This window comes from Paraburkholderia ribeironis (genome assembly GCF_900019265.1).
Lineage (GTDB): Bacteria > Pseudomonadota > Gammaproteobacteria > Burkholderiales > Burkholderiaceae > Paraburkholderia > Paraburkholderia ribeironis.
This window is the reverse complement of sequence record NZ_CYGX02000028.1, coordinates 1-56880: the sequence shown is the minus strand read 5'-3', so window position 1 is coordinate 56880 and position 56880 is coordinate 1. Positions and strand designations below refer to the sequence as shown.

Sequence of the window (56880 nt, the reverse complement as noted above, 5' to 3'; positions counted from 1 at the left end):
CGACGCGGCACGGGGCGCTTTCGCGCAAGCTCGCATCATCGCTGGCAATGTCGAAACGCACGCCGGCGATATTCACACGAACATAACGCTCGCCGCGTCGCAATTCGACCGCATCGACCACGCCGGCATGCGCGCCGTTCGGTGTAACCGCGAGCGCATGCGGTGACACGCGCCACATCACCCGCTGCCCGGCAGCGAGACCTCGCGCGCTCGCGCCGGTGTCGAGCGTCAACCCTTGAGCGATCGCGAGCCGCCCCGACGCGCTGATCGCGCCCTCGCCGACGTTGTGCAACCCGAGCAGCGCGGCCACCCGCAGCGTGGCGGGCCGTTCGAACACGGCATCGATAAAGCCTGCCTGCAATACGCGTCCCTGCTCGACGACCAGTACCTCGTCGGCCAGCAACGCCGCCTCATCCGGATCGTGCGTGACGATGATCGTGACTGCGGCGATCTCGCGCTGCAACGCCCGCAGCGACTGCTGCAAGCGCCGCCGCCGCGGCGTATCCAACGCGGCGAACGGTTCGTCGAATAGCAGCAGTTCGCTATGCCGCGTCAATGCGCGCGCCAGCGCAACCCGCTGCCGCTGACCGAACGACAACTGATGCGGCAGCCGTCCGAGCAGTTGCGCGAGGCCCAGATGCTCGAGCCAGTAACGCGCGCTGGCGGGGTCGGCATCGACGGGAAATGCCAACTGGCGCGCCACGCTCATGTGCGGAAAGAGGCCGTAATCTTGCGGCATGTAGCCGATCTGGCGGCGCTCGGGAGGCAGCGCGTGGAGGTCGGTCGCGCCGAGCCGCACGGTGCTCGATGCATTCGATTCGAGCCCCGCGATCAGGCGCAAGGCCAGTGATTTGCCCGAGCCCGACGGCCCGATTATCGCGAGGCGGCGCGTGGCGGGCGTCCATGCGAGGTCGAGATCGAACGCGCCCAGCCGGCGCTGCAAATGGAACGCGAGGCGGCGATCGATGGCGTCCCGTTGGCTCGCGGTGAGATCCGTGCCGGGTTCGAGCGCGTCGTCGCCATTGCTGGTTTGTTCGAGTGTGGGCTTGGGCCGCAGGCTGTAGATCGACAGCGCCGCGCAGACGATCGCGATCGCGAGGGTCGGCAGCAGCAGCGGCATCATCGCCGGCAAGCCCTGGCCGCCGAACACCACGTACGTGTAGACCGGCAGCGAATAGGGGTGATACGCGACCATCACGGTTGCGCCGAATTCGCCGAACGCGCGCAGCCACGCGAGCGCAAGTCCCGCGCGGATCGCCGGCCATGCCACCGGCAGCATGACGCGGAAAAAGCGGCTGCCGGCATGGTGGCCTAGCGTTGCGGCGACGTCGTCGAGAACCGGGTCGACGGCGGCGAACGCGGACTTCGCGGCGATGATCAGGAACGGCGCCGCCACGAAGGTTTGCGCGAGCACGATGCCGGTGAACGAATCCGTCAACACGCCGCCGGTGAAGCGGCCGATCAGGCTATACGGGCCGAGCAGAAACAGCAGCAGCACGCCGCTCGTGAGCGGCGGCAGCGCCAGCGGCAACTGCACGACAAAACCGAGCAACGCCATCCTGCGCGAGTCCGAGCGCGCCAGAAAATAACCGAGCGGCACGCCGCCGAGCAGGATCACGAGCGACGCGACCGTAGCGCTCGCCACCGACACGCCGACCGCCGACCACGTCGCGTGCCAGTCGACGTTCGCCCAGTCCGCCGAGTCGAGTTGCGGCACGCTCGCGACGAACGGAGCGCACAGATAGACGGCCAGCAGTGCCGCCAGCCACAGCAGCGGTCGCGCAGCGGCGTGCTTCAGCGCGTTACTGCGCGGCGGCATCGAGCACCGCTTGCACCGACGGCGGGATCGCCTGCGCGCTGCCGCTCACCGACGGTTTGACGACGTCCACGCCATGCTGCCTGAGCAGCGCACGACCTTGCTCGCTCAGCAGAAAGTCGACGAAGCTGACCGCGCCGCTGCGGTTCGGCGCATCGTTGAGAATGGTCAGCGTGTAGCTGGCCTTGACCTGCAATTCGGGCGCGGGACGCAGCGCCGGAATCTTCAGGTCGGACGTTTCGGTCGAATAGAAAAAGCCGGCGTCGAGCTGGCCCGATTGCAGACGGCCGACCAGGGTTTCCTCAGGCAGCACCTGCTCGGGATTGTCCGGCGCGCCGAGCGTCTTTTCGACGAGGTCGGGCTGTTGGTAGAGCCCGGCTGCTTTGGTCATCATTTCGACGGTGAAGGCGCCTTTCGGATCGAGCTTCGGGTCGGTCCGGCCGATGCGGATGCCCGGCTCCTGCAACACCTGGTCCCAACGCTTGCTCCTGAACTGCGCGGCGAACCTGCTGCGCGGGTTGTAGCCGATCATCAACGGCGATTCGGCGAAATTGACGTACCACGTGACGTGGTCGCCGTTTGCCTGACCCATCAGGCTGCTGTTCACCTTCGGGCTCGCGCTGATGAAGACGTCGCCGCGCCGCAGCTTGCCCTTGATCTCGTTGGCAATCTTGTTCGAGCCGGCCGCATAGCCGCGGAACTGCTGGCCGGTGGCTTTTTCGAACGCGGGGCCAATGCTGCGCTCCATCAGGTTGACGAGCGAACCGGCGTACAGCACGTTGACCGTGCCGTCACCCGAGGGGACTTGCTTCGGGGAGCCCCCCAAGGGGACTTCCTTCGGGGCGCTCTGCGCGAAGGCGGGCACGGCCGTCACGATGCCGGCAATGGCCACGAGAGAAGCAAGCAGCTTGCGAATCATGCGATAACCCCGTTACGTTATTAAGAGCGCTATATTACGACGGCATCGCGTCGCTTGTACGACAACGTGGTCGACGTCATGGGTCAAGCGCGAGGCAAGTCGTTGAGATTGCGGAGACGGCGATGAGATGCCGCCGCCGATTCGCTCGATATGCGTGGCGATAGATTGCATATCGGCGCAGTGTTGTGCGACGGACGCCATCGCAGCGTAATATACACACGGACATAGCGAATGAACAGATACCGAAGACGGCGCGTCGATTCTGTTCTTCGGTTCGGACATCCTGCCCGCGCCACGCACGCCGAACGGCTTGCGCGGATCGCGGCACGGGTTCCGATGGCGCAGACCTGGATCGTTGGAGGGCAAGGCAAGATGGATTCGTTTGCGCACGGTGTGCCTGCAGCGCGCGCCGTACCTGTTGCGCCTGCTGAACCCGCTGCTGCGCTCGACGCGCAGGTGGCCGCATGCGTGGACAAATGGCTTGGCTTAGCCATCGATCCCACCTCGGCCGATACGCGGATGTTCGCCAAACTGATCGCGGCGCGTGACGCACGCAACGAACTCGCGTTGCTCGGACTTCAGCCGCACGAATGGCGCACGCTGCTCGCGCGGCATTTCACGCATGCGCCAACGATCGCGCCGGTGTTACCGGTCGCCGCTGACGTCACCGTCAAGAACGTCGGCACCAGCGCCAACCCCACCGATCGCGCCGACCACACCGATCGCGCCGACCACGCCGACCACGCCGACCACGCCGACCACACCGACCACGCCGACTTCATCCGCCCGCTTCACGCGCTGTTGCTCGCCCACGCGAGCGCCGCGGTCGATGCGGACGACGCGCACTGCGTCGCCACGATCATCACCCATGCCTGCCTGCGCCCGGATCACTTATGGCGCGACCTCGGCCTTGCCGGCCGCGACGAAGTCACCTCGATGCTGACGCGCTACTTTCCGACGCTCGTCGCGCTGAACATCGCCAATCTGCGTTGGAAGAAATTTCTCGCCGCGCAACGCGCACTGTCGTTGGGCTTGCCGCCTGGTCCCGCGCCGGGCTGCCCGGGTTGTGAAGACTACCGACATTGCTTTCCTTCCCAGCGCTGACGGCCGTTTGGCCAGGGTGGCGGCGTGAGACGGTTCGTGTATGCTTGCGCGCATGGCTGACACCGCGAAGACCAAACCCGTACCGGCGACCCGCTCCGCGAAGGCGCGCCCCGAAGTGCGCTTCAGAATGCGCATTCGCCGTGGGGATGCGGTCGCGCTAGGGCCGGGCAAAGTCGATCTGCTCGAAGCGGTGCGCGAATACGGTTCGATCTCGGCAGCGGCCCGCAGTCTTGGCATGTCGTACCGGCGCGCATGGCTGCTGATCGACGAATTGAACCGTTCGCTCAAGTCGCCGGCCACGCATTCGGAGCAGGGCGGTCAAAGCGGCGGGGGCTGCACGTTGACGCCGGTCGGCGAAACCATCATCCGCCTGTATCGCGGCGTCGAACAAGAAGCGCAGCGAAGTTGCGCGAAACAGATTGCCGAGCTGACCCGGCTGATCCGTTCCTGAGCCGCTACCCTCGACGCACAACCCGCGCGTTCAACCATGCCGCAGGCAAAACGCGGACGGCGGCGCATTGCCGGGTTGAGCAAGATGCCCCGGGTGTAATCGGGCCATCAATTCGACGAAGCTCGCCACGCTCGCCGTGCGCAACGGGTGATAGTCGATCTGGTAGCGCTCACAGACCCGTTTCAGCGTATTCATCGAATCGTGGTCGATGCAGTCCACCGGAAACACCACGACGTCCGCGCCCGGCAACGCGGCGGCGAGCAAGCCCTTGCGATCCTCCAGGCCGCCATCGTGCACCACCAGATCGCCGCCGGCCGCTGTCACCAGCCGCTTGAGCGCGGTATTCGAACCGGGCCTGCCGCCCACATAGATGATCCGCTTGCCACGCACACTGTCGAGGCTAGCGCGTTGCGTGCCGATGTCGTTGGCGGTGTGCGCTGCGTCAACGGTCGCGCGTTCCAGCGCATCGCATTCGCTTTGCACCTGCTTGAGCAGCGCCAGCGCCCGATCGCGGCTCTGGAGCAGGGCGAGCATGGCGTGCTGTTCCTGCAGTGCGCGTTGTTCGGCGGCTTCGCGGCGGCTGGTGTGTAGCGCCACCTGCTGATCGGCTTCGGCCAACCTGTCGCGCAGTCGTTGCATCTCCGCTTCGAAACCAGTTGAATCGGCGGGCGTCTGGCGTACGGTCTGTACGGTCAGTTGCGCGATCTGCTGGTTCAGTGCGGCGATCGACGCATCGCGCTGCGTGTTGAGTGTCTGCAAACGGCTCTGCTGCCGCTCGATCTTCTCTTTGAGCGCAGTGTTTTCTTCTTCCAGCGCAACCAGCCGGCGAATATCCGCGCGATTGGCCGCGCCCACCAGATGCGACAGCATGTGCAATTCGCCGAACGCTTTCTGGCGCACCGTCATGGTCGCGAACGGATGCGTCATCAATGCCCAGTACGCAGGTGGGATGTCGCCGTTTTTCAGCGCCTCGTCCCAGAGCTTGAGCAGATCGATGTCGTCGGCGGCTTTGTCGAAGCGACGGATGGCCGCCGCGTAGTGCTCGTCGAGCAGCTTGTGCAGCGCCTTGGCGCCGGCGCCGCCTTCGCTCGCAAGTTCGACCGCGCTGTGATGAATCTCGAGGTCGCTCGTGTCGCGCCCGTCGAGGCCCATGAACCGGGGCACCAGCTTGCGCAGCTCGTGCGTGCTCAAGCAGGTGCCGATGATCGAGCAATGCAGATGGCCATCGAGTTCGGCAAGACGCGTGCGTCGCCTGTTCGATGGCGCTGGCTTCGCGGGCGTGCAGCAAGGATCGGCAGCGCGGATGCCGGTGCTCGTAAGCTCGTCGCCAGACAGCTTCAGGCGCGAGGGCTGGGCAAGACGGAACGGGGGCGTGTGCATGGGATCTCACTCCGGTTCAAGGTCAAGCAGTGTGAACGCGCGCAGGGGTGAGAGGCGCACGTCCGGCGAACGAACGCCGCCATCGATATATTCGATCAGATATAACGATGGAAAAAAGAAAGCGTTCATATGCGGCAATCGTGAATCAGTCGTTTGAGGCTGCGAGGGAGGGCTCGGCGCACGCGCGGCGCGGCTCGGCGGTCGTGTCAGTTGCCGCGCGCCGGCGGCAGGGGGCGCGTCGGCTCGCGCCTGGCCACGCCCGGATGCCGACTGCACGGCGACGATAGTCGACGAGATCTCGTCCCCAAAGTGTGTTGACCGCGTTCCGCGAGGTCGGACAAGGTGAATCGGCTGCTCACCGCTATTGGTTCCTGCTGGTTCCTGCTGCTTCGCGGCGTAAGCCACGAAGCCGACCGCAATATTCAGGAGGATATAACGAAAGCCAGCCCGCGTGTGAATGGCGGCCTTTGGCAGATGCGCCATGCGCCGCCTTTTGCGCGATGCGTGAAGTGGCGCCGTACGGATAACGGGCCCGCGCCGCCCGGTTCGCACCGTTTTCCGTTATCGTGTGCTGCATGCCCAGCGGCGAATCTTTGCGGGCGCCAGCGTGGATCGCTTTGCGCCACACCTTCGGCAACATACGCTACGAAAAACAATGAGCCATCCCAACACTGAACTGATCGAACGCTTCTACACCGCATTCCAGCGACGCGACGCCGAAACGATGGCCGCCTGCTATGCCGACGACGTTGTCTTCAGCGATCCCGTTTTCGGCGAGCTGCGCGGCGACGAAGCGCGCGACATGTGGCGCATGCTGGTGGCGCGTGCGCAGGACTTCTCGCTGACCTTCGACGGCGTCGTCGCGGACGACCGTACCGGCCGCGCCCAATGGGTGGCCCGCTATCTGTTCGGTCAGACCGGCCGCGCGGTGCTCAACCGGATCGACGCGCGCTTCGTGTTTCGCGACGGGCGCATCGTCGAGCATCGCGACAGCTTCGATCTGTGGCTGTGGATGCGTCAGGCGCTGGGCGTCAGAGGCACGCTGCTTGGCTGGTCGCCGCTCGTGCAGCGCGCGATCAGAGCGCAGGCGCGCAGAGGCCTTGCCGTCTATCGAGACCGCCAGCAGCATGCCTGAACGTCGCCTTATCGGAATGCTGCGAGCACCGCGCTTGCTATGATATGGCCCACTTGATCCAGTAAGGCTTCAGGCCGACGAATGGGGAGTGCTATGCCAGAAGTGGATGCCGCATGGGAAGAGTGGCTGAGCAGCAACGTGGTGCGCGGTTGCAGTCCGGACTCGATGATCGAGGCGATGGTGCGCTCTGGCTTCGCCGCCGACGCCGCAAGTGTCGCGGTGCACCGGACGTTAGGCCAGAATTCGGCGGGTGCCGCGTCGGTCGCTGCAGTCGCTGCATCCGCTGCATCCGCTGCATCCGCTGCATCCGCTGCAGTCGCTGCAGTCGCTTCAACTGCTTCAGCCGCTTCGGCTGCAACCGGGGCGGCACGGGCGGCCGTCGCGCCGTGCACCTACCAGTACGACGCGGTGCCGGTTGCGCGCGGCAATGTAATCCGCGCGTACGATCGCGACGTGCGCGTGCTGATGCGTTGCGAACGGCCACAAGTGATCGTGTTCGCTGACGTGTTGTCGCCCGACGAGTGCGGCGAGATGATCGAGCGCTCGCGCCACCGTCTCAAGCGCTCCACCACGGTCAATCCCGCCACCGGTCAGGAGGATGTGATCCGCAATCGCACCAGCGAGGGCATCTGGTATCAGCGCGGCGAAGATCCGTTCATCGAGCGGCTCGACCGGCGCATCGCGAGTCTGATGAACTCGCCGGTCGAAAACGGTGAAGGGTTGCAGATCCTGCACTACGACACGACCGGCGAATACCGCCCGCATTTCGATTACTTCCCGCCCGATCAACCGGGCAGCGCGGTGCATACCGCACAGGGCGGGCAGCGCGTCGCGACCCTGGTGGTCTATCTGAACGACGTCGCCGACGGCGGCGAAACGATTTTTCCGGACGCGGGGATGTCGGTCGCGGCGATGCAGGGCGGTGCGGTGTATTTCCGCTATATGAACGGTCAGCGGCAACTCGATCCGCTGAGCTTGCATGGCGGCGCACCAGTGCTCGCCGGCGACAAGTGGATCATGACCAAGTGGGTGCGCGAGCGCGCTTACGGCTGACGGCGTGTCAGTCGGCCGCCTGACGCGCCATCTTCACCGCGTCGTCTTCGGCTGGTAGACGTGCGGGTTATGCAACTCCATATAGCGTTCGGGATTCGTCAGTTGCGTGAAGCCGTGTGGTTCGTAGATGTGATGCGCGTCGGTCGTGACCAGCACGATTCTGCGCAGGCCTTTCAGCGACGGGCTCGCGAATATGTGCTTCAGCAATGCCGACGCATAGCCTTTGCCGCAATGCGCCGGCAACACGAATACGTCGCACAGGTAGGCGAAAGTCGCTTCGTCGGTGATCAGGCGCGCGAACGCGATCTGCTTGCCGTCGAGATAGCCGCCGAAACATAGCGAGCCCGCGACGGCCCGCTCGAACGTCTCACGCGGCATGTCCGCGGCCCATGCGGTGTGCTGCGACAGGAACGCGTAGATCATCTCGAGGTCGAGATCGTCCTTGTGGCTCGAGATGGTCAGTTGGTCCGCTTGCACTGCGTGTCTCCGACAGGGTTGCAATGTGTGGTCAAAAGTGGTCAAAGGATGCGGCCCACAATATGTGATCGCACGGGGCGCTTTGCGTGATCGCCCGGGGCGCGTCATGCGGTCACGCGATCAACCCTTGGCCGGGTCCTCACTAGCGCGCGAGCCGCCGCCGATGCTCTGTCCGGCGTCGCGCGCAAGGCCCATGTAGCCGGCCACCGACAGCAGCGTCAACACCCCGGCGAACAGGAACGCGAGGCGGAAATCGTCGAGCGTGAACACGCGGCCCGTCGTCTCGCCGTTGAAGAACGCCGCCACGCGCAGCGAGACCGCGCCGAACGCGATGCCGAGGCCAATCGTCATCTGCGCCGCCGCGCTCCATAGCGTGCTCGCCGCGCTCATCTGCGGCTGCGCGACGTCGGCGTAGGCGAGCGTCGCCAGCGTCGAGAATTGCATCGAGCGCGCCACCCCGTACACGAACACGACGAACAGCACCAGCATGAGCGGCACGTCAGGCGTCAGCAGCCCGCACGCGATGATGAACACGCCGGCCAGCGCGACGTCGACGATCGACACCGTGCGAAAACCGTAGCGCTGCAGAATGCGCGTGGTCAGCGCCTTCATGCCGAGGTTGCCGAGCGCGCTCGCGAGCAGCAGCAGCCCCGATCTGAACGCCGACAAACCGAAGCCCACCTGGAACAGCAACGGCATCAGATACGGCACCGCGCCGATGCCGATGCGCGTGAACGAGCCCGTCACGACCGTCACGGAGAAGGTCGGCACCTTCAGCGTCGACACGTCGATCAACGGATGCGGGTGATGCTTCGCATGCTGGAACGCCACCACGCCGACCAGCAATCCGCCGAGCACGACCGCACCGGCGACCCATGGATTGGTGCCGGGCTGGCTCGCCAGTTCCGCGCCATACAGGATCGCCGTCAGCGTGACGCCGCTCAACAGCAGGCCGACTACGTCGAGCGGCTTGCGTTCGGCGCCGCGCAGGTTCGGCACCAGCGCGAGCGTGACGGCCATCGCTGCGAGACCGAACGGCACGTTCAGCAGAAAGATCCAGCGCCACGACGCATAGGTCGTGATGAAGCCGCCGATCGGCGGCCCGACCACCGGTGCGGCGATCGCGGGCCACGTGATGGTCGAGATGGCCTGCATCATGCGGCTCTTCTCGGTGCTGCGGACCACGACGAGGCGGCCCACTGGCACCATCATCGCGCCGCCCATGCCTTGCAGCACACGCGCGGCGGTGAATTCGAGCACGTTCTGCGACAGGCCGCACAGCACGGAGGCCGCCGTGAACATACCGATCGCGCTGAAGAACACCGTGCGCGCGCCGCAGCGGTCGGCGACCCAGCCGCTCGCCGGAATGAAGATCGCCAGCGCCAGCATGTACGCGGTCATGCCGAGACTGAGGCTGTTCGGACCGACGCCAAACGAGTGCGCCATCTGCGGCAACGCGGTGGCGATCACCGTGGTGTCGAGATACTCCATGAAGAAGGTGGCTGCGACGAGATACGGCAGCCAGCCGATATGCGCAATGCGGGTGGCGCTGCCGGTCATTGCGCGGTCCCCGTGGCATGAGGTGCGAGCGCAACGATATGGTGAGCGGGCCAGCGCATTGCGCACGACGGTGTTGACTTCATGTTCTTGCGACTACCTTTCGATAACGTGTTTCCGGCTTCGGACGCCCGGCATCCGGGCGACGCGGATCAGCGACAGGATGGTGAGGCTATCGGCGACTGTCGGCAACACGCGGTCCCAGCCGTGATGGATCACGCGCGTCGCCAGCCCTGAATCCTAACGCAATAAATCGCGCCACACCGCCGCGGAGCGCGGTGGCCCTTGCACAAGTAGAGGCCGGGACGGAGTCTGCCGCCTGCCGCTCGTTAGCCTGCCAGCCCTCGGGCCCAACCCGCCTGCGCAAACACGATCGTCCGCGCGCCGCTCAGTCTTTCGCGGCGTACTCGCGATCCAGCCGGTCGTACAACGGCTTGTTGACGAGCCGCTGGCGCTCACTGAACGGCGCGACGAGCGTCGCGTCTTCGTCGAGGCGGCCATTGCTTTTGAGCGTGCCGAGCGCGCGCTGCATGCCGAGCACCGCGCCCTGCAGCGCCGCGTTCGCGTACAGCACGATGCCGTAGCCAAGCTTCGCGAGCGCGTCACGCGACTGCACCGGCGTCTTGCCGCCGATCACGAGGTTGATCAGTTGCGGCGCGTCGAACAGCGACGGCAGCCGTTCGATGTCGGCGAGCGACTCGGTCGCTTCGATGAACAGGATATCGGCGCCGGCTTCGATGAACCGATGACCGCGCTCGATCGCGTCCTCGATGCCGTGGACCGCTGCCGCATCGGTGCGCGCCATGATCTGCAGGTTGCCGTCTTCGCGGGCGTCGACGGCCGCGCGGATCTTGCCGACCATCTCGCTCGTGCCGACCACCTCCTTGCCGGAAAAGTGGCCGCATTTCTTCGGCATCACCTGGTCCTCGAACTGGATCACGTCGGCGCCGCTGCGCTCCAGCACCCGCACGGTCTGGCGCACGTTCAGCGCGTTGCCGAAGCCGGTGTCGGCATCGACGATCAGCGGCAGCGCGACCGCATCGCGAATCCGCGCCGTGTGTTCGGCGACCTCGGCGAGCCCGATGAAGCCGAGGTCGGGCAGTCCGAGCGACATGTTGGTCACGCCGGCGCCCGTGATGTAGATCGCTTCGAAGCCGGCGTCCTCGATCACACGCGCGCTCATCGCGTTGAACGCGCCGGGCACGAGCAGGCCCTGGCGTTGGTTGACCTTGGCGCGGAAGGCGGCGCGGCGGGTAGCGGAAGTGGTCATGATGTGTCTCCAGAAGGGAAGTCGTGAACAGGACGTGGCGTCATAGCGCAGGAAGCATGCCATTGGGCGAGGTTTGCCGCGGGATTGCCGCTTGTCCCGCGTAATCAACAGGTTGCGTGGCGTTCGATGATGCGCGCCACTCGTGGCAGAATACTGAGCGTGTTCCATGAAACGTTTCGTGGAACGTTTCGAGGCGCCAACCCTTGAATCTGCCCTCGAATCCGGGTTTTGAACCTCTAATCGCCTGCAGTCGCACAAGGAGTGCCGCGATGCCCACTTTCACGTCGTCCGTTGCGAATGCCAACCCTGGCCGTCCTGGCGTTGCTCTCGTCAGTATCAGCCGGCTGCAGTCGCTTTGCGAGACGGTCGCGCCGCGTTATGCCGAGCGCGTGCGATTCCTCTCGGTGCGCGAAGGCTACGATGCGGCCGTCGCCGCGTTGCAGGCTTACGTGGATGCGGGTTCGGTCGATGTCGTGCTGGCTGCCGGATCGAATGGCGCGTATCTGCGCGATAACCTGAGCGTGCCGGTCGTGATGGTCAAGGTGAACGGCTTCGACGTGCTGAGCGCGATCACGCGCGCCACCATCACGTGGCCCGGCGTGCCGATCGGGCTCGTGCTGCATGAAACGATCTCGCACGAACTGGCCGACCTGAGCCCGTGGCTGAACGTCGGCCTGAAGCAGCGCGCTTACCGTTCGCCCGACGAAGTGCGGCGCGCGGTCGAGACACTCGCCGCCGAAGGCTGCGGCGTCATCATCGGCCCCGGCATGGCCTGCGATTTCGCGCAGCAAGCTGGCATGGAGAGCGTTTTCCTGTACTCGCTCGGCGCGGTCGAAGAAGCGTTCGAGCGCGCTGTCGAGCTGGCGCGCGTGAGTCGTCAGAAGGAGTCGAAGCGCGTGCGCCTGAACACGATCGTCGCGCATCTGCGCGAAGGTGTCGCCGCCTTCGACGAAGCTGGCCAGCTCGAAGCCGTCAATCCGGCGATGCTCAACCTGCTCGGGCTGGACGCCCCGAAGGAAGTGCCCTTGGGGCACGTCTCGAAGGAAGTCCCCTTGGGGGGCGCCCCGAAGGAAGTGCCTTTGGGGCACGCCCCGAAGGAAGTCCCCTTGCGGGACCGCGACGAGGATGTGCCCGCGCAAGTGGCGCGTGCGGTTGGGCCGCTGCTGCGTGAAACGCTCGTCCATGATCTGCCGATCGACGAGCGCATCGAGCAGATCGGCGGTCGCGCGCTGATCGTCAACTGCGTGCCGATCGTCGAGCAGGGCGCGCGCTCCGGCACCGTGGTGACGGTGCAGGATGCGCTGGTCGCGCAGCGGATCGACCGTTCGCTGCGCACCAGTCAGCGGCCGAGGCACCTGGTCGCGCGGCATCAGCTGGACGATCTGATCGGCGCTTCGCCGGCGCTCGAGCGGGTGCGCCGGCTGGCGCGTGCCGGCGCAGCGCACGACGCCACGGTATTGCTCACCGGCGAAAGCGGCACCGGCAAGGAACTGGTCGCACAAGGGATCCACAACGCCAGCCGGCGGCGCGGCAATCCGTTCGTCGCGTTCAATTGCGCGGCGCTGCCCGAAGGACTGATCGAAAGCGAGCTGTTCGGGCACGAGGAGGGCGCGTTCACCGGCGCGCGGCGCGGCGGCAAGCCGGGCCTCTTCGAGATCGCGCACACCGGCACGATCTTCCTCGATGAGATCGGCGAGATGCCCGCCGCGCTGCAAAGCCGGCTGCTGCGCGTGCTGCAGGAGCGCGAGGTGATGAAGCTCGGCGCGGGCCGGGCGACGCCGGTCGACGTGCGGGTGATCGCGGCGACTCACCGCGACCTGCACGCGCTGGTCGATGAGGGTGCGTTTCGCGCGGATTTGTATTTTCGTCTGAACCTGCTTCAGATAGAATTGCCGCCGCTTCGCGAGCGGCGCGGCGATGTCGCGCCACTGGCACGGCACCTGTTGAGCCGCGGCGCGCTGCAGTATGGTCTGCCGGAAGCGGCGCAGGAGCGCGTGCTGACGTTTCTCGCGCCGCTCTTCGCCCATTACGCCTGGCCCGGAAACGTGCGGGAACTGGAAAATCTGCTGGCGCGTGCAGCGATCTATCTCGGCGACGAGGCTGCGGACGCATCGCAGGATCTGCAGGGGGTGTTTCCCGAATTCGGCAGAATGAAGCGAGCGGCCGATGGCGCAGTGACTGCGCGAGAGGCGGACTCCGCCGCCGCGAACGGCGTGTTGACCCGTGCCACTCCCGCCCGCGAGGACGTCATGCGCGCCCTCGAACAGTCCGGCGGAAACCGCGCCGCGGCAAGCCGGGCGCTGGGGATCGGCCGCACCACGCTCTGGCGGCTTCTGAAGGACTGAGCGGGCGCGATAGTCGTCGGTGGCGAGATAAATAGTGTTAAACTATCGCTAGAATTAAAACAATCCACTTTACCTATTAAGCGTCGTCTGAGATACTGACTCCACTTTCCAACCACCCAGAAAGAGGACTCAGCAAATGCCGATCATCAACAGTCAAGTCAAACCGTTCAAGGCACAGGCTTATCACAACGGCGATTTCGTGACCGTCAGCGAAGAAAGCCTGAAGGGCAAGTGGTCGGTTTTCGTTTTCTATCCGGCCGACTTCACGTTTGTTTGCCCGACCGAACTGGGTGACCTGGCCGATCGCTACGCCGAATTCCAGAAGCTCGGCGTCGAAATCTACAGCGTGTCGACCGATACGCACTTCACGCACAAGGCATGGCACGACACGTCGGACACGATCCAGAAGATCAAGTACCCGATGCTGGCCGACCCGACTCTGGCGATCTCGCGCAACTTCGACGTGCTGATCGAAGAAGAAGGCCTCGCGCTGCGCGGCACGTTCGTGGTCAATCCGGAAGGCGAGATCAAGCTGTGCGAAATTCACGACAACGGTATTGGCCGTGACGCAGGCGAACTGCTGCGCAAGGTGCAGGCTGCGCAATACGTCGCGGCTCACCCGGGTGAAGTGTGCCCCGCCAAGTGGACGCCGGGCGCAGAAACGCTGACCCCGTCGCTGGACCTGATCGGCAAGATCTAAGGTCTTCGGGCCTTTGGTTGCCGGCGCCTTGCGGCGCATCACCGTGCGAACCGCGTCTTGCCGTGGTTCGTGCGTTCCCGGGCTGCACCGTGCCTATCCGGATGCGTGCGGCGCCGGGATACCCACACCCCTCGTCACGGAATCGAATAGCCATGCTTGACGCCAACCTCAAGACCCAGTTAAAAACGTACCTAGAAAAGGTTAGTAGGCCTATCGAGATTGTCGCGTCGCTCGACGATAGCGCGAAATCGCAGGAGCTGCTGGCATTGCTGAACGAAATCGCGACGTTGTCGGAACGTGTCAGCGTGGTCGAACGTCGCGGCGACAGCGAACGCAAGCCGTCGTTTTCCATCAGCGAGCCGGGCAAGGATACGGGCATCCGTTTCGCCGGCATTCCGATGGGCCATGAATTCACGTCGCTCGTCCTCGCACTACTGCAGGTCGGCGGCCATCCGGTCAAACTCGACGATGCGGTGATCGAACAGATCCGCAATCTCGACGGCGACTATCGATTCGAAACGTATTTTTCGCTGTCATGCCAGAACTGCCCGGAAGTCGTGCAGGCGCTGAACGTGATGGCGCTGATCAACCCGCGCATCCGCCACGTGGCGATCGATGGCGCGCTGTTCCAGAACGAAGTCGAAGCGCGCCAGATCATGGCGGTACCGACCATGTTCATGAACGGCGAAGTGTTCGGCCAGGGCCGCAGCGGCGTGAAGGAAATCCTCGCGAAACTCGACACCAACGCTGGCGAGCGCGCCGCGAAAGAACTGGCAAACAAGCCGGTGTTCGATACGCTGATCGTCGGCGGCGGCCCGGCGGGCGCGGCGGCCGCGATCTACTCGGCGCGCAAGGGCATTGCGACGGGCGTGGTGGCTGAACGCTTCGGCGGTCAGGTGCTCGACACGCTGGCGATCGAAAACTTTGTCTCGGTGACAGAAACCGAAGGGCCGAAGTTCGCGACAGCGCTCGAACAGCACGTGAAGACCTATGAAGTCGACATCATGGATGTGCAGCGCGCCGAAGCGCTGATTCCCGGTCGCATCAACGAAGTGCGTCTGGCCAACGGCGCGGTGCTCAAGGCGAAGACCATCGTGCTGGCTACCGGCGCGCGCTGGCGCGAGATCAACGTGCCGGGCGAGCGCGAATATCGCAATCACGGTGTCGCGTACTGCCCGCACTGCGATGGCCCGCTGTTCAAGGGCAAACGCGTCGCGGTGATCGGCGGCGGCAATTCGGGCGTCGAAGCGGCCATCGACCTCGCCGGTATCGTGCGCGAAGTGACACTGTTCGAATTCGGCGCGACCTTGCGTGCCGACGAAGTGCTGCAACGCAAGCTGCGCAGCCTCGCGAACGTGACCGTCGTCACCCAGGCACAGACCACGGAAATCACCGGCGACGGCAAGAAGGTCAACGGTCTGGTCTACAAGGATCTGCGTTCGGGCGACGTGAAGACGGTCGAACTCGAAGGTGTGTTCGTGCAGATTGGCCTCGTGCCGAACACCGAATGGCTGAAGGGTACGGTGGAGTTGTCGAAGCACGGCGAGATCGTCGTCGATGCGCGCGGCGCGACGTCGGTGCCGGGTGTGTTCGCCGCCGGCGACGTGACCACGGTGCCGTTCAAGCAGATCGTGATCGCTGTGGGCGAGGGCGCGAAGGCGTCGCTGAGCGCATTCGACTATCTGATCCGCAACAGCGAAGCCGTTGAAGCGGCCAGCGAGGCTGAAGCCGAAGCCGCAGTCTGATGCGGTAGGGCGAGTGAGTCGTGGACGGCGGCCTTCGGGCCGCCGTTTTTGTTGGTGCACGAGACCGGACATGCGCGCATGCGGGCGGTGGTTCCGGGTGAAGAACTTGATGGGCTTATTCGATCAGCACGAGCAGAGCGTATGGGTAAAGCGCGTCGCCCACGGGGGAAGGTCATGTCGATAAAAGAAATGAGTACCCTCGTTGAACGAGCCCGCCTTCAGACCATGGCGCGCGGCAATCGTTGCGATGGAGCGGGAGGTAAAGAAGGAAATATGTCCATTGCGTGGCGCGCAGTACCACCACTTGTCAATACCCGTTTCGACGATGTCTTCCGGGACGGTGAGTGTGCTAAAAAGAATCGCCCCGTCCTCCTCGAGGAACCGCACCATCATATCCATCAAGGCGTGCGGGTCCGGATGATGCTCGAATACCTCAAAGGCAACAACGGTCTGGTATTTCTCCGAAAGCGCCGATGCGTTTTCGTTGGCCGTATAAGGATCGTACGAGGTGACCTGAGAGAAACCCCGCGCCCGAAGCTCATGCTCAAGCAGGCCTAGGCCGGAACCAAAATCCAGCATCTTGCCGTGCGCCATTTCCGGAAAACTGCCGGCAATCAGATTGGCATTGGATGTCGGGCGCGCACCTTTGTAATCCGGATCGTGGCGCTCGTAATCGGCGTTGTAGATGTGTTGGGCGAAGTCCTTGGGCGTCCAGTTATCGAACGCGCGGGTAAATGCAAAGCCGCACTGGTCACACCGGTAGTAATAAATCGGAACGCCTGAATACGGCTCAACTTTCTTGCCGGCAGCATGGTCCGCACCGCAGCGCGAAAAATCGACGACTCCGCATAAACGGCTGATTTCACCGCAGCATTTGCAGGGCGAGTCGGTTGGTGAAACACACATTTGCTGCAAGGACATAACAGACACTCCCTCAAGAACCGCTTCCCCGGGACAACGCCGTTTGTCGCGCTCACTGGGTCGGCACCTATTTTATCCGATGGACGCGACGCGTCGAGTCTACGTCCTCAATGCCCTTCATCCCGCTCTTCCAGTCTTGCGAACGCCGGCGCGTGAACGCTGCATGCGAGGCTTTCGCGATCCCCGGCGCACACAATAGTCTCTCTCCAGTTTCGGTCCGATCTGCCAGCACTTCGCATTGCCGCGACACCGGATGACCGCTTCATGTCATCGTGCCGAACTTCGGCAACGTTTGTTCACATGGCAGAACTGGGGCAGGTGTAAATGTGATCGCGGTAAATTGATAAGGAGACCATATTTTATCCTGTAGCTCACGCTACCTGGACTCGTGGGCCGGTGTAATATATGCTGCGAGCAGCAAGCCTGGCGCGTCGACAGTCATCTGAACCTTGCTGTTTTTCTTGCGCGCATGATCGTGGTAACCCGCATTCGGATTGTTTTCGCACATGGACTGCAACGCGCGTTCATGGAGGACAATCGCGCGGGGCTGGCCGAAAGGGCCTGGCACGCTCTGGGGAGCGGAGAACTCAAACGAAGAGATTCAGGAAAACAGGATGCAACAGTTGATCGATGAAGAGCCGTTGGTTAGAACGTACGCAACCTATCTCAACAAAGGTGATTTTGCATCCGCAATGTCGTGGTGTCGTGCACTGAGGCTGGCCGGTCGTGCCGATGAGGCGCAGGACCTGTGCCTCAGATGGGTGGGTAAGGTAAGCGGAGTATTTGAATGTGCTCAGCTGGGTGTCGACATGAATTATCTGGGCATGTTTGCCCATAGCGAGGAACAATTGAGTGCCGTCAGCGGGGGCTTCCCGCATGATACGAACCGGCATCTGGTCATGTCAGAGCTTGCAATTGCCAAATTCCTGCTTGGCAAGTATCACGAAGCCCACGAGATTTTCAGGTCGCTCAGAGATAAGGGGGAAAGTGCGAATCTGATACGGTTGTTATACCCAGGAGCCAGTGACAATACACTCCAGCATTTTCAGGGAAAGTTCCTCGCGTTGTCCGACTCGGTAGAGGGCAGACGTGTAGGGATTATGCAGGAAGGCGGCCTCGGGGATCTGATCATGTATTCGCGCTGTGTGGACATGCTTATACAGGAGGGCGCCAGTTCAGTTTGCCTCCAGGGCACCACAGACGCTCAACGGCTGCCTCAAGGCAGACCACCGCATCACGCTCGTGGATCATATAGGTACTGAAATTATCGAGTGTGACTACATCACAACGATGTTCAGCCTGTTTGCACGTTATCAAACCAGCCCATATTTTCCGAATGCCCGATCATCCATGATCACATTTCCAGCGCACCACGCACTTCCCGAGGCGCTGGCAAAACTTATGGATGAGGACGCAATGAAACGCAAAGTGGGATTGATCTGGCGAAGTGCTTCGGGCGCACGTCACGAGCCATATCGATCACTTGAACTGCACAAACTGACCCCCTTGCTGGAGAATCAGTCGTGCCGTTTCTTCTCTTTGCAGGTTGGTGGTTTGAGCGTGGTCGAGAAAGCGTTGTGTGCCGAACACGGCATTGTCGATCTCGGCCCATATCTGGATACCTTTTCTGATACCGCAGCCGTAATACAAAATCTTGACCTTCTGATATCCGTCGACACAGGCCCCGCTCATCTCGCAAGTACGCTTGACTGTCCTGTCTGGCTGTTGCTATCGCAGGCTTGTGATGGCAGATGGTATGACGGTCAGCGTTTTACGCCTTGGTACGCGTCAATGCGTCTTTATCGGCAGCGCAAGCTTGGTGACTGGACTGCGCCGTTAGACAATGCAAAATCAGCTCTGGCACTCCCGATAATCGATTGACCCGTCATAAGAGTGAGCCTTGGTTATTGGCGTCAACCAGAATCCGACGCCACCCATCAGTTCAGGGTGGCACTTTTCGCGAGCTTTAAACCGCGCATGGTCGACGCCGTTGCGAAAGGCCACTGCATTCGGCTCCCAACGCAAGGACGTGCTTCAGCTCCAGTCGTCCATATCGTGCTTGATGGTGTGCCGGTTGGCGATAAGCGTGTCGACGCTCGGCTCGTTGTTCATCGCCCGGTGAATGGCGAGTTTGGTCGCCTCGTAGTTCGTGCGGTACATGTCTTTCTTGTCGAGGTTAGTCTCTGTGGCGCAGCGCGGATCGATCCACACCAGACTGATGATGCACAGTTCGTTGGCCTGGTCTTTCGGCAAGATGCCCTCGATCAGGCAGTCGACTATTGCATCCGCCGTCGCCGACTGCACGACGCCACCGAATAGCTCGATGGTGGTCATGTCCCTGAGCGTCACCTTGGGGACGATCATCGTGACAGGGCGCACCATCTGATTGCAGGCGCGGATCGCGAACATGGCCGTGTGCCCCTTGCTCTGCGCCATCATGTTGGCGAAGGCGTGACCGGCGGGTCCGTCGATACGGCCTATCAGGATTTCGGGCATCGCGTCAGTCACCTGGCCAGGTGCGGCGAACACCGTGGCTTCACCTGCGCGGAACGTCAAATCGAGATTCATTGTCGACCTCCTCCGTAGTTGGACACTGAAGATTCGTGGCATGCAAGGACGATGCCATTCGATCCGACGCGTTCGAACAAGCATAGCAATGCGCAATATGTATCGTGTTCGTGACAAGGTGGCAAACACGAGTCGCGAGCAGGTGTTCCGGATATGCAACGAATGATTCCGGGTTTGCCATCGGCGTGGTCGGTGCCTGTCGCCCGAGGAAGCGGTCTCCGCGCTGTCATCAGGGCGCCGCGACCACTTTGATGCTGAAGCGCGGCTGCGCGAGGCGCGCTCATGTGGCAATCTATAGAAGCGACGCGCGCCTGGCGCCGACGCGAATCCCATTTCACTCTCTCTTGCGACTCGTCATGCTCCGAAAAGCAGCACCCGCGCGCCCGGACTGGGTGATGCGCGCCCAGCCGATAGAAGGCATCGAGCGCATCGAGGCCTGGTTCAAGGGCAAAGCGTATGCCATGCATCGCCACGATACGTACGCGATCGGCCGCACGCTCGCGGGCGTGCAGAGTTTCAACTATCGGCGCAGCCGTCGCGACAGCCTGCCGGGTAACACCATCGTGCTGCATCCCGACGAAGCGCATGACGGCCAGGCGGGTACGGGTGAGGGCTTTCGCTACCGCATGATTTACGTGGAGCCTGCGTTCTTTCAGGACGTGCTGGCTGGCCGCGCGCTGCCGTTCCTCGAAGGCGGCGTGACAACCGATCCACGCATTGCGGCGGCAACGGAAACCTTGCTGCAACGCGTCGGCCACACGCTCGAGCCGCTCGAACAGAGCGACGCGCTGGCCGAGCTCGCCCATGCACTCGCCGCCGTTGCGGGCATGCCGCAAGCGCGAGGGAAAGGCGATTATTTCGCGGCGCGCCGTGCGCGCGACTATCTGCACGCGAACTTCACGCGCGTGGTCACGCTCGAGGAAGTGGAAACCGCAACAGGCCGCGACCGCTGGAGCCTCTCGCACGATTTCCGCACTTTCTACGGCACGAGTCCGCATCGGTATCTCACGATGCGGCGCCTCGATGCCGTGCGTCGCATGCTACTCTCGGGCACCTCGCTCGCGAGCGCGGCGGCAGACGCGGGCTTCGCCGATCAGAGCCACATGACGCGGCATTTCCTGAAGACTTTCGGCCTCACGCCGGGACGCTGGCTCCAGATCGTGGGCAGCGCGCCCTGCGACTGCTCACCCACGATCGTTCAATACGGCCCCCTGGCGGCTGCGTATTCTTGACGACGCATCCACACCTGAACGGAGAGAGAGCGATGTCTGCATCAATACATTCCCACACTGCGCCCGCCGCACGCGGCCAATGCGAGGCTATCGACCTGGCTGGCAAGATCGCGCTAATCGACGGACACTGGCAGCCGCGCGTGGTCGCGGAGATGAACGATTACCAGTTCAAGGTCGTCAAGCTCAAAGGCGAATTCGTGTGGCACAAACATGGTGATACTGACGAGACCTTCATCGTGCTGGACGGCGAATTGCGTATCGATTTTCGTGGTGGACCATCGGGCGACGGCTCGATCGTGCTGCATGCCGGTCAAATGGCCGTCGTGCCGAAAGGCGTCGAGCACAAGCCTTACGCGCGTGCCGAAGTGAAACTGCTGCTGATCGAGCCGCGCGGCGTAGTGAACACCGGGGACGGCACCACAAGCGAACGCACTGTTGCGAACGACCAGTGGTGTTGAGATTTTCTTATCTTTGAACTGTTCGCGTCGCTCGGACAAGGCTTCGGAGCGTGATGCTCAGGCAACTTTGAACCCGCGGTTCACTTAAGTTTGAACTATCCGCAGTTGGTTCATTTAACTTTGAATTTCCCGGTGGCGTCCCTCCAGCTCGCATGGGTCGATTGGCCGACTGCGTACTTCAGGGATGCCAGTTGCACAAAATTTGGCCTCGGCATTTCACTCGAAGAGGAACACCCCGCTGAAATGAAGATGTTGCTGCTCATCCTCAAAGTACAGGTTGGGGCGGGACGTCAGTCCAACATCTCATCAGGCCATTGCTGTGCGCCGTGCAGCAAGCGCAGGATTCGGACTGAGTCTCCTGTAATACGATACGCTGCGATATACGGCGTGCGGCTAATGACCAGTTCGCGTGTGCCTTCAATGCGACCAAGGCGACCAGTCTCGGGAAACTGGAGCAGTTGCCGGACCTGCGTGCGAATCCGATCGTCTACGTCAACGGCAGCACGCGGGTCTGTCTTCTTCGATGTAATCGAAAATCCCGTCTCGGTCCTCCAGTGCGAAAGCCGACCACTCAAGCCTCACGCGTCACCCTTGTCGGCCTTACGAAGGGCCGCCGCGCGACGTTTGGCGAAGCGGGCTTCTACCTCATCGTGAGGAATTGCCGGCCGCGGATCGGCTAACGCTTCCTGCACCTTCGCGCGGAACCAGGCGTCATGTGCGACAGGGTCGGCCGCAAAGGCGAACGGCAGCGCACCTTCGTTCGCGATGCGCGTCAGCAGGATACGAACCGCATCCGAGACGGTCAGCCCCATGTTATCGAGCACCGCCGCCGCGCGTTCTTTCAGCTCGGGATCGATGCGCGTCTGTACCAATGCACTCGCAGCCATGACAATTACTCCTCTCGGTAGCTTGGCCACGCTATTGTAATTCAAATGCATTACGCGCGGTGTGACTCGGGCGACGATGGTCCGGACGGTTTACATGGGTGCGGAGGATCTGTGCTCCCGGTTCGGGCAGTCTACACAGCAGGGCGAGCCGATTAGAGGCGACCGGAGCTACGCTGCGGTGCAAGGTTCAGACTTAAGCGAAAAAAAGTTCAAGGTTGAGTGAATCTCGACCAGTGGATTTAAGGTTCTGCCGTTGAAAAGCCTGGGGGCGGATCTTCCGGTTCGTCCTCGTTTTCTCATCGTCAGGCTTGTGGAAGCGATTCGTCAACGGATGCCTGGCAGCGTTGACGGTGAACATATTTTCTTCAATAGCGGCAACTGTTACCAGGAGTCGTCCAGTTGAGTGCGTCACCCGCGGCTGCCGATCCATCGTGCTACGCGTCGTTGGTAAGAGCGGTACTGATCTCCGAAGCGTTGCCCCAGCGCGCGTTCCTCGGGAATGATCTGGACGACTGTGATGACGATCGCGAACAGCGGGGGAATGAGCCATGGACTCGCGCTGCCGAGCCAGACCGCCCAGCCGATCAGGAGCAACTCCAAACCCAGGTACATCGGGTTTCGGCTTATGCGAAACACCCCGTCTGTCACAAGACATGAGGCCTTGCCCGGGTCCATGGGATTGGTGGTCGTTTGCGCCTGACGAAAACGGACGATGGCTGCCACCGCGATGGCGAGTCCAACCACAGCCGGGAGGCTGCCAAATCGGTTCCACGGCGGGGCGATCCAGCGAGTGAGCGGTATCCAGCGGTGCAGTGCCCACATGAGGGCAGCCGCGGCTAGCATCACGATTGGTGGCGGAATGCGCGGCTTCATAAGGGCAGCCTTCGAGATTTATCCACCACGAAAATTCTACGCATATTTCGTTCGCAATGTGGCAGGCTACCTGGCCGTTCAGGCGGACGCTTTCCAGTCGCCTTTGCCGTCGTCGGCTTACTGTTTGCGTTCAACCCTGGCGCTCTGCATAATCGTTCAACGACGTTCTCGCATGGCGATCGCGACGACAACGCCTGAGATAAACGTGACCATGGCGATTGCCAGAATGGCGTCGGCAAAACCAAAGCGATCAGCAATGAGGCCCGCTGAAAGTGCGCCAATTGCGTACCCGAGGTCTCGCCAGAACCGGTACACGCTTAGTGATCGCGCCCGCCAGTTCGGCTCCGAAGCATCCGACACCGCTGCGATCAGGCTCGGATAGACCATCGCGGTACCGAGACCCAGCAGCACGCTTGCGACCAGCCACCACCAGAACTGTGGGGTAAGCGCGGTCAGGAAAAGGCCGACAGCCTGGACCCACATGCCGACGACAATCAGGCCTTTGCGGCCCCACCTGTCGCTCATCGGGCCGGTCACAACCTGAAAGACTCCCCACACGATTGGATAGACGGCTTTAAGGATACCGATCCGTTCGATACCCAGACCGAGACCCGTAAAAAACAGCGGGAAGATGCCCCAGCTCATGCCGTCGTTGAGGTTGTTGATCAGTCCGGCCTGCGACGCCGCGAACAGGTTGCGATCGCGGATGGAGGTCAGCAGGAAAACATCGCGAAACGACAGGGATGAGGCTTGCCTGGTCTTGCCAGCAGCCTCCATCCGAACATGTTCGCGCGTATCACGCACCACGAGGATCGACAGCATCAGGCCGGCTGCCGCATAGAAGATACCGAGGTAGATCGGGATCGGTCGAAAGCCGTACCGGCTCGCCAGATAACCAGTGAGAAACGCAGTCAGGCCAACCGCAAAATAGCCGGCAAACTCGTTGAGCCCGACCGCCAAACCTCGCCCTTTCGGGCCGACCAGGTCGACCTTCATGAGCACGGTCATCGACCATGCAAAGCCCTGACTGGCGCCAAGCAGGACGTTGGCCGCGATCACCCACTCCCAGTGCGGCGCGGCAATGATCATGAAGGGCACGGGAAGCGCAAGCAGCCATCCGACGACCAGCACACGCTTGCGGCCCCACGTGTCGGCCAGTTGTCCGGAAACGAGGTTGGCAAGGGCCTTGACCACACCAAAGCTGACGATGAAAGAAGTAATGAGCGTCGTGGAGCCAAGGTGGAATTCTTTCGCGCCGATCAGCGGCACGACCGTCCTCTCGATGCCGACCATGCCGCCCACGAAGGCATTGATCAGCACGAGCAGTGAAAACTGCCGCCAGTTTTCCTTCAACCCCAACCGGACCGGGGGCGGCGCAGACGACACGGCGGTGTGTCCCATCCTGCTAAGCCCCGATAACGTTGCGGCCGGCATTGATCGCACGCAGTCTGGCCGCTTCGGGCGGTGCCGGCGGTACGTCGGCGAGCATGAAGCGGATGAATGCTTCCTCACTTTCGATGCCGAACGCACGGTTGTGCCGCTTTTCGAAGCCCAATGTCGAGGTTGGGTTCGCGCTAAGACTCCGCCCGCAGGCCGACCCGGCGTAGGCACCCGGCAAGACCTCCAGATAATCAGGAAGCGCCCTGAGCTTCCGCACGCTGCAGAAAAGGTCTTTCGCGCCTTCTTCCGCGCTTACGGCCAGCTCCGTGCGGCCGAGGTCGCCAATCATGAGCGTGTGGCCAGTCACGACCAGCCAAGGCTCGTCCGCCCGCGTACGGTCTGTCACGAGCAGACAGATATGCTCGGGTGTATGACCGGGTGTGTGGAGCACCTTGAGGACGACGTTGCCAAGCGGGATCTCGTCACCGTCCTCGACGCCCTTGAACGGAACCGCGATGTCGGCCTTCGCCGAAAGCACATATTCCGCGCCTGCCGCGTCAGCGAGGGCCCGCCCAGTCGACACGTGGTCAGCATGCACATGCGTGTCGATCACGTAGCTGATTTTCATCCCGGTCGTCTCGGCCGCTTGCAGATAGCTACTGGGCTCGGCCACGGGATCGATCACCACGCCCGTCGCCTTGCCGCCGCAGCCCAGCAAGTACGAAATCCCGACGGGATCGGAATGGAGGAATTGCCGTAGGATCATGGGATTGCTCCTCGCTCATGAGGATGATAACATTCAATCGATAGCGTGAATGATTGATCAACATGGTTGGGAGTGTCAAGCGTGGGACCGAAGCAAGCGATCTTTGAGCGCCTCGCTGAGATAGCTCAGGCGTTTGGCCATCCTGGCCGGCTTGAGTTGCTGGAGCACCTTGCGCAACGCGAGCGGTCGGTTGAGGACCTGACTGCACGGTCGGGCATGAGCTTCGCCAATACCTCGCGCCATCTGCAAATTCTGCGGCGAGCGCGCCTGGTGGACACCGAGCGACGCGGCAAGAACATCGTTTATCGCCTCGCCGGCGACAACGAGATAGTCGGCCTGATGAAGTACCTTGGCCTGATCGGCGAGCGGAACGTAGCGGAAGTCAATCAGACGCTGAATGACTACTTCCACTCACGCGATTCGATGGAAGCGGTGTCACGAGAGGAACTGGTCCTCCGTCTTGCCGATAACCTTGTCACCGTGCTTGACGTGCGCCCGCAGGACGAGTTCGCCGGGGGCCATCTGCCCGGAGCGCGCAATATCCCAGTGGGCGAGCTGGAGCGGCGCTTGAACGAACTGCCGTCCGACACGGAGATCGTCGCGTACTGTCGTGGACCCTACTGCGTGCTGGCCTTCGAGGCCGTCGCCGCGTTGCGTGCAAAAGGCTTCAAGGCGAGTCGTCTCGAGGACGGATTTCCCGAATGGAAGGCTGCCGGCCTCGCCGTCGAGAGTTCGACGCCGTCTAGCGTCAGGTCATCGTCTGTTTCGACTGCCGGGTCTGCTCTGAGGCGTTAAGCGGCCTTTTCTGTGCGACTTGCCGCTGTCTCAAGCTGGCGATTGCGTCTCATAACCCAACGCGGCAGGCGTGCCGGCGGGGCGCTTCATGCAAGAGGCGCAAGACCACCCGAAGCAGATATTCGTATTCGTTAGGATGACGAATAAGGTTAATTCACAGACCAACTTGGAACACTTACGGCCGTCCCTACATATGATCGCTGCCTCTTCGGACTGCCATTCGTCATCTGTCGACGTCAAAGCGATCTGCCGAAAAAGAGCATTAGCTCAGTCAAAACAAGCATCTTGGGCCAGTGGGCGACCTCGCGCCGGCACGGATACCTGGCCGCAGCTTTCGCGGCGGCTGAATGGAGAGCCTGGCTTATTCGGGGCTCGCGCCCTCAACGCCATACTTCGCGCGACGGTCGGGGTCGTTCAAGCCGCGAATTGCGAAGTGTCCCGCTATTCGATGGAAGCCGGTTGAACAGTATTGTCTGGTTGAAGTTCGACGGGTATTTGCGTGGCTGGCTCGCCGTCTTCTTCCGGAATCGGCTCGACGCTTTGCACGGCGGGCGCCTGGACGCTTTGCACGGCGGGCGGCTGGACGCTCCTGATCACAACCTGCGGCTCGGAGGTTCGCACAGGCGCACTGTGTTGCTCCGTGTGAGAGCCACTGCTCACACCTGTGCCGACGTTCGAGGCCGTGGTGTTTGCGCTCTTGAGGATGCCGTGCGGATCGAACAGAAACACGGCTGCAGACGAGTGCGTGTCGGCGCCGCCAACCAGCGCCCCAATGAACGGAAGATAACTTTCGGGGTGGGGGCGCGACGTCACGTAGGTGTAGACGAGCAGCGTCGAGCCGTCGTCCAGCGCGGTCTCTGCTGATGCAGGGCCGAGCACGGTTACCACGTCTTGCAGTGTTGTCACGCCGTGCCTGAAGTTAGCCATCTGCTCGGGCCTCACTTCGACACCGGCGGACACGCAACCGGCAAGCAGTGCGCCGCACAGTAGCCCGATGACCTGTCCGCGATTCATGTTGCCTCCCGTCAATAATTCTAGGACGAAGAAGTGGTCAGTGGGCCGCATTATGTTCGTTCGTCAATCGGGGGACGCCGCCAATCTGGACAGCGACTCCGGTATCGTCTGAGGTTAGGTCTGAGGTTAGGGGAAGGCGCGCAAACGCCTGCACTTCTCCGTCTGCCGGGGGGCGGAAGGTCGCGCAATGAGCGAGGGGCGATAGCCAATTGCAGATCGGGTTCTGTGTGGCGCTTCACGCAAGGACGAGACGTGAGAAACCTTGGGCGAAGACGGCTTTGGCTACGGGTCTAGTAGTCCGTCGTCCTTCGCAGCTCGACCTCTCAACAGCCCTTCAATCCCCGGTACCCTGTACAACTGTTTTCGAGGTCGAACGGTCATTTCACACAGGGTCGTTACGCCACCCAGGACAGACTCGAGACTATGCTTCTGATATTCCGGGGAGAATCGTATGCGCAGCACAGAGCACCCAAAGCCCAAAGGCGCGGCGGCGCAAAGCTCGATGCAACGATTGCTTGGCTGGCTTTGTTTCACTGTGCTGATGATTCCCTGTGCGGCGCCCGGTATGGACTTCAAGATCTACTACCAACCACAACTCAAGCTGAAAATGGTTATCGGTGAGGGGAGGATTGAGGAAGGTGATGCAGAGAAGTTCCTGATGTTCGCCAAAATGGCTGACCGTGATGACGAAGGTCTTGTCATCCTTGTTTTAAATAGTCCAGGAGGGAATGTAGAGGCCGCCTTCCGAGTGGTCGATGCAATGGACAATGTACGCGTCTATACGACCGTTCCGGATGGTGCCAGGTGCGCCTCCGCTTGCGCTTCCATTCTGTTTGCGTCAGGCGAACGACGAAGTATCGTTGGTACTGGGCTGCTCGGCTTTCACAGTTGCTACCGGCGCAATGGGCGAACCTACGCCGAGGACTCGCTTTGCAACGAAATAATCGCGGCAAACGCAATGCAAAGGGGCGTAAGCCACGCAGGCATCAATCGCTTCGTTAAGCAATATGGCGCGCAGGACATGGCATGGGTCGGGCACGACGCCGCTTGCAAGTCGCTGCAAGGGCTATGCAAACCAGGACTCCTGGAGATCCAGCGCGGGATGAAGGCCGCGTTGATGCAAAGTTTCGATTGCAGCAAGCTGATATCTGTCCAGGCGCAGCTCATTTGCGGGGATGCGGAACTCACAAATGTCGATAAAGCATTGACAGAAGTCTATGGCAAAAAGATGAAAGTATCGGCCAACAAGACGCGATTGCGAGCGGATCAACGAGCATGGCTTCGTAATTCTCGCGACACGTGTGGCGATAAAGCTTGTCTATTACGGAGCTATCGTCTGCGCATCGATGAGCTGAAGCAGATGCGATCGCAATGATGTAGCCATTGCCGTTTGCCATGCTCAACTGCCGGAGCGGGAGCGGTGCCGTTGTGGTGGCCTGATTCCGCCTGTCTCAGCGGAAGTGTCTCGGTGCCGTCCGGTACGGCACACACCTGTTCCACGGCGCGTATTTTTGATTCGTTCAAGCTCATGATCATCCGGCGATGATCAACCATCCCTCATAGCCTGCCGTCCATCGACAGTCAACCCTCGCTGGCTGTCGTCAGGTTCAGGCTCATCTGCGCCTGGAAACGCGCCTGAAATCATCCCTTCAGGCCCTCGCGCCGTTGGACAGCGCTCGTTGTCAATTTCTCGGCAGTTTGAGAGTTATCCGATTCTTCTTCGATGCCAGCCACGTTATGGTTATTACGTAATCCGAACCTTTTAATCACATAATCGACGTAAGGAGCACAGGAAGGACAATGATTAACCGACGACTCTTTATCCAGGCTGGAACGCTTTCATCTTTAACCGCGATCTCATCGGTCGCGCGGCCGGCGCCAGCAGCTCCCCCAGCGAGCAACACCCAGCGAGCAACACCCAGCGACACGGCTATGCATTAACGAATGCCGCGACTGCGAGGAAGCGCAAAAACGGGACGTGTGTGTTCTGGGTCCGCATTGTGAAACTATTGCAAAAACTTCAAATACAGATAGAAGAATGCAGTCAATGCTTACCCGGATCAAACTTGCGCTTTCGGCGTGGCTCATAGCCTCTACGTGCGAAGTCGGGATTGCCGTTGCCCTGATTCGTTCGCAGTTGCTGCCCTCAATCGGCGTAGCGGCCGTGTTGGTCGCGGTCTGCATTCATCCGCTGGTTCTTCTGTGTTGTCTGAGACGGCGCAGGTGGGCTTACGGCACCTTGGTCTTGCTTGCGCCACTGAGCCTGCTGTGGTGGCCCTTGGGCAAGCCTTTTCTCACTCAACTTGGTGGGTGGTCCTTTCTGGTGGCCGGTGGATTTATCGCTCTACGCTTCGGTGCACTGGCGCTAATCCGTGACAGGACATCAGAAGCCTGGATCGAGTCGCATACACGCGGCGCTACGTTCTGGTTTGCCCGCAAGCCGGTTTTCGTACCAGGTATGCGGGAAAAGCTAATTCAACTTGTCGCGGCGATTCTCCTTGGACCCGCGTTAGTTGGGTACGTGAGCGGATGGAATCGGCCCGTGGTCTTTATGTGTAGTGCAGTGGCAATATTCCTCGTCGCCTTGTCGCTCGTTCTGGCGCGAAAGCGGGAATCGTAGAATCCGTCCCACTCCGGCCAGTGAACCGGCTCGCTCCAGCGACGCAATCATTACCGCACCGCGTCGGCCTGAGGTTCTCAAGACCATTCACCTCAGCGCGATATTTGATTGGCAGACTGGCCACTGCGGAGCGTAGAGCGGCCACCTGAAGGGCATGGCGACCCTGCGGACGACCGTCTCTTCGTGACCCCAAAAAAAGCAGCCCAACCCGGGCGGCTTCCTTCACCATCAAACCAGCGCGCCGATCACACCGCTCAACCCCACATCGCCGACGTCTCGATGTCACGCAGATCGAACACCAGCACTTCGGCATCCTGACCTTGCGTGAAGGTCAGCGCTTCCTCGCCGCGTACCCGTGCGCCGTCGCCTTCGCCGAGTTCGACGCCGTTCACGGTGATACTGCCGCGCGCCACGTGGATGTACGCGTAACGATCGCTGGCCAGTTCGAGCCGCGCCGTCTCGGCGCCGTCGAAAAGCCCGGCATACACACGTGCATCCTGTTGCACGACCAGCGAATCATCCGCGCCGTCCGGCGACAGCACGAGGCGCAACACGCCACGCTTCTGATCCGCGCCGAAGTGACGTTGCTGATAGCGCGGCGTCGTGCCCATCTTGCCCGGCGCGATCCAGATCTGCAGGAAGTGCACCGGCTCGCTCTTCGAATGGTTGTACTCGCTGTGCGCGACGCCCGTTCCGGCGCTCATCAACTGAATATCGCCGGGCACGATCACCGAGCCGGTGCCCATCGTGTCCTTGTGTTCCAGCGCGCCTTCCAGCACGTACGAAAAGATCTCCATGTCGCGGTGCGGGTGCTTGCCGAAGCCTTGTGCCGGCGCGACGCGGTCGTCGTTGATCACCAGCAGGTCGGAAAAGCCGTTCTGCTTCGGATCGTGATAGTGCGCAAAGGAAAACGTATGACGCGAGCTGAGCCAGCCGTGTTCCGCGCGGCCACGTTGATTGGCGTGTCTGATTTCGAGCATCGTATCTCTCCTTGTGTTAGTGCGATCCGGGCCACAGGTGTGTCCGTAATCCATGAACGACAGTGTAGGTCAATCTGGATGGTTATAATCACATTGAAAAGCGAAACACTGTCTCGATCAGGTGGACAATACGATGAATCTCGATGACATGCGGATTTTCGTCGCCACGGTCGACGCGCATAACTTCACTGCGGCGGCCAACCGGCTATCGCTGTCGAAGCAGTTCGTCAGCCGCCGGGTGATGGCGCTGGAAGAGGCGCTCGGCGTGCAGTTGCTGATCCGCAATACGCGCAAGCTGGCCGTGACCGATCTCGGTCAGGAGTTTTACGAGCGCGCGAAGCGCATTCTCGGCGAAGTCGAGGACGCCGGACAGGCCATGTCGCTGGGCCGTTCCGGGCCGCGCGGACTGTTGCGCGTGAGCGCGCCGATGTCGTTCGGCATGCTGCATCTGTCGCCGCTCGTCGCGCAGTTCCTGCGCGAGCATGGCGACGTGCGCTTCGACATGGAGTTGAGCGACCGCACCGTCGATGTGGTGGGCGAGGGTTTCGACATGGCGATCCGCATCGGCACGCTGCCGGATTCCACGCTGGTCGCGCAAAAGCTGGTCGACGTCAGGATGGTGGCGTGCTGCAGTCCCGGATACCTGAGACGCCGCGGCAGACCTGCCGTGCCTGCGGATCTCGAACGGCATTCCTGCCTGTTGTACGGCCACGGCGGCATCGTCAGCTGGGACTTCGTGGTCGACGGCGTGGTGAAAGGCGTGGAAGTGCGCGGGCCATTACGCGCCAACAACGGCGACCTGATTCGCGACGCGGCCGTGGCCGGACTCGGGATCGTTCGGCTTCCTGACTTTATCGTCGCCGACGCGCTCGGCAGGGGCCAGCTCGTTCCTGTGCTCGAAGCGTTCCTGCCTGCCGCGACGAGCGTCTATGCGGTGTATCCGCAGCATCGGCAAAGCTCGGTGACGATTCGCGCTTTCGTGGAATTCCTGCGCAAGCATTTGCGCAAGAAGCTGGCGGCGTGACATGTCCGGGCCACAGCGGCGCGTCACTGATCCAAGAGCCCGTGGCGTATACGGGCACGAAGCCGCGGCCAGTCTCACGCGCGCCAGTGGTCCGGGAGCCCCGCGGCGGTCATTCGCATGAAGCGGCGAGCCGGTCTGACGCGCACCGGCTACCGCTTGTTACACCTCTCGAGCACACCACGTCTTGCAATCCGGCCGACTCAACCGTTGCGGAAAATAAAGCTGTAGCCATTCAACGCCGGCACGCCGCCCAGGTGCGCGTACAGCACGCGCGAGCCTGCCGGAAACTCCCCGTTGCGCACCATGTCGATCATGCCGTGCATCGATTTGCCTTCGTAGACCGGGTCGGTCAGCACGCCCTCCAGGCGCGCGCACAAGCGGATCGCCGCGAGCGTGCCCTGGTTCGGCAGACCGTATTCGGGGCCGCCGAAGCGCTCGTCGAGCACCACGTCTTTCGCGGTGATGTCGCGGCCCAGCTCGACCTGTTCCGCGGTCTGCTTGGCGATTCGCGTGATCTGCTCGCGCGTCTGCGCGGGTTTGGCCGACGCGTCGATGCCGATCACGCGCTCGGCGCGGCCATCGGCGGCAAAGCCCACCACCATGCCGGCCTGCGTGCTGCCCGTCACCGAGCACACGACGATGTAGTCGAACCGGAAGCCGAGCTGCGCTTCCTGCTGACGAACTTCCTCCGCAAAGCCCACGAATCCAAGTCCGCCCAGCGGATGGTCGGAGCAGCCGGCCGGAATCGCGTAGGGCTTGCCGCCGGCGTCGCGCACGCTCTTTAGCGCGTCTTCCCAACTCTTGCGAAAGCCGATGTCGAAGCCGTCGTCCACCAGCCGGACGTCGGCGCCCAGAATGCGCGACATCTGGATGTTGCCGACCCGGTCGTACACGGCATCCGAATAGTTGACCCAATTCTCCTGCACGAGCACGCACTTCATGCCCAGATGCGCGGCGACCGCCGCCACCTGACGGGTCTGGTTCGACTGGATGCCGCCGATCGACACCAGCGTGTCACAACCCTGCGCCAGCGCGTCGGGGATCAGGTATTCGAGCTTGCGCGTCTTGTTGCCGCCGAACGCGAACCCGCTGTTGCAGTCCTCGCGCTTCGCATACAGATGCACTTTGCCGCCGAGGTGGTCGCTCAGCCGTTTGAGCGGCTGAATCGGCGTCGGTCCGAAGGTGAGCGGATAGCGGGGGAATCGTTGCAGGTTCATGGCAGCTCCGTGATTGAGAGGTGTCTGGCGTGCACGGCGGGTCGCCGCGCTTGAAGTCATGGTAGGCAAAAACGCCTGAAATGAGCTTGCGAAAAAATTCAACGCGGCATACTTTAAAAAGCATCCAACCCGCGGTGAATTAATAAAAATCCGCTCAGGAAATCATGAACGCAATAAAACTTCGTGCCGCTTCCCGCGCGGCCGGTCCTACCGCCGCTCAGGCTGATCCGCGGCAGGCGCTCGACCGTATCGATCGCGCGATCCTGCGGCAGCTGCAAAACGACGCGTCGATCTCGAACGTCGCGCTGGCGGCGCGCGTCAAGCTGAGCGCGCCGGCCTGCCTGCGGCGCGTCGAGCGGCTCAAGGAGTCGGGGCTGATTCGCGGGGTGGTCGCGTTGATCGATCCGAAGGCGGCCGGGGCCGGGATGCTGGTGATCATCGGCGTGGTGCTGGATCGGTCCACGCCCGAGTCGTTCGCCGAGTTCGAGAAAGCCGCGCAGAAGGTGCCCGGCTGCATGGAGTGCCACGTCGTGACCGGTGAGTTCGACTATTTCATGACGATCCGCACGCGCGACAGCGACAGCTTCAACCGGCTGCACGCCGAGCAATTGCTGTATCTGCCGGGCGTTCGGCAAATTCGCTCGTTCATGGTGCTCAAGGAAATTCTGTCGACCACGAAATTTCCGCTGTAACTGGCGCCGTCACGCAAAAAGACGCGCATGCTGTCATAAACCGCGCTCCCGGACGACCAACATCAGGACCACTCGCGCCCGGCGCATCTCGCGCCGCACCGGGTGAACGGTAAGGACTTTGCGGAGCGATCATCATGGCTTGCAGCAGACGGACATTCTTCAGGTTGATCGGCGCGGCGTCGCTGGCGGGCGGCGCGTTCGCCTCACGTATGGCGCGCGCCGTGGACCCGGGCGCGGGTGCGCCGGCGGCCTACGAGATATCGCACAGCGACGCCGAATGGCACAGGCTGCTGACCGACGCGCAATACCAGGTACTTCGGCAAGCGGGCACCGAACGCCCGTTCAGCAGTGCGCTGAACGACGAGCATCGGGCCGGCACGTTCGCGTGCGCCGGTTGCAAACTGCCGCTGTTCTCATCGAAAACCAAGTTCGACAGCGGTACCGGCTGGCCGAGTTTCTGGCAGCCGCTGGACCATGCGGTGATCACGCACGCCGACACGTCGTTCGGCATGACGCGCGACGAGGTGCTGTGCCGCCGCTGCGGCAGCCATCTCGGCCACGTGTTCGACGACGGACCCAAGCCGACTGGCCTGCGCTACTGCATGAACGGCCTCGCATTGATATTCACGCCCGCCGCGAGCGGCGTGAGCTGATCGGATCAGGACAGACATCATGAACATCACGAAACGTAGTGACGGCAAGCCCGCCCGCTCGCGTGCGGCGGGTGTTTCGATCGCGCTCGGCCTCGGCGCGCTGGCGCTGCTGCTCGCGCAACGCATGACGTTTGCGTCGGAGGCGGCGGTGGTGATTGCGCCCCCTGCGCTCGACGAGCCGGTCTCCGCGAGCACCGCGCACGAGGAAACCGCGGTGTTCGCGGGCGGCTGCTTCTGGGGCGTGCAGGGCGTGTTCCAGCACGTGCGCGGCGTGACTCGCGCAGTGTCCGGCTATTCCGGCGGGCAGCGCGACACCGCCGAGTACGAGATCGTCAGCGGTGGTGAAACGGGCCACGCGGAATCTGTGCAGGTCACGTTCGATCCGAGCAAGGTGACGTACGGCCAACTGCTGCAGGTGTACTTCTCCGTGATCCACGACCCCACCGAGTTGAACCGCCAGGGGCCGGACAGCGGCACGCAATACCGCTCGGCGCTGTTTCCGCTGAATGACACGCAGCGCCGCGTCGCGCAAGGCTATATCGCACAACTCGACAAGGCGCATGCGTTCCCCGCGCCGATCGTCACGAAGACCGAGCCGTTCAAAGGCTTTTATCCCGCCGAGGCCTATCACCAGAATTACCTGACGCTGCATCCGAACTCCGCGTATATCGCGTTCAACGATATGCCGAAGGTCGCCAATCTGAAGCGTCTGTTCCCCAATCTGTATCGCGACAAACCGGTGCTGGTCGAAGCGGCGCATTGACGCCGCCGACTGCCGACTGCCGCTGCCGTTCATCGCGGTCTTTCCGGCGTCGCCCCGCGCGACGCCGGGTGCTTGTTCTTCTTCAGCGCGGCATGCGCCCATGCGGCCACTGAGTGCGACCGTCCAGCTGTCTGTCACCGATCCGTCATGTTCTGCTGGGCGCGGCCCGCTCTCCATTGAATTGGCCCATATGACCTGGCGCATATTTTGCGGCGGTGCGCTGGTCGTCCCCGTCTTTCATATGCGTCTGTTCATATGGAAGCCCGCGTGCCAGGCTTCCTGCTTCATGTGGCCACCAGCGTGAGCGGTGCAGTCTTGCCGTGCAGCCTGGGTCGTTCCCTGAAAGAATTACATGCCGAAAGTTACATGCCGAAAGTAAGCGCGCGGCGGGCGACCATCGGTTGTTCGTTTTCATGCGCGGCGAACTCGGGCGAGAACCCGACCCTTTCGCGAACCGCGAGATTGGAGGCTTCTGGTGTTAAACAGCCGTAGAAAGCGCAGCGGCAAGCCGCGCAACAAACAGACCGGCAGCGCGGCAACGTCTGTGCTCGCCGTGACCGTTGGCGGCATCGCCTGCCTGCCGGGCGCGGCGTTGGCCCAAACGCCGTCGCCATTGGGTGAATGGCAGTACTCGGCCGGTATTGCGCTGCAGAAGCTGTGGCAGCCCGTCATTCCCGACTGGCAGGTGCGCGTCGGCATCGCGACGTCATTCCAGCCGCGCTTCGAGGGCTCGGACCGATATCACGTGGTCGCCGGCCCGAGCGTCGACGTGCGCTACAAGGACCTGCTTTTCATGTCGAGCGGCGAAGGCTTCGGCGTCAACTTCGCGCAAGGATCGAACTGGCGCGTGAGTCTCGCCGCGGTCTACGATCTGGGGCGCCGGGCGAAGGACGACCCTCAGGAACTCAACGGCCTCGGCAACATCAACGCGGCGGCGGGCCTCAAACTTGCCGGCGAATACGTGATTTCGAAAGACTTCCCACTGGTGCTGCGCGCCGATATCCGGCGCTATTTCGGCGGCTCGAATGGCTGGATCGGCGACCTCGGCGCCTACATGCCGATGCCCGGCAGCTCGGAGAAGTTTGTCTGGTTCGCCGGTCCGAACGTGACGCTCGCGGACTCCACGTATATGAATAGCTGGTTCGGTGTCAATCAGGAGCAGGCGGCGCACTCGCAGTATCCGCAGTACCACGCGAGCGCGGGCTTCAAGTCGGTAGGCTTCGGCATCAGCGCGATATGGCTGTTCAACAAGCACTGGTTCGCGACGGCGGACGGCGCGTTCGAGCAACTGGTCGGCAGTGCGGGCAACAGTCCGATCACGCGTAGCAGGGCGACTGGCGTGGCCGATGTTTCGATCAACTACCGCTTCTGATACCGGTGCTAATACCGCTTCTGATCGACGGCAACGCCGAAGATTGCGCGCGGAGTCGACGACATTCCCAGATTCGACGCGGGACTCGCGGCAAGGCTGCCGCGTGCGACGTTGATCAGATACGCGCCATGCGCGAGCTTCGCGAAGCTGCGCGCGTTCAGCACGTCGTGGGTATCGGCCGTATGCGGCAAAGCGGACCGCTCGTTGCGTCGGCGCAAAGCTGGCCAGTGCGAGCCGGCCAGCTTCCTGTGTGGGCGGACACCGCAGCGGGGACGCTCAACGACTGACCCGCGTGTCGTGCAGGCGATGCGTATTCTTCGGCGCCACGGCAGCGGACGCGGCGGCTGACGAGACACCGGCCGGCCCTTCGGGAATATCGCTTGGCCGCGACGCCTGCACTGTTTGCGGATACAGCGCGAGCAGGGCGCGCAGCACGCCGTTGGTCCAGCCGAAGCCGTCCTGCAACGGATATTCGCCGCCGCTCGCGGACACGCCCGGCGTGAGCGCATCGACATCATATTTCTCGACCAGCTTGCCGGTGTGCTGGTAATACGCGACGTTGGTTCTGATCCAGCGCGTCGCGATGGTCTGCGCGAGCGCCGGCTCGCTATAGCGTCGCAAGCCGATCACCGCCAGGTATTGCAGCGGCGCCCAGCCATTCGGCGCGTCCCATTGCTGGCCGCTATTGACCTGCGTGGTGGCGAGCCCGCCCGGGCGCAGCAACTCGCGCTGCACGGTCGCGGCGACCGTCCTGGCCTGCTGCCGGCTGGCTACGCCCGTATACAACGGATACAGCGTCGCGGCCGTGAGCCTGTGCGTGAGCGTGCGATGCACGAAGTCGTAGTCGCCGAATGCCTGCTGTTGCGGGTCCCACAACACCCGGCGAATCGCGTCGGCGCGCGTCGCGGCACGCTGCTCCATGTTCTCCGCATGCGTGACGTCGCCGCGCAGCCGATAGGCTTTCGCGAGCGTGTGTTCGAGGTCGACCAGCAGGCAGTTCAGATCGACCGGCACGAGCGAGGTCACGTCGACGCTGGCGAGGGTCTTACCGTCGGCGAACCAGCGCGAGCTGAAGTCCCAGCCGGTCTCGCCGCCCGCGCGCAGATTGCGCCATAGCTCCTCGGGGTCGCGCTGCGGCGTCTGCTGCGCGGTGAGCACGTCTTCGCGATAGGACTCGTCGCGCGGCGCCGCGCGTTCGTCCCAATAGCGGTTGAACAGCGTGCCGTCCGCGAGACGCACCACGTGCCGGCTTGCATGGCCGGCCGGCAGGCCTTCGCTGCCGTCCATCCAGTACGCGTATTCGTGCTGCAGCTCGGGCAGATACTGCGCATAGACGCCGTCGCCGTCCTTGTCCGCGACGAGCCGCACCATCTGCGCGAAGAACGGCGGTTGCGAGCGGCTCAGATAGTAGGTGCGATTGCCGTTCGGGATATGGCCGTAACGGTCGATCAGCGTGGCGAAGTTCTTCAGCTCATCGACCACCAGCGCATGCTGGCCGCTCTGTTCGAGCCCGAGCATGATGAAGTATGAGTCCCAGTAATAGACCTCGTCGAAGCGGTCGCCCGGCACGATGTACGCGTACGGCAACGGCAGCAGCGACGACCACGGGCTCGCCGTCGCATCCGGTTCGCGGCGCAGCACGTTCCAGAGCGTGTCGATATGGCCGACCACATCCTGGTTCGGATCGGACACGTAGGTCTTCGCGACGCGCGCAGGCAGCGTGAAGTTGTGCTTCACGAAGTCGGCGAGACTGAAGTTGGGCTGTTGCTTCACGGTGTCGTAGGCCGCGGCGATCTGCCCGGGCTGCGCAAGCGGCACCATGTCCGCGAAAGTTTTGCTGTCGGGGAAAAGATGCGCGAGTTGCACGTCGCGATAGAGCGCCGCGTACTGCTCGGTCGGCGGCACCGGCACGACGGGCGACGCTTGCGTGGGCGGCTCCACATGCACGGCGACCGTGGCGATGCCGGCGGCGGGCGGTGCTTCCGAGGGCTGGGCCGACGCGGCCAGCGACGCATGCCACAGGAGCGTGGCGGCCAGCACCGTACGTAGCGAAGCGCGGGAGAGGTCGATGAGGTCTTGAGAGGGCATCGGCTACCGTATCAGAGTGGCAAGGCGTGAGCGAGCGAAGACGAAAGGAGACGAGATGACCTGCTTCGCACAATTGACCCACGCACCTCATGCAAAGTTGCGCATGTCGCGCAAAGTTGTCACGGCGGGCGGCGCAGTCGCGCTGTGCTACGCTTGCGGCAATCGAATCCACGCCGCGCGGCCCGAATCCCATCATGCGTTCCTGGCGCATCGCTCCACCGCACCGAAGCGGGCAGATCAGCACCTCGCGTGCCACTGACCTCGTCATGTCGATCTCGCAGCCCGACGAGGACGCGCTCGCCGCCAGCATTCTGAAAATCGTCGGCGATACGCTGCCGGTCTCGCAGTGCACGATCTTCGCGTACGAGTTCGATGCGCGGCCGCGCACCGTGTCGGCCGCCGATCATCGCGGCGGCCGGTTCCTGCGCGATGTCGCCGATCGTTACGCGACGCACTTCTATGCGCTCGACGGCAACCGCGCGATCGTCGGCCGCGCGCCGGACGCGCGGGCTCGCGATGCCCTGGTGCTGCATCAGCAGCACAGCGAAGAGATCGAAAACGAAGCCTACCGTGCGGCCTGTTATGCGCAGCCCAATGTTTCAGACCGGCTGTCGCTGCTGTTGCAACCAATGCAAGACGTGTGGCTGTCGATCAATCTGTACCGCGACCGCGCGTATGGCGCGTTCACGCCGGGCGAGCTGGAGCATGTCGAGAGCGTCGCGCATCTGTTCGCGCACGCGGCGAAAAGTCATTACGCGCTTAATGGCCAGCATCAGAAGGGGGTGCCGGCCGCGATGCTGGCGCGCGTCAGGCGCGCGTGCCCGACTCTCACGCCGCGTGAGCTCGACGTGCTGCGCGGTACGCTCGAAGGCGCGAGCGCCGTCGAGATCGCCGCGCAGATGGGCGTCAAGCCCGCGAGCGTGGTCACGTATCAGAAGCGCGCGTATGCGCGGCTCGGCATCTCCAGCCAGCGGCAGTTGTTCGCGTTGTGCATGCAGCCGTAGGGTCTGTTTACATANNTATGTAAACAGACCCTGGCGTTTCCAGGTGGCCAGGTGGCGCTCATTTGCACGCGCTATGCACGCTTTGCCCGTGCCTCGGCCTGGGTCTCGCGGTCCCAGCGTTTGAGCCACGGCGTGACGAACTCCGCGAAACCGTCCGCGGGCGGCGAGAGCGCGCGTTCGGTCGAGCGATACACGCAGACCTCGCGGATCGTTTCGGGGTCGACGATGCGTTTCATCACCAGCCCGAAGGTGCGCGCGAGCGGCGCGACGTAGGCCGGCGCGAGCGTGACGGCGAGTCCCTGCGACGCGAGGCCGAACGCCGTGGTGACGTTGTCCACCACGTCCACCGGAATGATGCGGGCTTCGACCGGCAGATTGGCGAGCATCTGCCCGACCGCGCGCTCGTGATCGCGGCCGGTTGCGACGATCGGCACGTCGCGCAAATGCTGCCACTGCACACGGCGCCGCGTGCTCAACGGATGGCTCGGCGCGCACCACATCACCCACGGGCTCGCGAACGCCGGCTCGCAACGCACGCGTGTGCCGCTTTGCCGGTCCGGACCGATCGCGATGTCGACGTCGCCGCTCTCGACGCGCTCCACCAGTTGCTCGACCACCGTGTCGCAAATGCGCACCACCACCTTCGGCTTGTCGCGTGCGTAGTCGGCGATGGCCGCGGGCAGGGCGGTGGCCGCCAGCACCAGCGGCGCGCCGACCCGCACGATGCCGGCGGCGCGGTTGCGGATGTCGTCGGCGGATTGCGCGGCGGCGCGCACATGGCGCAGCACCGATTCTGCCGACGACAGAAAATCCTGGCCCGCGCTCGACAGATTCACACGCCGCGTGGTCCGGTCGAACAGGCGAAAGCCGAGTTCCGTTTCCAGTTCGGCCAGCAACTGGCTGACCGCTGATGACGTGAGCCCGAGCCGCTCCGCCGCCGCGCCGATGCTATGCAGATCGACGATGGCGAGAAACGCTTCGAACTGGCGGATGGTGACGCGTGTGAGTGGCATCAGGCGATTCTAAAGAAAAACTTACGAATCGTGAATAATCCATTGATTGTGCGCAACGGGTGCATACCCGACACTCGGCCGATCGACGCATACGGGCAAACGCGATTAGACTTTCAATGCTGACTTCCGACTGGCGCGGTCGTGCGCGATCTGGCCTCGCGCGAGCGTATGACCTGGCCAGACCGAGGCCACCACCTAGCCACCACCTAGCCACCACATAGCCATCACGTAGCCACCACGCGGCCACGATGAGACCACCACGAGGCCGCATTCAAGGACTTGCCATGTTCGACCGCGTTCCCGCCTACCCAGGCGACCCGATTCTGAGCCTGAACGAAGACTTCCAACTGGACCCGCGCCCTGACAAGGTCAACCTCAGCATCGGCATCTATTTCGACGATGCCGGCACGCTGCCGGTGATGGACGCCGTGCGCCGCGCCGAGACCGCATTGCTCGAATCGATCGGCCCGCGCCCCTATCTGCCGATGGCCGGTCTGCCGCAGTACCGCGAGCTGGCGCAGGCGCTGGTGTTCGGCGCGCACAGCGACGCGCGCACCGCGGGCCGCATCGCTACGCTGCAAACCCTTGGCGGCTCGGGCGCACTGAAGGTCGGCGCGGATTTCCTGAAGCGCTATTTTCCGGCCTCGCAAATCTGGATCAGCGACCCGAGCTGGGAGAACCATCGCGTGGTGTTCGAAGGCGCGGGACTGACCGTCAACACTTACCCGTACTACGACGAGCAAACCGGCGGCCTGCGCTTCGCTGACATGCTCGAAACGATTGACCGCCTGCCCGAACGCGGCGTCGTGCTGCTGCACGCATGCTGCCATAATCCGACCGGCGTCGATCTGAGCCCGGCGCAGTGGGCTGAACTGGTGCCGGTATTGCAGCGCCGCAAGCTGATCGCGTTCGTCGACATGGCTTACCAGGGTTTCGGCGCAGGCCTCGAAGAAGATGCCGCGTGCGTGCGCGTGCTGGCCGACGCAGGTGTGCCGTTGATCGTCGCGAATTCGTTCTCGAAGAATTTCTCGCTGTATGGCGAGCGTTGCGGCGCATTGAGCGTGGTGTGCAAAGACGCACCGGAGGCGGCTCGCGTGCTGGGGCAACTGATGTCGGCGGTGCGCGCGAACTATAGCAATCCGCCCACGCACGGCGCGCGTCTGGTCGCCAACGTGCTGGCCGACGCGTCGTTGCGCGCGTCGTGGGAAGCCGAACTCGCCACCATGCGCGAGCGGATTCTCGCGATGCGCGGGACGATCCACGCAGGACTCGCGGGCCGCGTCGATGAAGTGATGCGCGCTCGTTATGTCGCGCAACGCGGCATGTTCACCTATACGGGCCTGAGCGAAAGCCAGGTCGAACGCTTGCGCAGCGAATACGCGGTGTATGTGCTGCGTTCGGGCCGCATGTGCGTCGCGGGCCTCAACGGACGCAACGCGGACTATGTGGCGTCGTCGATCGCGGCGGTGGTGGTGCGCCCATAACGGCGGCAGGCCGCGCCGGCAACAGAACGATCATGGAGACGCTGATGACGACGATTGAAACGCAACCGGCAAACCCGCCGAAAACCCACGCCATGCATCCGGACGAATGGCATGCACGCGTGCAACTGGCCGCCTGCTATCGCATCTTCGACATGCTCGGCTGGACCGAGATGATCTATAACCACATCACGTTGCGGGTGCCCGCGAGTGTGAGCGGCGCCGAGCGGCACTTCCTGATCAATCCGTTCGGGCTGCACTATAGCGAAGTGACGGCGAGCAACCTGGTGAAGATCGACGGGCACGGACGCGTGCTCGATCACTCGCCGTATCCGGTCAACCCAGCAGGGTTCGTCGTGCATGCGGCGATTCATGATGGTTTGCCCGACGCGCACTGCGTGATGCACACGCACACCACGGCCGGCGTCGCGGTGGCCTGTCTGGAAGACGGCTTGCAGCAAACCAACTTCTATAGCGCGCAGTTGCACGATCGCATTGCGTATCACGACTTCGAAGGCATCACGGTGCACGCCGAAGAAGGTCCGCGCCTGCTCGAACATATCGGCGATCGCCAGGCGGTGATCTTGCGTAATCACGGCCTGCTTGCGTGGGGCCGCACGTTGCCGCAAACTTTCGCGATCCTGTGGACGCTCAATCGCGCCTGCGAGATCCAGATGGCGACATTTGCGATGGGACGAGCGCGGCCGGTGCCCGAAGACGTGGCGATCCGCTGCTCGCGCGACGCGCTGCAGTTCGATCCGCGTCACGGCGCCGGGCAGGATGTGTTCGACGCGCTGGTGCGGCGGGTGGATCGCATCGACGCGAGCTACCGGGATTGAAGCGGCAATAGCGTTGCAACGAAGCGGGCACTAAAGCACGAACCAAGGCACGAACCAAGGCACGAACCAAGGCTCGAACCAACGTACGAACAAGCGCAAGGATCGAACAGATGAAAGTGGTGATCTACGGCGCCGGCGCGATCGGTGGCTGGATGGGCGTGAAGCTGGCGCAGGCCGGCCACGATGTGAGTGTGGTGGCGCGCGGCGCGACGCTCGATGCATTGCGGCAGCACGGCTTGCGTCTGATCGAAGGCGGCCTCACGCAGAGCGTGCAAGTCAACGCGAGCGATCAACCGGCTGAGCTCGGTGCGCAGGATCTCGTCGTGATCGCCGTCAAGGGGCCGGCAATGGCATCGGTGGCTGCGCAGGTCGCCCCGCTGATGAGCCGGCAAACAATCGTGCTGACCGCGATGAACGGCGTGCCGTGGTGGTTCTGCGACGGACTCGGCGGTGCTTTCGCCGGTCAGCGGCTGAAGTCGATCGATCCCGACGGCGCGATCGCCGCCGCGATTCCAGGCGCGCAGGCGGTCGGCTGCGTGGTGCACGCGAGCTGCCTCGTCGAAGCGCCGGGGGTCATCCGGCATCACCAGGGCAATGGGCTGATCGTCGGCGAGGCGTCGGGGCAGCCGAGCGAGCGCGTCGCGGCGCTGACCGCCACGCTCGCCGCGGCCGGCTTCAATGCGACGATGTCGACGCAGATTCAGCGCGACGTCTGGTACAAGCTGTGGGGCAACATGACAATGAACCCGGTCAGCGCGATCACCGGCGCGACGACCGACCGGATTCTTAGCGACGAACTGGTGCGCGGCTTTGTCACGAGCATCATGCTCGAGGCCAGGGAGATCGGCGCGCGCTTCGGCATTCCGATCGACCAGGCGCCCGAGGATCGTCACGAGGTCACGCTCAAGCTGGGCGCGATGAAGACGTCGATGCTGCAGGACGTGCAGGCGGGCAAGGCGGTCGAACTCGACGCGCTGGTGGGCGCGGTGCGCGAACTGGGGCAATTGACCCGTGTGCCGACGCCGTACACGGACGCGTTGTTCGGTCTCGCGCGGCTGCATGCGAGTACGTTGGGTCTGTATTCGCGTCGATAATGAGCGCTTGAGCTTGAAGAACCGGCCCGAAGAACCGGCTTGAAGAACCAACCGCCGCGCGTCGATTGCGCGGCGGTTTTTTTCGCCCTATGCAACCAGCGCGGACGAGTCCGGCAGCCTGGCCGATTCGATCAGCAGCAACGCGCGCTGCGGGTCGTCGAGTTCGGCGAGGCATAGCAGCGCGAGGCGTGCCAGGTAGAGCGGCGCCTGTGCTTCGCCTGCGGACGTGAGGGTCGTGCAGAGCGTCGTGTAGACGAGATCGAGTTCGCTGTCGGTCATGATGATGGAGTTCCTCGTGCGTTAAATCACCAGCGTCGCGCTCAACGCGCGCTGCACGGCCGCCGCGCTGCCGTTGCGCCAGCGCGCGAGCACATGGCCGTCGGGGCGGATCAGGTAGACGGTGCCGGGCCGCGCATCGAGCATCTCGTGCAGCCGGCCGGTTGGATCGGTCGCACACGAGCGGTCAGCGCAGGGCGCGTCGCGCGTGTGCAGCGTGACCGTTTTGAACGGAATGCGTTGCGCGGCCAGCGTGTCTTGCAGTTCTTGCCACGCGCGATCCTGCGCCGCGTCCGCGCCGAAGCGCAGCGCGGTGAAGCACGGTTCGAGCAGATCCGTCAGATGGATATCGACGCTCGCGCCGTCTTCCGTGCGCCGGCTCAGCGGGCATTCCGGCAGCACCGCGCCGGGAGCCGGGCCCCGGCTGAACGCGTGCGCTTCGTGTGCCGCGTTTGCTGCATCTGACTTGGCCGATGCCTCGGCAGCGGCCTCGTTGAGCGGCGAGTGCACATACGCAATCGCATGCGTCTGGCGCGGATTGATCAACGGCCGCACGGCCGCGTGCCGCTGCGCGAGACCGAGCACGGCCGTGCGCATCAGATCGAACGCGAACGTGGGCGGCGCCATGAACTCGGTGCTCTTCATTCCATAGCTGAGATTCTCGCGTGCCGCGAACACGCGCTCGTCGCTGTAGCTGTCGAGCAGCCGTGGCGACGCGATGCCGTTGATCACGCAGCCGAGCTTCCAGCCGAGATTGTCGGCGTCGTCGATTCCGGAGTTCGCGCCGCGCACGCCGAAGATCGGCACCAGATGCGCGGCGTCGCCCGCGAACAGCACCGAGCCGTGGCGATAGCGTTCGAGCGTCAGTGCGTTGGCCTTGTAGATCGTGATCCAGATCGGCGACCACGGGCCCGCTTCGCCCATCGAGTCGAGCACGCTCTGCACGCGTGGCATCACGTTCTCGGGCAGGACCGCGGCGTCCGGATCTTCGTCATCGCGCAGTTGATAGTCGATGCGCCACACGTTGTCCGGCTGCTTGTGCACGAGCACGGTCGAGCCCGGATTGGACGGCGGATCGAAATAGGCGAGCCGCTCGGTGGGGCGCGCGCTGTCCAGCTCGATATCGACGATCACGTAGCGGCCTTCATAGGTGGTGCCGGTCAGCTTGAGGCCGAGCGCGTCGCGAATCGTGCTGCGCCCGCCATCGCAGGCGACAACCCAATCCGCGCGCATCTGCCACGGCGTGTCGCCGGTGCGCAGTGCGAGCGTGGCGCCGCCTTCCGGCAACTGTTCGATACCGGTCACGCGGGTCTGCCAGCAAACCTCGATCAGATCCGCGCGCCGTTCGATCTCATCGAGCAACAACTGTTCGATCTGGTATTGCGCGATGTTGATCATCGGCGGCAGCGACTGGTCGTCGTCCTGGTGCATCGTGAAGCGGAACACTTCGGTGTCGCGATAGAAGCTGCGGCCACCGGTCCATGGCAGGCCCTCTCGCAAGAAGCCGTCGACGACGCCGAGCCGCTTGAAGATCTCCAGACTGCGCCGCGAAATGCAGATCGCGCGGCTGCCGGTGCACACGCTGTCGTCGGCTTCGATCAGCACCGAGCGCACACCCTGGCGCGCCAGCGCGAGCGCGAGCGTCATGCCGACCGGGCCGCCGCCGACGATCGCGACGGGTTTCGTGATGGGGTCGCGGCCGTCGACGAGCGGCGGCACCTTGCCCGCATAGTGGCGGGGCGAAAATGGATAGGGTTTGAATGGGCGGCTCATGCGTGTCTCCTGATTCTTCGATGCCGGGGATTGCCCGCCGCGTTTCTGACTTCTGGCTCTACGGCGGCGGTGCAAATCGATGATGAAGTATGCGGGAGCGCACGCGCGGGGCTGTCCTCATTTTGGGTACAAGCGGATGCTGGATCGGGATGCACGGGTACCGCGACCGGCACAGCGAAAAAACCGCGCGGCACTTACGTGCGTCGCGGTCCGGTTCCGCGGTCTCGTTCTATTGGTTGCCTGCCGCCAGGCAACGGCCCGTCTCAAGCCGCGCCGCCCACCTGCGAAGGCTGGCGCAGGTGCTGCACGCTCTGCGCCGCGAGGCACTCCTCGAGCATCGCGCGGAACGTTGGCGACGCGTGACCGGCGCCGGTCGCGCCGGATTGCGCGCCATCTTCCGGCGCGCCGCCGACACCCAGCACCAGCGTCGCGTGCGGCCGCCATTCGCGCGTGCGCCGCAGCATATTGCGCAGATAGGGCGGCGATTCCGGCGCGTCGAGCGAAACGATGCAGATTACCGGCGCGTCCCTGAAGCTCGGTTCGTCAGCTCGCGCGCTGCGATAACCCGAGTGCGTGGCCATCAGCGGCGTGAGGCCCTGGCGGCCGAGCAATTGCACGGCGATCGAAGTGGTGACTTCGTCGAACGCGCCGCGTCCCGGCACGCACAGCACCGGCAGCCGGTCGGCGCCATGCGCTCCGCGCGGACGCCCTGCGACGGGATCGTCCGGGTGCTCCGACCGATCCGCCGACGCCAGCAATCCGCCAGCGGGGTCGACCGGCTCCGCACGCGACTGACGGTCCGACAGACCGTCCAACTGCTGGTCCGGCAGACCATCCGCGATTTCGAGGTTTTCGACGATATCGACCAGCGCCTCGTTGATGCGCTGCAACTGGTCGGGCATCAGCACGCCGCGCATCGCATCGTTGCGGGCGAGCTTGAGACCTTCCAGCGCGACGTTGTCGTAGTAGTCGATCAGCGACATTTCGCGCAGCAGCCGCTCGGCCTGCACGATCGCCTCATGCGGATCGTCCGCCAGCAGCCGCTGGTAGAAGTTCTGCGCGGGCGTGAGCGCGGGCTGGTCGCCGAGCAGCACCGTCAGGAAGTTCAGCCGGTCCGCGTAGCGTCCGAGCGTGACGACGCACAGCGTGAGCGGCGTCGACAGCACGAGGCCAATCGGCCCCCACAGCCAGCTCCAGAAGATCGCCGCGACCACCACCGCCAGCGGCGACAGCCCCGAGCGATGCCCGTACAGCAGCGGCTCGGCGATCTGCCCGGCCACCACGTCGACGACGATGAAAAGAATCAGCGTATAGACCGCCATCGTCCATTGCGGCTGGATCGCGGCGGCAAGGATGAACGCGAGAATCGCGGCGATCCAGATGCCGATGTACGGCACGAAGCGCAGCAACGCGGCAATCACGCCGAACAGCAGCGCGCCCGGCACGCCGATAATCGCGAGCCCGATCGCGATGACGCCGCCCGCGCTGAGGTTCACCGCCAGTTGCGCGACGAAGTAGCGGCTCAGACGCACCGCGGCGTCGTTGATCGCGGTGGTGGTGCGGTGCAGGTCGCGCGAGCCGAACAGACTGATCAAACGGTCGCGCAAATCCTCGCGCTGCAGAAGAATGAAGATCGTCACCACGAGCACGATGAAGGTCGTCTCGATCGGCGCGATCGCCGGCGACAACGCGCGTTGCGCAAGCTGCATCGGCGTGGGCGACGGCTCGTGCACTTCGACCGGCTGCGGCACTGCCGGCGCGTTGCGCGCGGCGCGGCCCGTCGGGCGCGGCGGGCTAGGCCTGGATGGCGCGACGCGTTGCAGCGTCGCGGCGGCACGGCTCATCAGCGAATCGGCGCGACCGACGGTTTTTTCCTGAACCGTTTCGATCTTCTGTTCGATCGCCACCTGGTACTGCGGCAGATCGCCGGCCAGTTGCACCAGTTGCGCGCCGATCAGCGTGCCGACCGCAAGCAGCGACGCGAGCGCGAACAGCACGGCAATGAAGATCGACGGCAATTGGCCCATATGCAGGCGCCGCAGCATTTGCACGAGCGGTGCAAGCAGGAAGCTCAGCAGCACCGACAGCGTGATCGGGATCAGCACCTCGCGGCCGAAGTAGAGCCCGCACACGACCACCACGCCGGCGATCACCGACGCGAGACCATGCAGACTCGGCGCGCCCGGAGGATAAACGCGGTTCGGCCGCCCATGCGGCGGTAGCGATATTTTCATGTACACACTTTCCGATGGAAGAGCGCTGCGGCACACGTCATGGTGTGGTCCTCGCAGAACGCCCGAGCAAGACATATGCCCGAATTGTAGGCGTTTTGGCTGAGCGCTAGCCGAATGCGTGGCCAAGATGGAGCCGCAGCAGCTCGAACAGTTGCGAGCTCGCATACAGTAGCAGCCCAATAAAGCCGCCGACGATGGTCCCGTTGATGCGGATGTATTGCAGGTCCTTACCGATGTTCAATTCGATCTGCCGCGACAGATCACGCGAGTCCCAGTTCTTCACGGTATCGCTGATATGGCGTGTGAGGAATTGCGCGAAGTCCGGCGCCATCGCACGCGCCGCCTCTTCGAGGTGATCGTTCAGCGATTGACGCAGCGCCGGATCGTGCGCGAGTTCGTGGCCGACCCATTGGCCCATCGCGACCACGCGCGCATGCAGCGCCGAATCGCTGCTGTGCAGATCGCGTTTGAGCCACGCGCGCAATTCGCCCCACATATCCTTCACATACGCGCCGAACGCATCGCCGTCGAGCAGATAGCGCTTGAGCTCCTCGCCCTGTTGCAGGAACAGCGGATCGCTCTTGAGTTTGACGATCAGCTTCTGCACGGTTTCGTCGAACTTGTGGCGCAGCTGATGGGCGGGGTTCTCGCTGATCTGTTCGAGCATCCGGTTCACTGCCTTGGCGATCGCTTCGGCGCCTTTCTCGCCCAGCCACACCGATGGCAGGATCTTCTCCATCGTCGGATATTCGCTCTTCACCCAGTCGACGATGCGCTCGGCGATGAACTCGCGCGCCCGCGGTTCGCGCAGCAGCGCCACCACCTGGCGAATGCCGGCGTCGAGCAGCTCCTGGTGGCGGCCGTCGCGCGTGAGCGTGTCGAGAATCGCGCCGAGCGATTGCGATAGATCGACTTTGGCGAGCACGTTGCGCAACGCGTCCTTGATGAAGACCTGGATGCGCACGTCGTCGGTCAAATCGAGAATCCCGCCGGTGAGCCTGACGACGTAGTCGGCGAGGCGCATGGTGTTGGCCGGCTGGGTCAGCCAGCCGGTAATGCTGCGCGCCGGATCGTGCTTGTGGATCAGGCCGACCAGCGACGGCACGTCGAGAAACTTGTCCTGCACGAAGACCGCGAGGTTGTCCGCGATCTTGTGCTTGTTCTTCGGAATGATCGCGGTGTGCGCGGAGACGATCGGGATCGGCACACGACGAAACAGCGCGGCCACCGCGAACCAGTCAGCGAGCGCGCCGACCATCGCGGCCTCGGCGATCGCCTTGATGCCGTCCACCCAGATGCCGCGCGGCATGAAAGCCGTCACGACGAAAATGCAGGCGGCCGCGAGCAGCAACCATAACGGTGTGCGCTTGGCCTTCTTCAGTTCGATTGTCTTGTTCATCGGCGGTGGGGCAGCGGTCCCATTCGATTGAAACGATGCGGTGCGCTCGACGCGCGTCCAGCAACCGCGAGTGTAGCGCGCGACTCGCGCAATGCGCCGGGCGTCCTGAGAACCTTGGGACACCTGGGGCACGCGTTACCGCGCCGGCGCGGTAACATCTGCGGTTAGACTGCGAAGCCGCGCGTGGCGCGCGGCAGACTGCAATGGAACGCAATGGAGGCACAGTGATCAGATTTCTGCACACCGCAGACTGGCAGATCGGTACGCAATTCGGCCAGTTCGAAGCGGACGAGGCCGCGCATCTCGCACAAGCGCGCTTTGACACCGTGCGTCGCATCGCCAACGAAGCCACCGCGCGCAACGTCGACGCGGTACTCGTCGCGGGCGACGTGTTCGATCTGCAGACCGTATCGGACACGGTGATCCGGCGTCTGTTCGGCGCGCTAGAGGGCTTCGCCGGGCCGTGGATCATGCTGCCTGGCAATCACGACGCCGCGCTCGTCGAGAGCGTGTGGACCCGTGCGCAGCGGCTCAATTGCATCGCGCCGAACGTGCGGCTCGTGCTCGAACCCGGCGTCGTGCTGCTCGACGCGTGCCGTGCCGCCTTGCTGTGCGCGCCGCTCACGCAACGCATCACTTACGACGACACCAGCGGCTTCTTCGATACCACTGACACGCCGCCGGGCTATCACCGCATCGGGCTCGCGCACGGCAGCGTCAGCGGGATTCTGCAGGAGGGCATCGACTCGTCGAATCCGATCGCGGCGACGCGTGCCGCGAGCGCGCGTCTGGACTATCTCGCGCTCGGCGACTGGCACGGCCATCTACGCGTCGACGAACGCACGTGGTATGCGGGCACGCATGAGCAGGACCGCTTCCGCGCCAACGATCCGGGCTTCGTGCTCGACGTGACGCTAAGCGAGCCGGGGGCGTCACCGAACGTCGAAGCGGTGCGGGTCGGTCAATACCGATGGCAGCGCTGGGACGAGACGATCTCGGTGCCGACCGACGTGGATGCGCTCAACGCGCGGCTTGCCGCGTTGCGCAGCGACGACGTACTGCGGCTCGCGGTCGGCGGCACCGCCGCGCTGGCCGATGCCGAAGCGCTGCGCGTCGCGGTCGAGGAAGCCCGCGCACGCGTGCGGGCGCTGCGCGTCGATCTGAGCGGCCTGCAGGTGCTGCCCACCGCCGACGACCTCGCCGAACTCGGCGCGCAAAGCGGCTATCTCGCGAAGGTGGTGGCGCGGCTGCGCGGGCTGCAGGAGGACCCGCAGGCCGAGCCGCAGCAGGTCATGCGCGCGGCCGAGGCGCTGTTGCTGCTGGCGCGTTTTCAACGTGAACTGCCGCGCGAAGCGAGGTCCGCATGAAGCTGCAAAGTATCGCGATCCAGGAGTTCAAGCAGTTCACCGGACGGCTCGTCATCGACGATCTGCAGCCCGGTCTCAATCTCTTCACCGGCCCGAACGAAGTTGGCAAGAGCACCATCGCCGAGGCCGTGCGCGCGGTGTTTCTCGAACGCTACAAGGCATCGCATCTGAAAGACCTGCTGCCTTGGGGCAAGGCGAGCGGGCAACCGTCGGTCGAGGTGAGCTTCGAGCTGGACGGCGCCGCATGCAAGCTGTCGAAGCAGTTCGTCACGCGTCAGCGCTGCGAGCTGAAGATCGGCCAGGCCGTTTTCAGCGAGGACGAAGCCGAAGACCGGCTCGCGGCGCTGCTCGGTTTTTCGCGTGCCGCGCGTGGTCCATTGAAGGCCGAGAACGCGGGCGTGCCCGGTCTGCTGTGGGTGCAGCAGGGCGGCACGCACGAGGTGCGCGATTCGACCGGGCATGCCGCGCAGTATCTGCGCGATGCGCTGTCGCAATTGTCGGGCGGCAGCGAATCGGCCGGCGAGGATGCCTTGATCGCCGCCGTGCAGCGCGAGCTGCGGCAATTGCTGACGGCGCGCACGCAGAAGTCCACCGGGCCGCTCGCCGAAGCGGAACTGGCGCTGGCCGCGCTGAGCGCGGAGCGTGACGAGCTGGAGCAACAGCGTCGGCAGTTCGAAGAGAACATCGCGCGCCTTGCATCCCAGCAGGAAACGTTCGACGACGCCGAGCGCAAGCGGGCGTGGGAGCTTCACGAGCAGAAGGCCGTGCTCGCGCAGCAGCGCGCCGATGCCGCCGCCGAACTCGAACGCAGTCTGCAGGGGCTGGCTCAGTCGCTGCAGGTGAGCGAAGCGGAACTGGCGCTGTCGCTGCAACAGGAGCAGGGCGCGGCCGATCTGGAAGCGGCCATCGCGCGTGAGCGCCAGCAACTCGATGCGGCGCGCGCCAACGTGGCGGCCGCCCAGACCGAGCATGCGCAAGCGGCGAGCAGCGTCGCGCAATTCGAGCAGGCGTCGGCCGATGCCGATCGGGCGCTCGAACTGGCGAACGCTGCCGTGACCGCGGCCGATCTGCGCAACCAGATCGGCCTTTATCGCACCGAGAGCGAGCGGCTCGAAGCCTCGATCGCGGCCGCGGGCAAAGCCGGCGACGCCGTGCTGGAGGCTGCACGCGACGCAGCAGCAGTCGAGATCGACGAGGCGAAACTTAGGCGCCTCGTCGCGCTCGACGGCGAGCTGACCGTGCTGCGCGCGAGAACCGACGCGGCCATGACGCGCATCGAATACCGGCTGAACGGCGCGCTGACCATCGGCGATGCGCGGATCACGGGCGAGGGCGTGCTGCGCGTCGACGACGAGAAGCTGATCGGTCTCGGCGAGCTCGGCGAACTGCGGGTGATTCCGGGCGTCTCCGATCTGTCCGCGCGGTTGTCCGAACTCGCAGCGCTGGAAGCCGCGCACGCGCAGTTGCTGCAGGCGCTGGGCGTGGCGTCGGTGGATGACGCTCAGGCCCGGCACGAGCGCTGGAAGACGTTGATCGCACAGCAGAAAAGCCAGGCGAAGATTCTCGACGTGCACGCGCCGCAAGGCATCGATGCATTGCGCGCCGCGCTGGCTTCAGCCGCCGCGCGCCTGCAGGCAGCGAACGAGCGGCTCGCGGGCTTGCCCGATGTGTCCGCCGCGGCGCCGCTCGATGAAGCGCGCCGCAATGCGGAGATCGCACGCGATGCGTTGGGCTCCGCGAGAAACGTGCTGGCGCAGGCGGCCGAGAAAAGATCGACCGGCATCGCGACGGCTGAATCGCTCGCCGCGCAGTTGCAGCGCAAGGAAGCGCAGTTGAACGATGCAACCTACTGCCGCAACCGCGCGCAGTGGCAGACGAAAATCGTCGAGCAGCGCGTGCAGGTCGACGCGTTGCGCAAGCAGCGCGAGGGACGCGCACGCGAGCTGGAAGCGGCGCGCCTCGACGATCCGGCGGCCGAGGCGAAGCGCTATCGCGCGTCGGCGGAACTTGCGCGCAACGAGCAGCACGAGCGGCAAGTGCGGATCGCGCAATTGCGCAGCCAATTGGAGACGGTCGGCGCTTCCGGGCTCGGCGAACGTCTGGCGGCGCTCGACGCGAAGATCGAGCAGGCCACGCGCCGCAAGGACGAACTGAGCTTGCGGGCGAGCGCGTTGAGCCTGCTCGACGAGGTGCTGGTCGACGAGCGCGACGCGGCGGTGGCGCAATTGCGCGCGCCGTTGACCGAGCGGCTCGGGCATTATCTGAAGCGGATTTTCCCGCAGTCGACCATCGCGCTCGGCGACGATCTGAGTCCCGCGACGCTGGATCGCCATGGCCGCGCGGATACGCTCGACGCGTTGAGCTTCGGCACGCGCGAGCAGCTCGGCATCCTGACGCGGCTCGCGTATGCGGACCTGCTGAAGGCGTCGGGCCGGCCGACCTTGCTGATGCTCGACGACGCCGCGGTGCATACCGATGCCACGCGGCGCGACGCGATCAAGCGCGCGCTGCTCGACGCGGCGACGCGGCATCAGATTCTGGTGTTCACGTGCCATCCGGAGTTGTGGGACGACCTCGGGGTGAGGCAGCGTGCGATCGAGGATCTGAAGGTGGCGGCTTAGTGGTCGCTTGGTTGTGGATTAGTTACGGCTTAGTTACGGCCTAAGTCGGTTGGCTGTTCCATTGCTCCCCGGACCCGAAATTCAATTCATCGATCGTGCTGCGCGAGGCTGCGCCCTTTTTCGACAACAATTTTGATACCTGAGACTCAAGCAGGCGCTGTGACACGCCGATAGATCGAAAAGCGTTGACCGCCCGACCAACATGGACTAACATGGGCTTAGTCCACTAGGAGCAGCTATGCAAACGGTCAATATTCATGAGGCGAAGACTCAATTTTCGCGCTTGGTCGACGCCGCCGCTAACGGCGAGGAGATCGTGATCGCCAAAGCTGGCAAACCGGCAGCGCGTTTGGTGCCAATGGAGCGCGTCAAGGTAACGCGTCGCTTTGGCGGTTTGAAAGGAAAGATTCGCATTGCAGACGATTTTGATGCGCCGCTGCCTGATCACGTCATCGCAGCATTCGAGGGCCGTTAATGCGCCTGCTTCTTGATACACACGTATTTCTTTGGTCGGTCACGGATGACCGGAAACTGACCAAGGCGGCACGCAAACTGATATTGGATGCTGACGACGTTTTCGTTAGCAGCGCGAGCATTTGGGAAGCGTCGATCAAGGCCGGTCTCGGCAAGCTGGATGTGGATGTGAACCTACTGGTGTCGGAGATTGCAGCGAGCGGTTTTTTGGAATTGCCCGTACTGGCAGTTCACGCAGCAATGGTTCGCGATCTGCCGGACATTCACCGCGATCCGTTCGACCGGCTTCTCGTGGCTCAGGCTCTGTCGGAACCATTGCGTCTGGTCACTTCAGACGGCCATTTGTCGAACTACACCGATCTAGTTATTACAGTGTAGGAAAACGCTATGCATGATCTGTTGGTTGCGGTGATCGCGGTTGCGCTTTGTTGGGGTGCTGAACGTGTCACCCGCTGGTGGCTGCGCCGAAATGAAGAAGGCCGCATCGCCGATGCGCAGCGTGTGCTTGAAAAGCACGGCACGGGAGCCTTTTTCTACATGCCAGGCTTTGATGCTGAAGACGGCGAGTTGCGCGGCGCACTCGACGCTATGGAATACACCGGCAAGATCGTGCTCGACCGCAAGGGAAATGTCATCGGACGGGTCATGCCAAAGGTCGCCAACGGGCCGCATCTGCGACTCGTTGTCGACAACACGTAACGGGACGGAAGAAGTCTTCGCGATTCGGGTCAACCAGGAAAACGGGAAAGGAACATGGCGAATTTCAGCGTCTGGCATTGGACTATTCTTATCCTTTTGCCAATCATCTATCTGGTTCCTGCTGCACGCATTCTGCGTAAGGCTGGGTTTTCCGCATGGCTCTGCTTGTTGCTACTAGTACCCCCTGTCAATCTGGTCATGTATTGGGTCTTTGCTTTCATTCGCTGGCCAGTTGAGCGCGCTGTGGACGGAACGAAGACATAGCCATCGAAAAATACTCTCATCGCTGAATGCAATATGACGACGGCGCATAACCGTACATTCGATTTGTCGCGGTAGATCTCGCCACGAACGACCTACCTTCGACGGTCCAGTCACCCGTTCTGGCGATATCGTCGTCAACAGTAGAACGAGCGCTTCAAGATGCGGAGCAGCTTCTGTCATCGGGCCAAGGTGCTTCGAGCGCGATAGATCGAGCGCATACTGCGTTGCATGGGTATCTGATCGCAGTCGCGAAGTCCGCCAACATCGAGGTCGAACCGAACGAGAAAATCACAGCAATTTTCAAGCGCGTTCGCGAGGGGCACCCTAAATTGAACTACATCGGGCCGCGGGCGACTGAAATTGGGTTGGTGCTCAAGGCTGGGGCAACCATCATCGATTCAATCAATACCGTGCGCAACAACGCGAGCGTCGCGCATCCGAACGAGGAAGTCGTGCCGGAAGCTGAGGCGATGTTCCTCATAAACATGATTCGTTCGATGTTGCACTACATCGAGATGAAGCTGAAAAGTTGACGGAAAACGGGAGCGAAGCGGCCATGTACGAAAGAATTATGTTCACGCTGCACTTCGCTGGTTTTCGCAGGGTGCTTGGCGCCATTGTTGCGCTGGGCGCGCAGCTCCAGTGGTAACACGTAAAGCGAACACGGAAAAGCATGGGATTCTTTCGACTCAAGACGCCGGCGGACATGCTAGAAAAGGCGAAACGTGAGCGAAGTAGAATGGTTGCGGACGTGCACATTGACCATGTCTACAATTTTTCCGTCACGGCTGCACATGCACAGTTCGTCGTCTATGAGCTCTTTAGCCATGGCTTCCTGTCGGACAAAACAAGACAAGACAGGAAGTTAACACCGAGCAGAAAAAGTTAACAGACCCTACGGGTAATTTCGCAACAGCTTCTTAGTTGCGCCTCAGTTGCGCCTCAGTTGCGCCTCAGTTGCGGCTTGGTGGCGCACGTTCGGGCCGAGCGGGGCAGGCGCACCCCGGTTCACTCATACCAGCGCGGCGTGTAGACCCACTCGGCGCCATCGCCGCCACCGCCGAATTTCCGTGTGGCCGACGACCCGACGATCACCATCGTGCGCATATCCACGTCGGACGAACGCAGTTCGCCGAGCGTCAGCGTGCGCAGCGTGCCGCCGGGCCGGCCGATATCGCGGCCGAGTACCACATGGGTGGTGGGCGCGCGAAAGTCCCGCACGATGTCCAGCGCTTTGTCCAGTTGCCACGGGCGCGCACGCGAAATCGGGTTGTAGAACGCCATCACCAGATCGGCTTCGGCCGCATGCCGCAGACGCTTTTCGATGATCGACCACGGCTTCAGGTTGTCGGACAGCGATAGCATGCAGAAGTCGTGGCCGAGCGGTGCGCCGGCTTGCGCCGCGGTCGCGAGCGCCGCCGACACGCCCGGCACGATCGACAGTTCGACCGCGGCCCACGCGCTGTCGTGCGACGCTTCGAGCGCTTCGAGCACGGCGGTGGCCATCGCGAACACACCCGGATCGCCGGACGACACCATCACCACCGAGCGTCCTTCGCTCGCCAGTTCGAACGCGTGCCGCGCACGCTGCATTTCCTCGCGATTGTCGGTGCCGTGCACGCGTTGGTCGGCGCGCAACGGGCCGGCCATTTTCACGTAGGTGTCGTAGCCGAGAATATCGGTGGCCTCGTTCAGCGCGGTGCGCGCGGCGGGCACCATCAGATCGGCGCGGCCCGGGCCGAGGCCGATCACGGTGAGACGACCGCGTGCGCGGCCGATCGTGTCGGGATCGATGGCGAGCGGGGCTAGCGCGAGCGCAATGCCTGTCTGCGGATCGTCGTGCAGCGCTTCGTATGGGATGCGCAGTGCGGCATGCAACAGGTTGCCGGGAGGCGTGCCATCTTCCGCGCGGGTTTGCGCGAAGCGCAACGGCACGTCGAGCCTGGCAGCGGCATCGGCAAGCGCCGGATCGGCACTGCATTCGGGCGACGCCACCAACGCCGCGAGCGACAATGGCGCGAGTCCGTGCGCCACGAGCGCTTCACGCACGCGTGCGGCGATCTGCGCGCCTGCACCTGCACCTGCAC

General features: G+C 63.3%; 52 protein-coding genes and 2 pseudogenes (1 of these 54 only partly in view). 29 read left to right on the top strand and 25 right to left on the bottom strand.

Annotated features, from left to right (window positions below):
• Both BN2475_RS14330 and BN2475_RS14325 read right to left on the bottom strand, forming a co-directional pair.
• Window positions 1-1819, bottom strand: partial view of an ABC transporter ATP-binding protein/permease gene (locus BN2475_RS14330; protein ID WP_094780176.1) — the 5' portion only. Its footprint begins 65 nt before the window's first position; only the first 1819 of its 1884 coding nucleotides appear in the window; it begins with the start codon at window positions 1817-1819; the stop codon falls past the left edge of the window.
• Window positions 1803-2735, bottom strand: a complete 933-nt coding sequence (locus BN2475_RS14325; RefSeq protein WP_094780175.1) for an extracellular solute-binding protein — start codon at window positions 2733-2735, stop codon at window positions 1803-1805. The genes BN2475_RS14330 and BN2475_RS14325 overlap by 17 nt, the downstream gene beginning before the upstream one ends.
• Window positions 2736-3254: 519 nt before the next feature.
• On the opposite strand from BN2475_RS14325, the gene BN2475_RS14320 reads away from it, so the two are divergent.
• Together BN2475_RS14320 and BN2475_RS14315 are read left to right on the top strand one after the other, a co-directional pair.
• A complete protein-coding gene (locus BN2475_RS14320; protein WP_094780231.1) occupies window positions 3255-3839 on the top strand; it encodes a nitrogen fixation protein NifQ in 585 nt (194 codons plus the stop codon).
• A gap of 127 nt (window positions 3840-3966) precedes the next feature.
• Window positions 3967-4290, top strand: a complete 324-nt coding sequence (locus tag BN2475_RS14315; RefSeq protein WP_094780230.1) for a winged helix-turn-helix domain-containing protein — start codon at window positions 3967-3969, stop codon at window positions 4288-4290.
• Window positions 4291-4320: 30 nt separating this feature from the next.
• Here BN2475_RS14315 and BN2475_RS14310 read toward each other — a convergent pair whose 3' ends face one another.
• Both BN2475_RS14310 and BN2475_RS33590 read right to left on the bottom strand, forming a co-directional pair.
• Window positions 4321-5670, bottom strand: a complete 1350-nt coding sequence (locus tag BN2475_RS14310) for a DUF2325 domain-containing protein (protein ID WP_094780174.1) — start codon at window positions 5668-5670, stop codon at window positions 4321-4323.
• A 6-nt stretch (window positions 5671-5676) separates the two neighbouring features.
• Window positions 5677-6153, bottom strand: coding sequence for a hypothetical protein (locus BN2475_RS33590; RefSeq protein ID WP_143325787.1), 477 nt, complete (start codon window positions 6151-6153; stop codon window positions 5677-5679).
• Window positions 6154-6325: 172 nt separating this feature from the next.
• On the opposite strand from BN2475_RS33590, the gene BN2475_RS14300 reads away from it, so the two are divergent.
• Together BN2475_RS14300 and BN2475_RS14295 are read left to right on the top strand one after the other, a co-directional pair.
• Complete coding sequence (locus BN2475_RS14300; protein WP_094780172.1) at window positions 6326-6805, top strand: nuclear transport factor 2 family protein; 480 nt, start codon at window positions 6326-6328, stop codon at window positions 6803-6805.
• 93 nt (window positions 6806-6898) lie between these two features.
• Complete coding sequence (locus BN2475_RS14295; protein WP_094780171.1) at window positions 6899-7858, top strand: 2OG-Fe(II) oxygenase; 960 nt, start codon at window positions 6899-6901, stop codon at window positions 7856-7858.
• Window positions 7859-7891: 33 nt separating this feature from the next.
• On the opposite strand, the gene BN2475_RS14290 is transcribed toward BN2475_RS14295, so the two are convergent.
• The 3 genes from BN2475_RS14290 to BN2475_RS14280 form a co-directional block, all read right to left on the bottom strand.
• Window positions 7892-8335, bottom strand: a complete 444-nt coding sequence (locus tag BN2475_RS14290) for a GNAT family N-acetyltransferase (RefSeq protein ID WP_094780170.1) — start codon at window positions 8333-8335, stop codon at window positions 7892-7894.
• Between the two features lie 120 nt (window positions 8336-8455).
• Complete coding sequence (locus tag BN2475_RS14285; RefSeq protein WP_094780169.1) at window positions 8456-9895, bottom strand: MFS transporter; 1440 nt, start codon at window positions 9893-9895, stop codon at window positions 8456-8458.
• A 385-nt stretch (window positions 9896-10280) separates the two neighbouring features.
• On the bottom strand, window positions 10281-11162 hold the full coding sequence (locus tag BN2475_RS14280) for an isocitrate lyase/PEP mutase family protein (protein WP_174641950.1): 882 nt from the start codon (window positions 11160-11162) through the stop codon (window positions 10281-10283).
• 269 nt (window positions 11163-11431) lie between these two features.
• On the opposite strand from BN2475_RS14280, the gene prpR reads away from it, so the two are divergent.
• The 3 genes from prpR to ahpF all read left to right on the top strand — a co-directional run bounded on the left by prpR (window position 11432) and on the right by ahpF (window position 15952).
• Complete coding sequence (gene prpR, locus BN2475_RS14275; protein ID WP_094780168.1) at window positions 11432-13507, top strand: propionate catabolism operon regulatory protein PrpR; 2076 nt, start codon at window positions 11432-11434, stop codon at window positions 13505-13507.
• A gap of 136 nt (window positions 13508-13643) precedes the next feature.
• Window positions 13644-14207, top strand: coding sequence for an alkyl hydroperoxide reductase subunit C (ahpC, locus tag BN2475_RS14270; RefSeq protein ID WP_094780167.1), 564 nt, complete (start codon window positions 13644-13646; stop codon window positions 14205-14207).
• Between the two features lie 152 nt (window positions 14208-14359).
• Entirely contained in the window at window positions 14360-15952 is a 1593-nt protein-coding gene (ahpF, locus tag BN2475_RS14265) for an alkyl hydroperoxide reductase subunit F (protein ID WP_094780166.1), read from the top strand.
• Between the two features lie 123 nt (window positions 15953-16075).
• Here the strand turns inward: ahpF and BN2475_RS14260 are convergent, their stop codons facing one another.
• Window positions 16076-16873 carry a class I SAM-dependent methyltransferase gene (locus BN2475_RS14260; RefSeq protein WP_094780165.1) on the bottom strand — a complete coding sequence of 266 codons (798 nt, stop codon included), beginning with the start codon at window positions 16871-16873 and terminating at the stop codon, window positions 16076-16078.
• 142 nt (window positions 16874-17015) lie between these two features.
• On the opposite strand from BN2475_RS14260, the pseudogene BN2475_RS35505 reads away from it, so the two are divergent.
• From BN2475_RS35505 to BN2475_RS33585, 3 genes and pseudogenes are all read left to right on the top strand, one after another.
• Window positions 17016-17243 (top strand): annotated as a pseudogene (locus BN2475_RS35505) (hypothetical protein); the annotation flags it as partial.
• Window positions 17244-17487: 244 nt separating this feature from the next.
• Window positions 17488-18135, top strand: coding sequence for a hypothetical protein (locus tag BN2475_RS14250; RefSeq protein WP_143325786.1), 648 nt, complete (start codon window positions 17488-17490; stop codon window positions 18133-18135).
• Complete coding sequence (locus BN2475_RS33585) at window positions 18116-18754, top strand: glycosyltransferase family 9 protein (RefSeq protein ID WP_143325785.1); 639 nt, start codon at window positions 18116-18118, stop codon at window positions 18752-18754. Before BN2475_RS14250 ends, BN2475_RS33585 begins: the two co-directional genes overlap by 20 nt.
• A gap of 153 nt (window positions 18755-18907) precedes the next feature.
• Here BN2475_RS33585 and fae read toward each other — a convergent pair whose 3' ends face one another.
• Window positions 18908-19441, bottom strand: a complete 534-nt coding sequence (gene fae / locus BN2475_RS14240) for a formaldehyde-activating enzyme (protein WP_094780162.1) — start codon at window positions 19439-19441, stop codon at window positions 18908-18910.
• Window positions 19442-19797: 356 nt separating this feature from the next.
• Here fae and BN2475_RS14235 point away from each other — a divergent pair, with 356 nt between their 5' ends.
• Both BN2475_RS14235 and BN2475_RS14230 read left to right on the top strand, forming a co-directional pair.
• Window positions 19798-20673, top strand: coding sequence for an AraC family transcriptional regulator (locus BN2475_RS14235; RefSeq protein ID WP_094780161.1), 876 nt, complete (start codon window positions 19798-19800; stop codon window positions 20671-20673).
• A 32-nt stretch (window positions 20674-20705) separates the two neighbouring features.
• Window positions 20706-21131: a cupin domain-containing protein gene (locus tag BN2475_RS14230; protein ID WP_094780160.1), complete on the top strand. Its 426-nt coding sequence runs from the start codon at window positions 20706-20708 to the stop codon at window positions 21129-21131.
• Window positions 21132-21421: 290 nt separating this feature from the next.
• Here the strand turns inward: BN2475_RS14230 and BN2475_RS14225 are convergent, their stop codons facing one another.
• The 5 genes from BN2475_RS14225 to BN2475_RS14205 form a co-directional block, all read right to left on the bottom strand.
• On the bottom strand, window positions 21422-21706 hold the full coding sequence (locus tag BN2475_RS14225; RefSeq protein WP_342744611.1) for a type II toxin-antitoxin system RelE/ParE family toxin: 285 nt from the start codon (window positions 21704-21706) through the stop codon (window positions 21422-21424).
• Window positions 21707-21709: 3 nt separating this feature from the next.
• Window positions 21710-22018, bottom strand: a complete 309-nt coding sequence (gene relB, locus BN2475_RS14220; protein WP_094780159.1) for a type II toxin-antitoxin system RelB family antitoxin — start codon at window positions 22016-22018, stop codon at window positions 21710-21712.
• 408 nt (window positions 22019-22426) lie between these two features.
• Window positions 22427-22891 carry a methyltransferase family protein gene (locus BN2475_RS14215; RefSeq protein ID WP_094780158.1) on the bottom strand — a complete coding sequence of 155 codons (465 nt, stop codon included), beginning with the start codon at window positions 22889-22891 and terminating at the stop codon, window positions 22427-22429.
• A 156-nt stretch (window positions 22892-23047) separates the two neighbouring features.
• Window positions 23048-24292, bottom strand: coding sequence for an MFS transporter (locus tag BN2475_RS14210; protein WP_094780157.1), 1245 nt, complete (start codon window positions 24290-24292; stop codon window positions 23048-23050).
• 4 nt (window positions 24293-24296) lie between these two features.
• The gene (locus tag BN2475_RS14205; protein ID WP_094780156.1) at window positions 24297-25037 is read right to left on the bottom strand and encodes an MBL fold metallo-hydrolase; all 741 of its coding nucleotides are present in this window, start codon (window positions 25035-25037) and stop codon (window positions 24297-24299) included.
• Between the two features lie 72 nt (window positions 25038-25109).
• Here BN2475_RS14205 and BN2475_RS14200 point away from each other — a divergent pair, with 72 nt between their 5' ends.
• Window positions 25110-25832 carry an ArsR/SmtB family transcription factor gene (locus BN2475_RS14200; RefSeq protein WP_094780228.1) on the top strand — a complete coding sequence of 241 codons (723 nt, stop codon included), beginning with the start codon at window positions 25110-25112 and terminating at the stop codon, window positions 25830-25832.
• 441 nt (window positions 25833-26273) lie between these two features.
• Here BN2475_RS14200 and BN2475_RS14195 read toward each other — a convergent pair whose 3' ends face one another.
• Window positions 26274-26846: a hypothetical protein gene (locus BN2475_RS14195; protein WP_094780155.1), complete on the bottom strand. Its 573-nt coding sequence runs from the start codon at window positions 26844-26846 to the stop codon at window positions 26274-26276.
• A 451-nt stretch (window positions 26847-27297) separates the two neighbouring features.
• Here BN2475_RS14195 and BN2475_RS14190 point away from each other — a divergent pair, with 451 nt between their 5' ends.
• Window positions 27298-28221, top strand: a complete 924-nt coding sequence (locus BN2475_RS14190; RefSeq protein ID WP_094780154.1) for a lysozyme inhibitor LprI family protein — start codon at window positions 27298-27300, stop codon at window positions 28219-28221.
• Window positions 28222-29720: 1499 nt separating this feature from the next.
• Here BN2475_RS14190 and BN2475_RS14180 read toward each other — a convergent pair.
• On the bottom strand, window positions 29721-30446 hold the full coding sequence (locus BN2475_RS14180; RefSeq protein WP_094780152.1) for a pirin family protein: 726 nt from the start codon (window positions 30444-30446) through the stop codon (window positions 29721-29723).
• A 133-nt stretch (window positions 30447-30579) separates the two neighbouring features.
• On the opposite strand from BN2475_RS14180, the gene BN2475_RS14175 reads away from it, so the two are divergent.
• Window positions 30580-31470 carry a LysR family transcriptional regulator gene (locus BN2475_RS14175; protein ID WP_094780227.1) on the top strand — a complete coding sequence of 297 codons (891 nt, stop codon included), beginning with the start codon at window positions 30580-30582 and terminating at the stop codon, window positions 31468-31470.
• A gap of 200 nt (window positions 31471-31670) precedes the next feature.
• Here the strand turns inward: BN2475_RS14175 and BN2475_RS14170 are convergent, their stop codons facing one another.
• On the bottom strand, window positions 31671-32687 hold the full coding sequence (locus tag BN2475_RS14170; RefSeq protein ID WP_094780151.1) for a 1-aminocyclopropane-1-carboxylate deaminase: 1017 nt from the start codon (window positions 32685-32687) through the stop codon (window positions 31671-31673).
• A gap of 164 nt (window positions 32688-32851) precedes the next feature.
• Between BN2475_RS14170 and BN2475_RS14165 the strand changes: the two genes are divergently transcribed.
• The 4 genes from BN2475_RS14165 (at window position 32852) to BN2475_RS14150 (ending at window position 36167) form a co-directional block, all read left to right on the top strand.
• Window positions 32852-33379: an Lrp/AsnC family transcriptional regulator gene (locus tag BN2475_RS14165; protein WP_094780150.1), complete on the top strand. Its 528-nt coding sequence runs from the start codon at window positions 32852-32854 to the stop codon at window positions 33377-33379.
• A gap of 134 nt (window positions 33380-33513) precedes the next feature.
• Window positions 33514-34032: a peptide-methionine (R)-S-oxide reductase MsrB gene (gene msrB / locus BN2475_RS14160; protein ID WP_094780149.1), complete on the top strand. Its 519-nt coding sequence runs from the start codon at window positions 33514-33516 to the stop codon at window positions 34030-34032.
• A gap of 19 nt (window positions 34033-34051) precedes the next feature.
• A complete protein-coding gene (msrA, locus tag BN2475_RS14155) occupies window positions 34052-34795 on the top strand; it encodes a peptide-methionine (S)-S-oxide reductase MsrA (protein WP_094780148.1) in 744 nt (247 codons plus the stop codon).
• Between the two features lie 475 nt (window positions 34796-35270).
• Window positions 35271-36167, top strand: a complete 897-nt coding sequence (locus tag BN2475_RS14150; protein ID WP_094780147.1) for a MipA/OmpV family protein — start codon at window positions 35271-35273, stop codon at window positions 36165-36167.
• A 95-nt stretch (window positions 36168-36262) separates the two neighbouring features.
• Here BN2475_RS14150 and BN2475_RS35500 read toward each other — a convergent pair.
• Window positions 36263-36358, bottom strand: a pseudogene (locus BN2475_RS35500) (NAD(P)-dependent oxidoreductase); the annotation flags it as partial.
• An 85-nt stretch (window positions 36359-36443) separates the two neighbouring features.
• Window positions 36444-38255 (bottom strand): alpha,alpha-trehalase TreF, encoded by a 1812-nt coding sequence (gene treF, locus BN2475_RS14140; protein ID WP_094780146.1) that lies wholly within the window; start codon window positions 38253-38255, stop codon window positions 36444-36446.
• 194 nt (window positions 38256-38449) lie between these two features.
• Here treF and BN2475_RS14135 point away from each other — a divergent pair, with 194 nt between their 5' ends.
• On the top strand, window positions 38450-39259 hold the full coding sequence (locus tag BN2475_RS14135; RefSeq protein WP_094780225.1) for a helix-turn-helix transcriptional regulator: 810 nt from the start codon (window positions 38450-38452) through the stop codon (window positions 39257-39259).
• A 71-nt stretch (window positions 39260-39330) separates the two neighbouring features.
• On the opposite strand, the gene BN2475_RS14130 is transcribed toward BN2475_RS14135, so the two are convergent.
• Entirely contained in the window at window positions 39331-40272 is a 942-nt protein-coding gene (locus BN2475_RS14130; RefSeq protein WP_094780145.1) for a LysR family transcriptional regulator, read from the bottom strand.
• 284 nt (window positions 40273-40556) lie between these two features.
• Here BN2475_RS14130 and BN2475_RS14125 point away from each other — a divergent pair, with 284 nt between their 5' ends.
• From BN2475_RS14125 to BN2475_RS14115, 3 genes are all read left to right on the top strand, one after another.
• A complete protein-coding gene (locus BN2475_RS14125; RefSeq protein ID WP_094780144.1) occupies window positions 40557-41756 on the top strand; it encodes an amino acid aminotransferase in 1200 nt (399 codons plus the stop codon).
• A gap of 44 nt (window positions 41757-41800) precedes the next feature.
• Window positions 41801-42592, top strand: a complete 792-nt coding sequence (locus BN2475_RS14120; protein WP_094780143.1) for a class II aldolase/adducin family protein — start codon at window positions 41801-41803, stop codon at window positions 42590-42592.
• Window positions 42593-42702: 110 nt separating this feature from the next.
• Window positions 42703-43686 carry a 2-dehydropantoate 2-reductase gene (locus BN2475_RS14115; RefSeq protein WP_094780142.1) on the top strand — a complete coding sequence of 328 codons (984 nt, stop codon included), beginning with the start codon at window positions 42703-42705 and terminating at the stop codon, window positions 43684-43686.
• A gap of 87 nt (window positions 43687-43773) precedes the next feature.
• On the opposite strand, the gene BN2475_RS14110 is transcribed toward BN2475_RS14115, so the two are convergent.
• The 4 genes from BN2475_RS14110 to BN2475_RS14095 form a co-directional block, all read right to left on the bottom strand.
• Window positions 43774-43965, bottom strand: a complete 192-nt coding sequence (locus BN2475_RS14110; protein ID WP_094780141.1) for a hypothetical protein — start codon at window positions 43963-43965, stop codon at window positions 43774-43776.
• 21 nt (window positions 43966-43986) lie between these two features.
• Complete coding sequence (locus BN2475_RS14105) at window positions 43987-45735, bottom strand: FAD-dependent oxidoreductase (RefSeq protein ID WP_094780140.1); 1749 nt, start codon at window positions 45733-45735, stop codon at window positions 43987-43989.
• A 263-nt stretch (window positions 45736-45998) separates the two neighbouring features.
• Window positions 45999-47969 (bottom strand): AI-2E family transporter, encoded by a 1971-nt coding sequence (locus BN2475_RS14100; protein ID WP_094780139.1) that lies wholly within the window; start codon window positions 47967-47969, stop codon window positions 45999-46001.
• A gap of 106 nt (window positions 47970-48075) precedes the next feature.
• Window positions 48076-49368: a DUF445 domain-containing protein gene (locus BN2475_RS14095; protein ID WP_094780138.1), complete on the bottom strand. Its 1293-nt coding sequence runs from the start codon at window positions 49366-49368 to the stop codon at window positions 48076-48078.
• Window positions 49369-49592: 224 nt separating this feature from the next.
• Between BN2475_RS14095 and BN2475_RS14090 the strand changes: the two genes are divergently transcribed.
• From BN2475_RS14090 to BN2475_RS34255, 6 genes are all read left to right on the top strand, one after another.
• Entirely contained in the window at window positions 49593-50735 is a 1143-nt protein-coding gene (locus tag BN2475_RS14090) for a metallophosphoesterase family protein (RefSeq protein WP_094780224.1), read from the top strand.
• A complete protein-coding gene (locus BN2475_RS14085; protein ID WP_094780137.1) occupies window positions 50732-53356 on the top strand; it encodes an AAA family ATPase in 2625 nt (874 codons plus the stop codon). Before BN2475_RS14090 ends, BN2475_RS14085 begins: the two co-directional genes overlap by 4 nt.
• Window positions 53357-53594: 238 nt before the next feature.
• Window positions 53595-53831 carry a type II toxin-antitoxin system Phd/YefM family antitoxin gene (locus tag BN2475_RS14080; protein ID WP_094780136.1) on the top strand — a complete coding sequence of 79 codons (237 nt, stop codon included), beginning with the start codon at window positions 53595-53597 and terminating at the stop codon, window positions 53829-53831.
• A complete protein-coding gene (locus BN2475_RS14075; protein WP_094780135.1) occupies window positions 53831-54208 on the top strand; it encodes a type II toxin-antitoxin system VapC family toxin in 378 nt (125 codons plus the stop codon). Before BN2475_RS14080 ends, BN2475_RS14075 begins: the two co-directional genes overlap by 1 nt.
• 9 nt (window positions 54209-54217) lie before the next feature.
• The gene (locus BN2475_RS14070; protein ID WP_094780134.1) at window positions 54218-54529 is read left to right on the top strand and encodes a hypothetical protein; all 312 of its coding nucleotides are present in this window, start codon (window positions 54218-54220) and stop codon (window positions 54527-54529) included.
• A 488-nt stretch (window positions 54530-55017) separates the two neighbouring features.
• Complete coding sequence (locus tag BN2475_RS34255) at window positions 55018-55326, top strand: abortive infection family protein (protein ID WP_159444553.1); 309 nt, start codon at window positions 55018-55020, stop codon at window positions 55324-55326.
• A gap of 475 nt (window positions 55327-55801) precedes the next feature.
• Here the strand turns inward: BN2475_RS34255 and cobJ are convergent.
• Window positions 55802-56880, bottom strand: a 1079-nt coding sequence (gene cobJ, locus BN2475_RS14050) for a precorrin-3B C(17)-methyltransferase (RefSeq protein ID WP_143325784.1), incomplete at its 5' end; no start/stop codon positions are given.

Coding starts and splice junctions, on each gene's coding strand:
- BN2475_RS14325 (WP_094780175.1), bottom strand. CDS start 2,735: ATGATTCGCAAGCTGCTTGCTTCTCTCGTGGCCATTGCCGGCATCGTG.
- BN2475_RS14320 (WP_094780231.1), top strand. CDS start 3,255: ATGTTCGCCAAACTGATCGCGGCGCGTGACGCACGCAACGAACTCGCG.
- BN2475_RS14315 (WP_094780230.1), top strand. CDS start 3,967: ATGCGCATTCGCCGTGGGGATGCGGTCGCGCTAGGGCCGGGCAAAGTC.
- BN2475_RS14310 (WP_094780174.1), bottom strand. CDS start 5,670: ATGCACACGCCCCCGTTCCGTCTTGCCCAGCCCTCGCGCCTGAAGCTG.
- BN2475_RS33590 (WP_143325787.1), bottom strand. CDS start 6,153: ATGGCGCATCTGCCAAAGGCCGCCATTCACACGCGGGCTGGCTTTCGT.
- BN2475_RS14300 (WP_094780172.1), top strand. CDS start 6,326: ATGAGCCATCCCAACACTGAACTGATCGAACGCTTCTACACCGCATTC.
- BN2475_RS14295 (WP_094780171.1), top strand. CDS start 6,899: ATGCCAGAAGTGGATGCCGCATGGGAAGAGTGGCTGAGCAGCAACGTG.
- BN2475_RS14285 (WP_094780169.1), bottom strand. CDS start 9,895: ATGACCGGCAGCGCCACCCGCATTGCGCATATCGGCTGGCTGCCGTAT.
- BN2475_RS14280 (WP_174641950.1), bottom strand. CDS start 11,162: ATGACCACTTCCGCTACCCGCCGCGCCGCCTTCCGCGCCAAGGTCAAC.
- prpR (WP_094780168.1), top strand. CDS start 11,432: ATGCCCACTTTCACGTCGTCCGTTGCGAATGCCAACCCTGGCCGTCCT.
- ahpC (WP_094780167.1), top strand. CDS start 13,644: ATGCCGATCATCAACAGTCAAGTCAAACCGTTCAAGGCACAGGCTTAT.
- ahpF (WP_094780166.1), top strand. CDS start 14,360: ATGCTTGACGCCAACCTCAAGACCCAGTTAAAAACGTACCTAGAAAAG.
- BN2475_RS14260 (WP_094780165.1), bottom strand. CDS start 16,873: ATGTCCTTGCAGCAAATGTGTGTTTCACCAACCGACTCGCCCTGCAAA.
- BN2475_RS14250 (WP_143325786.1), top strand. CDS start 17,488: ATGCAACAGTTGATCGATGAAGAGCCGTTGGTTAGAACGTACGCAACC.
- fae (WP_094780162.1), bottom strand. CDS start 19,441: ATGAATCTCGATTTGACGTTCCGCGCAGGTGAAGCCACGGTGTTCGCC.
- BN2475_RS14235 (WP_094780161.1), top strand. CDS start 19,798: ATGCTCCGAAAAGCAGCACCCGCGCGCCCGGACTGGGTGATGCGCGCC.
- BN2475_RS14230 (WP_094780160.1), top strand. CDS start 20,706: ATGTCTGCATCAATACATTCCCACACTGCGCCCGCCGCACGCGGCCAA.
- relB (WP_094780159.1), bottom strand. CDS start 22,018: ATGGCTGCGAGTGCATTGGTACAGACGCGCATCGATCCCGAGCTGAAA.
- BN2475_RS14215 (WP_094780158.1), bottom strand. CDS start 22,891: ATGAAGCCGCGCATTCCGCCACCAATCGTGATGCTAGCCGCGGCTGCC.
- BN2475_RS14210 (WP_094780157.1), bottom strand. CDS start 24,292: ATGGGACACACCGCCGTGTCGTCTGCGCCGCCCCCGGTCCGGTTGGGG.
- BN2475_RS14205 (WP_094780156.1), bottom strand. CDS start 25,037: ATGATCCTACGGCAATTCCTCCATTCCGATCCCGTCGGGATTTCGTAC.
- BN2475_RS14195 (WP_094780155.1), bottom strand. CDS start 26,846: ATGAATCGCGGACAGGTCATCGGGCTACTGTGCGGCGCACTGCTTGCC.
- BN2475_RS14190 (WP_094780154.1), top strand. CDS start 27,298: ATGCGCAGCACAGAGCACCCAAAGCCCAAAGGCGCGGCGGCGCAAAGC.
- BN2475_RS14180 (WP_094780152.1), bottom strand. CDS start 30,446: ATGCTCGAAATCAGACACGCCAATCAACGTGGCCGCGCGGAACACGGC.
- BN2475_RS14175 (WP_094780227.1), top strand. CDS start 30,580: ATGAATCTCGATGACATGCGGATTTTCGTCGCCACGGTCGACGCGCAT.
- BN2475_RS14170 (WP_094780151.1), bottom strand. CDS start 32,687: ATGAACCTGCAACGATTCCCCCGCTATCCGCTCACCTTCGGACCGACG.
- BN2475_RS14165 (WP_094780150.1), top strand. CDS start 32,852: ATGAACGCAATAAAACTTCGTGCCGCTTCCCGCGCGGCCGGTCCTACC.
- msrB (WP_094780149.1), top strand. CDS start 33,514: ATGGCTTGCAGCAGACGGACATTCTTCAGGTTGATCGGCGCGGCGTCG.
- msrA (WP_094780148.1), top strand. CDS start 34,052: ATGAACATCACGAAACGTAGTGACGGCAAGCCCGCCCGCTCGCGTGCG.
- treF (WP_094780146.1), bottom strand. CDS start 38,255: ATGCCCTCTCAAGACCTCATCGACCTCTCCCGCGCTTCGCTACGTACG.
- BN2475_RS14135 (WP_094780225.1), top strand. CDS start 38,450: ATGCGTTCCTGGCGCATCGCTCCACCGCACCGAAGCGGGCAGATCAGC.
- BN2475_RS14130 (WP_094780145.1), bottom strand. CDS start 40,272: ATGCCACTCACACGCGTCACCATCCGCCAGTTCGAAGCGTTTCTCGCC.
- BN2475_RS14125 (WP_094780144.1), top strand. CDS start 40,557: ATGTTCGACCGCGTTCCCGCCTACCCAGGCGACCCGATTCTGAGCCTG.
- BN2475_RS14120 (WP_094780143.1), top strand. CDS start 41,801: ATGACGACGATTGAAACGCAACCGGCAAACCCGCCGAAAACCCACGCC.
- BN2475_RS14115 (WP_094780142.1), top strand. CDS start 42,703: ATGAAAGTGGTGATCTACGGCGCCGGCGCGATCGGTGGCTGGATGGGC.
- BN2475_RS14110 (WP_094780141.1), bottom strand. CDS start 43,965: ATGACCGACAGCGAACTCGATCTCGTCTACACGACGCTCTGCACGACC.
- BN2475_RS14105 (WP_094780140.1), bottom strand. CDS start 45,735: ATGAGCCGCCCATTCAAACCCTATCCATTTTCGCCCCGCCACTATGCG.
- BN2475_RS14100 (WP_094780139.1), bottom strand. CDS start 47,969: ATGAAAATATCGCTACCGCCGCATGGGCGGCCGAACCGCGTTTATCCT.
- BN2475_RS14095 (WP_094780138.1), bottom strand. CDS start 49,368: ATGAACAAGACAATCGAACTGAAGAAGGCCAAGCGCACACCGTTATGG.
- BN2475_RS14085 (WP_094780137.1), top strand. CDS start 50,732: ATGAAGCTGCAAAGTATCGCGATCCAGGAGTTCAAGCAGTTCACCGGA.
- BN2475_RS14080 (WP_094780136.1), top strand. CDS start 53,595: ATGCAAACGGTCAATATTCATGAGGCGAAGACTCAATTTTCGCGCTTG.
- BN2475_RS14075 (WP_094780135.1), top strand. CDS start 53,831: ATGCGCCTGCTTCTTGATACACACGTATTTCTTTGGTCGGTCACGGAT.
- BN2475_RS14070 (WP_094780134.1), top strand. CDS start 54,218: ATGCATGATCTGTTGGTTGCGGTGATCGCGGTTGCGCTTTGTTGGGGT.